This window comes from Nocardia colli, from assembly GCF_008704205.1.
GTDB lineage: Bacteria > Actinomycetota > Actinomycetes > Mycobacteriales > Mycobacteriaceae > Nocardia > Nocardia colli.
Map to the genome: position 1 here is coordinate 57672 of NZ_VXLC01000011.1, position 57671 is coordinate 115342.

At 68.1% G+C, this 57671-nt stretch carries 48 protein-coding genes (2 of these 48 cut by a window edge); 35 read left to right on the forward strand and 13 right to left on the reverse strand.

Annotated features, from left to right (window positions below; all coding sequences use genetic code 11):
• The 3 genes from F3087_RS22655 to F3087_RS22665 form a co-directional block, all read left to right on the forward strand.
• Positions 1 to 6646, forward strand: partial view of an amino acid adenylation domain-containing protein gene (locus F3087_RS22655; protein ID WP_396897576.1) — the 3' portion only. It extends 10031 nt beyond the left edge of the window; the window shows 6646 of its 16677 coding nt (coding positions 10032-16677); its start codon lies off the left edge, out of view; the stop codon is at positions 6644 to 6646.
• Positions 6647 to 6905: 259 nt separating this feature from the next.
• Positions 6906 to 7898, forward strand: a complete 993-nt coding sequence (locus F3087_RS22660) for an alpha/beta hydrolase (RefSeq protein ID WP_150404133.1) — start codon at positions 6906 to 6908, stop codon at positions 7896 to 7898.
• A 114-nt stretch (positions 7899 to 8012) separates the two neighbouring features.
• Positions 8013 to 9260: an Nramp family divalent metal transporter gene (locus tag F3087_RS22665; protein WP_263407232.1), complete on the forward strand. Its 1248-nt coding sequence runs from the start codon at positions 8013 to 8015 to the stop codon at positions 9258 to 9260.
• A 30-nt stretch (positions 9261 to 9290) separates the two neighbouring features.
• On the opposite strand, the gene F3087_RS22670 is transcribed toward F3087_RS22665, so the two are convergent.
• Positions 9291 to 10316 carry an SDR family oxidoreductase gene (locus F3087_RS22670; protein WP_150404046.1) on the reverse strand — a complete coding sequence of 342 codons (1026 nt, stop codon included), beginning with the start codon at positions 10314 to 10316 and terminating at the stop codon, positions 9291 to 9293.
• A 52-nt stretch (positions 10317 to 10368) separates the two neighbouring features.
• On the reverse strand, positions 10369 to 11190 hold the full coding sequence (locus F3087_RS22675) for an enoyl-CoA hydratase-related protein (RefSeq protein WP_150404047.1): 822 nt from the start codon (positions 11188 to 11190) through the stop codon (positions 10369 to 10371).
• Positions 11191 to 11320: 130 nt separating this feature from the next.
• Here F3087_RS22675 and F3087_RS22680 point away from each other — a divergent pair, with 130 nt between their 5' ends.
• Positions 11321 to 12589 (forward strand): TetR/AcrR family transcriptional regulator, encoded by a 1269-nt coding sequence (locus F3087_RS22680; RefSeq protein WP_150404048.1) that lies wholly within the window; start codon positions 11321 to 11323, stop codon positions 12587 to 12589.
• 76 nt (positions 12590 to 12665) lie between these two features.
• Here F3087_RS22680 and F3087_RS22685 read toward each other — a convergent pair whose 3' ends face one another.
• Entirely contained in the window at positions 12666 to 14192 is a 1527-nt protein-coding gene (locus F3087_RS22685; protein WP_150404049.1) for an aldehyde dehydrogenase family protein, read from the reverse strand.
• A gap of 366 nt (positions 14193 to 14558) precedes the next feature.
• On the opposite strand from F3087_RS22685, the gene F3087_RS22690 reads away from it, so the two are divergent.
• From F3087_RS22690 to F3087_RS22700, 3 genes are read left to right on the forward strand one after another with little or no spacing between them, the layout of a single operon-like run.
• A complete protein-coding gene (locus F3087_RS22690; protein ID WP_150404050.1) occupies positions 14559 to 15542 on the forward strand; it encodes an ATP-binding cassette domain-containing protein in 984 nt (327 codons plus the stop codon).
• Positions 15539 to 16363 (forward strand): ABC transporter permease, encoded by an 825-nt coding sequence (locus F3087_RS22695; RefSeq protein WP_150404051.1) that lies wholly within the window; start codon positions 15539 to 15541, stop codon positions 16361 to 16363. Before F3087_RS22690 ends, F3087_RS22695 begins: the two co-directional genes overlap by 4 nt.
• A complete protein-coding gene (locus F3087_RS22700) occupies positions 16360 to 17229 on the forward strand; it encodes an ABC transporter permease (protein ID WP_223885271.1) in 870 nt (289 codons plus the stop codon). Before F3087_RS22695 ends, F3087_RS22700 begins: the two co-directional genes overlap by 4 nt.
• Here the strand turns inward: F3087_RS22700 and F3087_RS22705 are convergent.
• Positions 17199 to 18389 (reverse strand): lycopene cyclase family protein, encoded by a 1191-nt coding sequence (locus tag F3087_RS22705; RefSeq protein ID WP_150404052.1) that lies wholly within the window; start codon positions 18387 to 18389, stop codon positions 17199 to 17201. The genes F3087_RS22700 and F3087_RS22705 overlap by 31 nt on opposite strands.
• A gap of 234 nt (positions 18390 to 18623) precedes the next feature.
• On the opposite strand from F3087_RS22705, the gene F3087_RS22710 reads away from it, so the two are divergent.
• Positions 18624 to 19628, forward strand: coding sequence for an alpha/beta hydrolase (locus F3087_RS22710; protein WP_150404053.1), 1005 nt, complete (start codon positions 18624 to 18626; stop codon positions 19626 to 19628).
• Position 19629: 1 nt separating this feature from the next.
• On the forward strand, positions 19630 to 20565 hold the full coding sequence (locus tag F3087_RS22715; protein ID WP_150404054.1) for an esterase/lipase family protein: 936 nt from the start codon (positions 19630 to 19632) through the stop codon (positions 20563 to 20565).
• Between the two features lie 19 nt (positions 20566 to 20584).
• On the opposite strand, the gene F3087_RS22720 is transcribed toward F3087_RS22715, so the two are convergent.
• A complete protein-coding gene (locus tag F3087_RS22720; protein WP_150404055.1) occupies positions 20585 to 21061 on the reverse strand; it encodes a hotdog fold domain-containing protein in 477 nt (158 codons plus the stop codon).
• Between the two features lie 184 nt (positions 21062 to 21245).
• Here F3087_RS22720 and F3087_RS22725 point away from each other — a divergent pair, with 184 nt between their 5' ends.
• The 18 genes from F3087_RS22725 to F3087_RS22810 all read left to right on the forward strand — a co-directional run bounded on the left by F3087_RS22725 (position 21246) and on the right by F3087_RS22810 (position 33499).
• Complete coding sequence (locus tag F3087_RS22725) at positions 21246 to 21656, forward strand: hypothetical protein (protein WP_150404056.1); 411 nt, start codon at positions 21246 to 21248, stop codon at positions 21654 to 21656.
• A 550-nt stretch (positions 21657 to 22206) separates the two neighbouring features.
• Complete coding sequence (rpsJ, locus tag F3087_RS22730) at positions 22207 to 22512, forward strand: 30S ribosomal protein S10 (RefSeq protein ID WP_003938093.1); 306 nt, start codon at positions 22207 to 22209, stop codon at positions 22510 to 22512.
• A 14-nt stretch (positions 22513 to 22526) separates the two neighbouring features.
• Positions 22527 to 23192 carry a 50S ribosomal protein L3 gene (gene rplC / locus F3087_RS22735; RefSeq protein ID WP_150404057.1) on the forward strand — a complete coding sequence of 222 codons (666 nt, stop codon included), beginning with the start codon at positions 22527 to 22529 and terminating at the stop codon, positions 23190 to 23192.
• Entirely contained in the window at positions 23189 to 23863 is a 675-nt protein-coding gene (rplD, locus tag F3087_RS22740) for a 50S ribosomal protein L4 (RefSeq protein ID WP_150404058.1), read from the forward strand. The genes rplC and rplD overlap by 4 nt, the downstream gene beginning before the upstream one ends.
• Positions 23860 to 24165: a 50S ribosomal protein L23 gene (rplW, locus tag F3087_RS22745; protein ID WP_040731336.1), complete on the forward strand. Its 306-nt coding sequence runs from the start codon at positions 23860 to 23862 to the stop codon at positions 24163 to 24165. The genes rplD and rplW overlap by 4 nt, the downstream gene beginning before the upstream one ends.
• A 33-nt stretch (positions 24166 to 24198) precedes the next feature.
• Positions 24199 to 25038 (forward strand): 50S ribosomal protein L2, encoded by an 840-nt coding sequence (gene rplB, locus F3087_RS22750; protein ID WP_150404059.1) that lies wholly within the window; start codon positions 24199 to 24201, stop codon positions 25036 to 25038.
• 15 nt (positions 25039 to 25053) lie between these two features.
• On the forward strand, positions 25054 to 25335 hold the full coding sequence (rpsS, locus tag F3087_RS22755) for a 30S ribosomal protein S19 (RefSeq protein WP_107654114.1): 282 nt from the start codon (positions 25054 to 25056) through the stop codon (positions 25333 to 25335).
• Positions 25332 to 25733: a 50S ribosomal protein L22 gene (gene rplV / locus F3087_RS22760; RefSeq protein ID WP_107654115.1), complete on the forward strand. Its 402-nt coding sequence runs from the start codon at positions 25332 to 25334 to the stop codon at positions 25731 to 25733. Before rpsS ends, rplV begins: the two co-directional genes overlap by 4 nt.
• A complete protein-coding gene (gene rpsC, locus F3087_RS22765) occupies positions 25734 to 26537 on the forward strand; it encodes a 30S ribosomal protein S3 (protein WP_150404060.1) in 804 nt (267 codons plus the stop codon).
• 4 nt (positions 26538 to 26541) lie between these two features.
• Entirely contained in the window at positions 26542 to 26958 is a 417-nt protein-coding gene (rplP, locus tag F3087_RS22770) for a 50S ribosomal protein L16 (RefSeq protein WP_025347180.1), read from the forward strand.
• The gene (gene rpmC, locus F3087_RS22775; protein WP_039822417.1) at positions 26958 to 27197 is read left to right on the forward strand and encodes a 50S ribosomal protein L29; all 240 of its coding nucleotides are present in this window, start codon (positions 26958 to 26960) and stop codon (positions 27195 to 27197) included. The genes rplP and rpmC overlap by 1 nt, the downstream gene beginning before the upstream one ends.
• Entirely contained in the window at positions 27194 to 27466 is a 273-nt protein-coding gene (gene rpsQ / locus F3087_RS22780) for a 30S ribosomal protein S17 (RefSeq protein ID WP_150404061.1), read from the forward strand. Before rpmC ends, rpsQ begins: the two co-directional genes overlap by 4 nt.
• Positions 27467 to 27584: 118 nt before the next feature.
• The gene (locus F3087_RS22785) at positions 27585 to 27845 is read left to right on the forward strand and encodes a DUF6364 family protein (protein ID WP_150404062.1); all 261 of its coding nucleotides are present in this window, start codon (positions 27585 to 27587) and stop codon (positions 27843 to 27845) included.
• On the forward strand, positions 27842 to 28276 hold the full coding sequence (locus tag F3087_RS22790) for a PIN domain-containing protein (RefSeq protein WP_150404063.1): 435 nt from the start codon (positions 27842 to 27844) through the stop codon (positions 28274 to 28276). The genes F3087_RS22785 and F3087_RS22790 overlap by 4 nt, the downstream gene beginning before the upstream one ends.
• A 115-nt stretch (positions 28277 to 28391) precedes the next feature.
• Positions 28392 to 29195 (forward strand): phosphatase, encoded by an 804-nt coding sequence (locus tag F3087_RS22795; RefSeq protein ID WP_150404136.1) that lies wholly within the window; start codon positions 28392 to 28394, stop codon positions 29193 to 29195.
• A gap of 245 nt (positions 29196 to 29440) precedes the next feature.
• Positions 29441 to 30616: an MFS transporter gene (locus F3087_RS22800; RefSeq protein WP_223885273.1), complete on the forward strand. Its 1176-nt coding sequence runs from the start codon at positions 29441 to 29443 to the stop codon at positions 30614 to 30616.
• A gap of 227 nt (positions 30617 to 30843) precedes the next feature.
• Entirely contained in the window at positions 30844 to 31278 is a 435-nt protein-coding gene (locus F3087_RS22805) for an EXLDI protein (protein ID WP_191094098.1), read from the forward strand.
• A 34-nt stretch (positions 31279 to 31312) separates the two neighbouring features.
• Positions 31313 to 33499 carry an MMPL family transporter gene (locus F3087_RS22810; protein WP_150404065.1) on the forward strand — a complete coding sequence of 729 codons (2187 nt, stop codon included), beginning with the start codon at positions 31313 to 31315 and terminating at the stop codon, positions 33497 to 33499.
• Between the two features lie 86 nt (positions 33500 to 33585).
• Here F3087_RS22810 and F3087_RS22815 read toward each other — a convergent pair whose 3' ends face one another.
• The 5 genes from F3087_RS22815 to F3087_RS46030 all read right to left on the reverse strand — a co-directional run bounded on the left by F3087_RS22815 (position 33586) and on the right by F3087_RS46030 (position 39030).
• Positions 33586 to 36186 carry a hypothetical protein gene (locus F3087_RS22815; protein WP_150404066.1) on the reverse strand — a complete coding sequence of 867 codons (2601 nt, stop codon included), beginning with the start codon at positions 36184 to 36186 and terminating at the stop codon, positions 33586 to 33588.
• Positions 36187 to 36429: 243 nt separating this feature from the next.
• Positions 36430 to 37173: a CPBP family intramembrane glutamic endopeptidase gene (locus tag F3087_RS22820; protein ID WP_150404067.1), complete on the reverse strand. Its 744-nt coding sequence runs from the start codon at positions 37171 to 37173 to the stop codon at positions 36430 to 36432.
• Between the two features lie 207 nt (positions 37174 to 37380).
• Positions 37381 to 38310, reverse strand: a complete 930-nt coding sequence (locus F3087_RS22825; protein ID WP_150404068.1) for an RluA family pseudouridine synthase — start codon at positions 38308 to 38310, stop codon at positions 37381 to 37383.
• A 62-nt stretch (positions 38311 to 38372) separates the two neighbouring features.
• Positions 38373 to 38825 (reverse strand): TIGR03667 family PPOX class F420-dependent oxidoreductase, encoded by a 453-nt coding sequence (locus F3087_RS22830; protein ID WP_150404069.1) that lies wholly within the window; start codon positions 38823 to 38825, stop codon positions 38373 to 38375.
• A 37-nt stretch (positions 38826 to 38862) separates the two neighbouring features.
• Positions 38863 to 39030 (reverse strand): hypothetical protein, encoded by a 168-nt coding sequence (locus F3087_RS46030; protein WP_191094099.1) that lies wholly within the window; start codon positions 39028 to 39030, stop codon positions 38863 to 38865.
• A gap of 436 nt (positions 39031 to 39466) precedes the next feature.
• Here F3087_RS46030 and F3087_RS22835 point away from each other — a divergent pair, with 436 nt between their 5' ends.
• The gene (locus F3087_RS22835; protein ID WP_150404070.1) at positions 39467 to 41314 is read left to right on the forward strand and encodes an ABC transporter ATP-binding protein; all 1848 of its coding nucleotides are present in this window, start codon (positions 39467 to 39469) and stop codon (positions 41312 to 41314) included.
• The gene (locus F3087_RS22840; protein ID WP_150404071.1) at positions 41311 to 43047 is read left to right on the forward strand and encodes an ABC transporter ATP-binding protein; all 1737 of its coding nucleotides are present in this window, start codon (positions 41311 to 41313) and stop codon (positions 43045 to 43047) included. Before F3087_RS22835 ends, F3087_RS22840 begins: the two co-directional genes overlap by 4 nt.
• Before the next feature lie 46 nt (positions 43048 to 43093).
• On the opposite strand, the gene F3087_RS22845 is transcribed toward F3087_RS22840, so the two are convergent.
• From F3087_RS22845 to F3087_RS22855, 3 genes are all read right to left on the reverse strand, one after another.
• Complete coding sequence (locus F3087_RS22845) at positions 43094 to 44482, reverse strand: alpha/beta hydrolase family protein (protein WP_150404072.1); 1389 nt, start codon at positions 44480 to 44482, stop codon at positions 43094 to 43096.
• A gap of 167 nt (positions 44483 to 44649) precedes the next feature.
• Entirely contained in the window at positions 44650 to 45357 is a 708-nt protein-coding gene (locus tag F3087_RS22850; protein ID WP_150404073.1) for a siderophore-interacting protein, read from the reverse strand.
• Positions 45358 to 45459: 102 nt separating this feature from the next.
• Positions 45460 to 45921: a hypothetical protein gene (locus tag F3087_RS22855; RefSeq protein WP_150404074.1), complete on the reverse strand. Its 462-nt coding sequence runs from the start codon at positions 45919 to 45921 to the stop codon at positions 45460 to 45462.
• 212 nt (positions 45922 to 46133) lie between these two features.
• Here F3087_RS22855 and F3087_RS22860 point away from each other — a divergent pair, with 212 nt between their 5' ends.
• The 6 genes from F3087_RS22860 to F3087_RS22885 form a co-directional block, all read left to right on the forward strand.
• A complete protein-coding gene (locus F3087_RS22860) occupies positions 46134 to 47420 on the forward strand; it encodes a SidA/IucD/PvdA family monooxygenase (RefSeq protein WP_150404075.1) in 1287 nt (428 codons plus the stop codon).
• A gap of 42 nt (positions 47421 to 47462) precedes the next feature.
• Complete coding sequence (locus F3087_RS22865) at positions 47463 to 48416, forward strand: methionyl-tRNA formyltransferase (RefSeq protein ID WP_150404076.1); 954 nt, start codon at positions 47463 to 47465, stop codon at positions 48414 to 48416.
• Between the two features lie 72 nt (positions 48417 to 48488).
• On the forward strand, positions 48489 to 52667 hold the full coding sequence (locus tag F3087_RS22870) for a non-ribosomal peptide synthetase (RefSeq protein WP_150404077.1): 4179 nt from the start codon (positions 48489 to 48491) through the stop codon (positions 52665 to 52667).
• A 63-nt stretch (positions 52668 to 52730) separates the two neighbouring features.
• The gene (locus tag F3087_RS22875; RefSeq protein ID WP_150404078.1) at positions 52731 to 53723 is read left to right on the forward strand and encodes an ABC transporter substrate-binding protein; all 993 of its coding nucleotides are present in this window, start codon (positions 52731 to 52733) and stop codon (positions 53721 to 53723) included.
• Between the two features lie 154 nt (positions 53724 to 53877).
• On the forward strand, positions 53878 to 55554 hold the full coding sequence (locus tag F3087_RS22880) for a condensation domain-containing protein (RefSeq protein ID WP_150404079.1): 1677 nt from the start codon (positions 53878 to 53880) through the stop codon (positions 55552 to 55554).
• A protein-coding gene (locus tag F3087_RS22885; protein WP_150404080.1) for a non-ribosomal peptide synthetase crosses the window boundary here: on the forward strand, positions 55551 to 57671 show its beginning. The gene runs 2202 nt beyond the window's last position; 2121 of the gene's 4323 nt are visible here — the first part of the coding sequence; it begins with the start codon at positions 55551 to 55553; its stop codon lies beyond the right edge, outside the window. Before F3087_RS22880 ends, F3087_RS22885 begins: the two co-directional genes overlap by 4 nt.

The window sequence follows — 57671 nt, forward strand, 5'->3', positions numbered from 1 at the left end:
GTGGGCGATCGCCAAGACCGGCGCGGCGATCGTGCCGATCGACCCGACCTACCCGGCCGATCGGATCGCGCACATGGTGGCCGATTCCGGTGCGGCACTGGGCGTCACGCTGACCGCCGAGCTCGGCGGCCTGCCCTCGATGGCGGGTGGCCGGCCCTGGTTCGTGCTCGACGATCGCGACTTCACCTTCGATGTCGCGTCCCGCTCGGACCGCCCGATCAGCCTCACCGAACGCCACGGCCCCATCCGGAGCACGAACGCCGCGTACGTGATCTACACCTCGGGCTCCACCGGCCTGCCCAAGGGCGTGGTGGTCACCCACGCGGGCCTGGCCAACTTCAGCGCCGAGCAGGTGGAGCGTTACGAGCTCGACCAGACCACGCGCGCACTGGCTTTCGCGTCCCCGTCGTTCGACGCGTCGATGCTGGAGCTGCTGCTCGCGCTCGGCTCGGCGGGCGCGCTGGTGGTCGCGCCGCCGCAGACGTTCGGCGGCGACGAACTGGCCGAACTGATCCGGACCGAGGGCGTCACGCACGCGTTCCTCACCCCGTCCGTGCTCGCTTCGCTCGACCAGGACGCGCTGTCCGGCATGCAGGCCATCGTGGCCGGCGGCGAAGCGGTGCCCGCCGACCTGGTCGCCAAGTGGGCGGTGGCCGAGAACCGGCGCTTCCACAACGGTTACGGGCCCACCGAGACCACGATCATGACCAACATCAGCGATCCGCTGCGGGCAGGGGAGCCGGTGACCATCGGCGGCCCGATCCGCGGCATGCGGTCGCTGGTGCTCGACCGCAGGCTGCGCCCGGTGCCCGAAGGTGTTGCGGGCGAGCTGTATCTGGGCGGCATCCAGCTGGCACGTGGCTATCACGCCAGGCCGGGGCTCACCGCGGCGCGGTTCGTCGCCGATCCGTACGGCCGGCCGGGTGAGCGGCTCTACCGCGCAACGATGCTCGTCTCCTACGTGCTGCCGGCCAAGGGCGTGACGCTCGATGTCGCGGCGCTGACCGAGCAGCTCGGCGCGACGCTGCCGGAGTACATGGTGCCGACGGCCATCGTGGTGCTCGACGAGATCCCGCTGACCCCGGTTGGCAAGCTGGATCGGCGCGCGCTGCCCGAACCGGCCATCGAGACAACGGCTTACCGGGCCCCGCAGACCAAGGCGGAGCTGACCATCGCCGAGGTGATCGGCGAGGTGCTCGGCATCGACCGGGTCGGGCTCGACGACGACTTCTTCGCCCTCGGCGGCGACAGCATCGTCTCCATCCAGGTGGTGTCGCGCTCGCGCGGGCGCGGCGTGACCTTCACCCCGCGTGACGTTTTCGAGTCGCGCACCGTGGCCGCGCTGGCCAAGGCCGCCGTGGTCGAGGACGGGCCGGGCGACGAGTCGGGCGACCTGCCGCTGACCCCGCACGCGGCCCGGCTGCTCGAAACCGGCGTCGAGGTCCGGGCCATCTCGCTCGACGTGCCGGAGAGCTGCGCGGTCGAGGCCGTGCACACCGCGGTCGGCAAGGTGCTCGATCAGCATCCGATGCTGTGGGTGCGGCTCGACCGCGAGGGCGACGTTCCGGTGCTGCGGATTCCGCCGGCCGACGAACGCACCGGCGAGGCGTTCCGCCGCCTGGACGCGCAGCACGGCGAAACCACGCTACCCATCGATGATGTGGTGCAGGCAGCTGCCGCGGCGCTCGATCCCGAGCAGGGCCGCAACATCCATTTCGTGCTCACCGGCGGACCCGAGGGCCGGTCGACGCTGATCGTCGTCGCCAACGGGCTTGTGGTGGACGACATCTCGTGGCGCACCATCGTGGATCAGCTGACCGCGGCGTGGAGCCGGGGCAGGCACGCCGCTCCCGCGGCGCCGGAATCCGGTCTCGGCGTGCTCATCCGCGCCCTCTCGGCCAAGGCCCACGATCTGCGGACCGTCGGCGAATTGGGCTGGTGGGAGCGGGTTCTGGCGACCATCCCGGAGGGGAATGTCGCGGACGGGCGCGATCTGCGGGCGCGCAGCCGGGTTTCGCTGGCCATCACCGCGGAAGGCGCCGCCGCGGTGGCCGCCGCCGCGGCGGCCTATCACGCCACCGTGGACGACGTCCTGCTCACCGCGGTCGCGCTGGCCCTGCAGACCGCGGCGGGCGATCCGGTCACGCGCGCCCTCGGTTCGGTGATCCGGTTGTCCGCCGACGAGCGGTCCGCGACCGACGCCGACGAGAACATGGTCGGCGGCTTCACCACCGAATTCCCGCTTCCGTTGCGGCTCAGCCGGATCGACGCCGACGACGCCCTCGTCGGCGGCCCGGCCGCGGGCGCCGCGCTCGCGCAGATCAAGGAGCTGCGTCGTTCGGTGCCCTCGCAGGGCGTCGGCTACGGCCTGCTGCGCTACCTGAACGCGGACACCGCCGCCGATCTGAGCGAACTCGGTCGCGGCCGCTTCGCGCTGCGCTACCGGGATCTGCGCCCGGCCCGAGTGCACACCGACACCACGGCCGACGACCTGCTGCTCGACCTCACGGTCGACGCCGCGGACGACGGCCTGGTCGCCCGATTCGACTACGCCTCCGCCGCATTCGCCGGCGACGCGGTGAAAACCTTTGCCGAGCACTGGATCTACGCGCTCGGCGGGCTGGCCGAGCACGGGTTGCGCGCGGAGGGCGTCACCTTCACGCCGTCGGACTTCACCCTGGTCCGGTTGAAGCAGGCCGACATCGACCGCCTCGCCGCCACCTATCCGAACCTCACCGACGTGTGGCCGGTGACGCCGTTGCAGTCGGGCATGCTGTTCCACGCGCTGCTCGCCGAGTCCTCGGTGGACGTCTACACCACCCAGTTCGTCCTCGACCTCGGTGGCGACGTCGACCCGGGCCGGATGCACCGGGCCGCACAGGCCGTGCTGGATCGGCACGACAACCTGCGCGTCGCCTTCGCCGAGGACGCGGCGGGCAATCCGTTGCAGATCGTGCAGGACTCGCTCGAAGTGCCGTGGCGGCTCATCGATCTCAGCCGGCTGGAGCCGGACGCCGCGGCCGTGGAGCTGGCCGCGATCAAGGCGGCCGACCTGGCCGATCACTTCGACATGCGGACCGCGCCGCTGCTGCGGTTCGCGCTGATCCGTTCGTCGGCCGACGCCTTCCACCTGCTGGTGACCAGCCATCACATCCTGATCGACGGCTGGTCGATGCCGCTGCTGATGAAGGACCTGCTGACGCTGTACGCGCTCGGCGGCAATTCCCGGCATCTGCCCAAGGTTCCGTCGTATCGCGGCTACCTGGCCTGGCTGGTCGCGCAGAAGGCCGACGCGGCGCGCGAGGCCTGGCGCACCGCGCTCAGCGGGATCACCGAGCCGACGCCGTTGGCGCCGGTCGATCCCGGCCGCGAAATCTCCGCCGGGGTCGGCGAAGTCGGCTTCGAGCTGGCCCAGTCCGACACCACCGCGCTCACCCGGCTGGCATCGGGCCTCGGCGTCACGGTGAACACGGTCGTGCAGGCGGCGTGGGGTCTGCTGATCGGGCGCAGCGTCGATCGCGACGATGTGGTGTTCGGCGCTACCGTCTCCGGTCGCCCGCCGCAGCTGGACGGCGTCGAGAGCATGGTCGGGTTGTTCCTCAACGCGATCCCGGTGCGGGTGCGCCTCGGCGCGACCGACACGCTCGGCGGCCTGCTGCGTCAGCTGCAAGGCGAGCAGGCGGGTCTGCTGGACCACCACTACCTCGGGCTGAGCGATATTCAGGAAACCATCGGCGTGGAAGGGCTTTTCGACTCCCTGGTGGTGTTCGAGTCCTTCCCGGTCGATCGCGACGGTCTGGACAAGGCCAGCGACATCGACGGTTTGAGCGTCACCGGCGTCGGCGCGGTCAACGGCACCCACTACCCGCTCACCGTGATGGTGGTGCTGGACAGTCAGCTGCGGGTGTCGGTGAAGTACCTGCGCGACCTGTTCGACGAGACGGCGGCACAGGCGCTCGCGCAACGGCTTTCGGCGTTGATCCGGCGTTTCGTGACGAACCCGCAGGCCCGGATCGCCGACATCGACGTGCTGCTCGATACCGAACGCGCCGAGTTGGCCGCCCGCAACGCCACGGAAGTGCCGGAGCTGCTGGACGACGCGACGCTGCTGTCGCTGTTCGACGCGCAGGTGGCGCGCACGCCGGACGCACCGGCGGTGCGCTACGGCGACGTCACGCTCAGCTACGCCGATCTCGACCTGCGCTCGCGGGCGCTGGCCGGGGAGATCAGCCGATGGGGCATCGGCGCGGAATCGCGGGTCGGCGTGGCCATGCGGCGCGGTATCGACCTGGTCGTCACCATCTACGGCGTGCTGCGGGCCGGCGCGGGGTACCTGCCGATCGACCCGGATCACCCGGCGGAACGCAACGAGTACGTGCTGGCCGGCGCCAATCCGGCCTGCGTGCTGACCACCACCGCCGACGCGTTCGAGACCGACACCGATATCGCGGTCGTCGCGGTGGACACGCTCTACCTGCCGCTGGAGTCGGTCGCGTTCACCGACACCGACATTCACCCGGACAACGTCGCCTACGTCATCTACACCTCCGGTTCCACCGGCCGGCCCAAGGGCGTGGTGATCACGCACCGGCAGATGGTCAACCAGTTCCGCTGGGCGCAGCGGGCCTACCCGCACGACGCCGGCGACGTGGTGCTGCACAAGACGCCGATCACCTTCGACATCTCCACCTGGGAGTTGTTCTGGCCGTTGCAGACCGGCGCCTCGATCGTCGTCGCCGAACCGGACGGTCATCGCGATCCGGTGTACCTGGCCGAGACCATCGCCGAAAACGCGGTCAGCACGGTGCATTTCGTGCCGTCGATGCTGGACGCGTTCCTGGGTCCGGAATCGGCGGCCGAGTACCCGAGCCTGCGCCGCGTGTTCGCGGCGGGCGAGGCGCTGACCGCCGAGACCGCGACCGCCTTCGCCGCCGCCCTGCCGAACACCGAGCTGGTGAACTGGTACGGGCCCGCCGAGGCGACGGTCGTCACCGACTACGCGGTCGAAGAGGCTGCGGCCGTGGCGATTCCGATCGGCGCACCGGTCGCCAACACCCAGGTGCACGTGCTCGACCGGCAGCTGCGCCCGGTGCCGCCCGGCTCCGCGGGTGAGCTGTACATCGCGGGCGTTCAGCTGGCCCGGGGCTACCTCGGAGCACCCGCCCTCACCGCGGAGCGTTTCGTCGCGCACGAGGGCGGTACGCGCCTCTATCGCACCGGTGACATCGTCCGCTGGCGGGCCGGTGCGCTGGAGTACCTAAGCCGCAGCGACTTCCAGGTGAAGCTGCGCGGTCAGCGGGTCGAACTGGGCGAGATCGAGACGGTGCTGCTCGGCCTCGATTCGGTGCGCCACGCCGCCGTGAGCCTGGTCGGCGGCAGCACCGGAGACCGGCTCGTCGCTTACCTCGTGGCCATGCCGGGGGAGACCATCGACCAGACCGCGGCGCTGCTGCACGCGCGGGCCGCGCTGCCGTCGTACATGGTGCCGTCGGCGTTCCTGGTCCTGGATGCGTTGCCGCTCAACGCCAGCGGCAAGCTCGACCGTAAGGCGCTGCCGGTGCCCGAACTCGCCGCTCGGCCGTACCGGCCGCCGACCACTCCGCTGGAGCGGACCATCGTCGAGGTGTTCGCCGAGATCCTGGGCGCCGACCGGGTCGGGCTCGACGACGACTTCTTCGACCTGGGCGGCAATTCGCTGGTCGCGACCCGCGCGGTCAGCCGGTTGCGCACGCTCACCGGCGCCGAGGTCCGGGTGCAGTGGTTCTTCACCGACTCCACCCCGGGCTCGCTGGCCACCCGCATCCTCGCCGCGCTGGCCGGCGACCACGACTACGACCTGGACTCGAACGCCGCGCTCGGCGTGCTGCTGTCCATCCGCACCCGGGTGCCGCACGACATGGCCCCCGCGGAACCGCTGTTCTGCATCCATCCGATGTACGGATTGTCCTGGTGCTACGCGGGTTTGGCGCGCTACGTGCCGGCCAGCAGGCCGATCTTCGGCTTGCAGTCGCCCGCGCTGTCGGAGGACGGGTACCTGCCGGACTCGCTGGCCGAGATGGCCGCCCGGTACGTCGCGGAGATCCGGGCCGTGCAACCGCAGGGGCCGTACCGGCTGCTCGGCTGGTCGCTCGGCGGCGTGCTCGCGCATGCCATCGCGACCGAATTGCAGGCCACCGGTGAGCAGGTCGCGCTGCTCGCGATGCTGGATAGTCACCCCGACATCGACGTGACCGACTTCCGCGCGGCGATCCGGGAGGCGCTCAGCGAACTCGGTATCGGTGCCGACGCGCTGCTGCCTGCCGACGGCGACATCCACGACCTCAGCGACGAGGCGCTCGCCGCGCTGCACGCCACCATCCCGCCGGACATGGCCGTGCTCACGCCCGAGCGGGTGCGCCGGATCTACCGCAGCGCGGTGCGTTCGGCCGAGCTCATCGCCGAGCATCGCCCAGAGGTGTTCTACGGCAGACTCGATTACTACAGCGCGGCTGGTCACGACACCGCGGCGGCCAACTGGCAGCCGTTCGTCGACGGTCGTGTCGAAGATCACCCGGTCGGTGTCGCGCATGATCAGATGACCACGCCGGAGGCGCTGGCCGAGATCGGCCCGAGTCTGTCGGACCTGCTCGATCCGCGGACGCACTAGGTGGGTCGGGCGCGCCCGAAACGGGGTAGTTCAGGCATGATGGGGCAACGCTGCGGTAACGATCACCTCTTTTGCCGCGACTACATAGCCCGTATGGTCTGCCGTGGTGTGTCCAGGGCATCGACCGCAGGGCACGTGGGGTAATGCAGATGGAATCTCGAGACGAAGCGAAGGTGCGAAATTGATACGTCGACAGACCCGGCGCAGCGGCCTGCGTGCCGCCGCGGCGATCGCGGCCACTGCGGTCCTCGCGGGAGTGATGACCGGCCTCGGCGTGACCCCCGCCTCCGCCGCTGACCCGATCATCGACGGCAAGAGTCTGCTGGCCAATCCGACCGCGCCCGACGGCTCGAAGATCACCAAGGCCGAATACAAGGACGCGCGCAACATCCGGTTGTACGTGTACTCGGCGGCGATGGATCAGAAGGTCATCATCGACGTGCAGCGCCCGGCCGACGCGTCGGTCCCGCGCCCGACCCTGTACCTGCTCAACGGCGCCGGCGGCGGCCAGGACGATGCCTCCTGGCAGGCGAAGACCGATGCGCTGGCGTTCCTTTCGGACAAGAACGTCAACGTGATCCAGCCGATCGGCGGCAAGTGGAGCTACTACACCGACTGGATCAAGGACGACCCGACGCTGGGCCGCAACAAGTGGAAGACCTTCTTCACCGAGGAGCTGCCGCCGCTGGTCGACGGCGCGCTGGGCACCAACGGCGTGAACGCGATCGCCGGCCTGTCCACCTCGGGCACCACCGTGCTCGCGCTGCCGATCGCGAAGCCCGGCCTGTACAAGGCGGCCGCGGCCTACAGCGGCTGCGCCCAGACCAGTGACCCGGTCGGCTCGGAGTTCGTCAAGCTCACCGTCGAGACCTGGGGCGGCGGCAACACCGAGAACATGTGGGGCCCGCCGGGAGCGCCGGACTGGGCGGCCAACGATCCGTATGTGCACGCCGAGGGCCTGCGCGGACTCGACCTCTACATCTCGACCGGCAACGGTCTGCCCGGCCAGTACGACACGCTCGACGGCAAGTACGCGCTGCCCGGCGCCTACGGTCTGGCCAACCAGATCATCATCGGCGGCGTGATCGAGGCGGGCACCAACTTCTGCACCAACAACCTCAAGGGCAAGCTGGACTCGCTGGGCATCCCGGCGACCTACAACTTCCGCAACAGCGGCACCCACTCGTGGGGCTACTGGCGCGACGAGTTCCAGCTGTCCTGGCCGGTCCTGGCCCGCGGCCTGGGCATCTGACCGACCCACTAAATACCGACCGACCGCCTGGTTATACCTTCGGGTATGACCAGGCGGTTGCTTTTTACGGGTAGGGCTAACGAAAAAGTTCGGGAACCCGTAAAATTCTGTTCTGTGAGTACGACGATGGCGGAGTCCGCTAAAGCTGCGTCCCAGCGGGCCCGTGCGGCCGGCCTCTTGCTCGGCCCTGCCTTCGTGGCGGCGATCGCGTACGTCGACCCCGGCAACGTGGCGTCGAATATCAGCGCAGGCGCGAAGTTCGGGTACCTGCTCGTGTGGGTCATCGTGATGGCCAACGTGATGGCGGGGCTCGTCCAATTCCTTTCGGCCAAGCTGGGATTGGTGACCGGCATGTCGCTGCCGGAGACGGTGCGGGAGCGGTCGGGGCGGGGCACCCGGCTCGCCTACTGGGGGCAGGCCGAGATCGTCGCGATGGCCACCGACCTGGCCGAGGTGGTCGGCGGGGCGATCGCGCTCAACCTGCTGTTCCAGCTGCCGCTGCTGGTCGGCGGCGGGATAACCGGCGTGGTGTCGATGGGTCTGCTGCTGGTGCAGGACCGGCGCGGGCAGCAGCCGTTCGAGCGGGTGATCACCGGTCTGCTGGCGATCATCGCGATCGGCTTCCTGGCCAGCATCTTCATCTCACCGCCGTCGGTCGGCGGCACCCTCGGCGGCCTGCTGCCCCGGTTCCAGGGTTCGGAGAGCGTGCTGCTCGCCGCCGCCATGATCGGCGCGACGGTGATGCCGCACGCGGTGTACCTGCATTCCGGCCTGGCCAGGGACCGGCACGGCCACCCGCCGGTCGGACCGCAGCGGGTCCGGCTGCTCAAGATCACCAAGGTCGACGTGGTGCTGGCGATGCTGCTGGCCGGCACGGTCAACCTGGCGATGCTGCTGATGGCGGCGAATACGTTGCGCGACCGCGAGATCGAGACCCTGCAGGACGCGCACACCGCCGTCGGCGACGCGCTCGGCCCGGTCGCGGCGCTGCTGCTCGCGATCGGTCTGCTCGCCTCCGGCCTGGCCTCGACCTCGGTCGGCGCCTACGCGGGCGCGATGATCATGCAGGGTCTGCTGCGCCGCCACATCCCGTTGCTCCTGCGCCGCCTGGTCACCCTGATCCCGGCCCTGATCATCCTCGGCGTCGGCATCGATCCCACCCGCGCCCTGATCATTTCGCAGGTGGTGCTGTCCTTCGGCATCCCGTTCGCGCTGATCCCGCTGGTCCGTTTCACCAGCGACCGTGCCCTGATGGGCAACGACGTCAACCACCGCGTCACCACCACCCTGGCCTGGCTGATCGCGGCCATCATCTCGGCCCTCAACGTCGCCCTGATCTATCTGACGGTCACCGGCGCCTGAAAGCTGAACGGCGGCTGGGGCATTCGGTGATCAGACCCAGTTCTCGATCCAGTACTTCCAGATGAGGGGGGCGTAGCCGGCCAGCGGGGGGACCTTGATGTCGGTGCCGGCGAGGGCGGCGGTGGTGTTGCGGCAGTCGAACCAGCAGCTGAATTCGCTGTGCTGCAAGATGTCCCGGGGGATGCCGACGCGGGGGAGGAGCCAGCTGGCGCCGGGGACTTGCCGCACCATGTCGAGGGCGCGCTTGGGCATCACCTCGACCAGGTGGGGTGCGCCGGCCTCGTCGGCGAACAGGTTCAGGGCGTCGGCGACGGTCTGTCTGCGGGGATCGACCAGGTGGTAGGTGGTCGCGTTCGAGCCGGGTTGGTGCGCAATGTGATCCAGGGCGCGGGCGACGAAATCGACCGGGACCATGTTGGTTTCGCCGAGCTTGGGCACGAGCACCGGCAGGATGCGCGGGAGCTGCGCGCCCATGCGCAACAGGCGGAAAAGGTAGTAGGGGCCGTCGATTCGGTCGATCTCGCCGGTCCGGGAATGGCCGATCACGATCGACGGCCGATAGATGCGCCACGGCATGGCGGCGGCGCGGACGATCCGCTCGGCCTCGAACTTGGTTCGCTGCGCCGGTGTGGTCAGCGACTGGCCCTCGTCGAACATGTCCTCGGTGAACAGGCCCTCCGCCGAACCGGCCACGTCGACCGTCGAGACGTAGTGCAGCAGACCGGCTTTCAGGCTTTCGGCGACGTCGACCAGATGCCGGGTGCCGTCGCTGCGCTCGGCGAGGTCGTAGCTGGACGCCAGATGGAAGACGTGGTCGATCGTGCCGCGATGGTCGGCCAGCCAGGTCGGATCGATACCCAGACCGGGCGCGCCGAGATCGCCGGGCACCGGCCGCACCCGATCCTCGCCGCCCCACTCGCGGGCACAGTAGGCGAACCGGTCGGCGGACTCGGCGCCCGGCCGTACCAGCACATGGATGTCACCCTCGCGTTTCAGCAACTCGGGGATGAGGAACCGACCGATGAACCCAGTTGCCCCGGTAGCCAGGTAGCCCATAGCCGAGGAGCTTAGCTGTCCCGCTGCGCCGAGCCTTCAGGCCGGAGCCGTGTCAGTCGCCGAAGACCGGTTTGCGCTTGGTGAGCATGGCCGTGGCGCCCTCGAGGAAGTCGGGGGAGGTCAAAAGCTCGGTCTGCCCGGACTTTTCGGCCGCGAGGGCGGGGGCGAGGGCGGTCAGGGTCGCTTGGTTGAGGGCTTGCTTGGTCAGTTCGAGGGCGCGGCGGGGGCCGGTGGCGAGTTTCGCGGCGGCGGCCTCGACCTTCTGGTCGAGCTCGGTTTCGGGGAGCACGGCGGTGAAGAGGCCCGCCTGTTTGGCGGCGGGGGCGGGGAGGCGCTCGCCGAGCAGGGCCATCTCCGCGGCGAGCGGGCGACCGGCCGCGGCGGCGATCATGGCGGCGGCACCGCCGTCGGGCATCAGGCCGATGTTGATGAAGGCGAGCAGGAGGTAGGCGTCGTCGCTGGCGTAGACCAGGTCGGCGGCCAGGGCGAGGGCGACGCCGACGCCGGCCGCGGCGCCCTTGACCCGGGCGATCACCGGGATGGGGGCGTCGACGATGGCCTGCACCAATCGGTTGGCGGCGTCCATCGTCATGTCGGGGGTGATGCCGCGCTGGGCCTCGCGCACGGTGGCGGAGAGGTCGGCGCCGGTGCAGAAGTCGCCGCCCGCGCCGGTCAGCACGATGGCCCGCACCGACTTGTCCTGCGCCGCGTTCACGAAGGTGTCGCCGAGGGCGACCATGGTGTCGTAGTCGACGGCGTTCTTGCGCTTCGGGTTGGCGATGGTCACCCGCAGCACCTTGCCGTCGTGCACCGCCGAAAAGCCGGCCGCAGGCGTGGATGACACGTCTACTGCCGCGGAATCGGTATTGCTCATGTTTGCTCCTACGCTGGAACTCAGCGGCTACCCTGCCATGAATACTGGTTAACTTTGCGAATTGTGGTTAACTTAGGTTCCATTGTCGGGCGCTGTCAACCAGCGGCGCCGCCGGAGAACGGAGAGGTGCATGGTCGCGGATCGCAGCGAGGTCGGCCTCGCTTCCGCGCGGCCGGACGGGCCGGCATCGCGCGGCGATTCCGCGGGCGGTGGCGGGCGGGTCACGGGTGCGCCGGTGCGTCGGCGGCCGAAGGATCGCAAGGTGCAGATCATCCGGGCGGCCGCGCGCGCGTTCAGCGATCGCGGGTACTACCCGGTCGGCGTCGACGAGATCGCCGCCGAGGTGGGGATCTCCGGGCCCGCGCTGTATCGGCATTTCACCAATAAATACGCGCTGCTCGTCGCCGCCGCTGAAGAAGGCGCCAGACACCTGCTGAATGTCGCGCGCGCCGCGGACGACCCGCAGCTCGAACCCGGGCAGCGGCTGGACGCGCTGATCCGGGCGATCAGCGAGCACACCATCGAGATCCGCCGCGAAGCCGGGCTGTACCGCTGGGAGCGGCGCTACCTGGAACGCGAAGATCGAGTCCGGATCCGCAAGATCTACGACGACCTGAACGGCACCCTCGCCGAACCGATCGCGCTGCTGCGCCCGGACGCGCCGCCCGCCGACGTGGCGATGCTGGCCGCCGCCGTGCTCAGTGCGATCGCCAGTATTTCCGCGCATCGCAGCGCGCTGTCCGGGGCCAAGTTGCTGCCGCTGCTGCACGACATGTCCTGGGCGATCCTGCGCGCCGACCTGCCGCCCGCGCCGCCGGAACCGGATCCGGGACCGGTCACCCGCGGCCTGCCGGTCTCGTCGAAACGCGAACAGCTGCTTACCGAGGCGATCCGGATCTTCGGCAGGCAGGGTTACCACGAGGCGAGCATCGAGGAGATCGGCGCGGCCGTCGGCATCAACGCCTCCAGCGTGTACCGCTACTTCGCCAGCAAGTCCGACCTGCTCGCCGCCGCGTTCTACCGGACCGGCGACCGGGTCGCGCTCGCGATCACCGAGGCACTCGCCGAGGCGACCAGCCGCGAGGACGCGGTGCGCCGCATCGCCGAACGCCAGGCCCGGCTCACCTTCGCGATGCCGGAGATCATGCCGGTCTACTACGCCGAATTCAGCAACCTGCCGCCGGCCGAGCAGCACAAGCTGCGCGCCATCCAACGGCAGAACGTGCTCGAATGGGCCAACCTGCTGGACGGCGACCCGGTCGAGGCCCGCTTCCGCGTACACGCCGCCATCGGTCAGGTGATCGACGTCGGCCGCCTCCTCCGATTCGACTCCCGCCCAGCACAACTGGCCCGCGTCACCGCGCTCATGCAAGCCGTCCTGCTCGGCGACAAGGCATAGCCGCACACCATCTGATTTCCCGCGCACCGATTCGCATGCGATTGGCTGTGCGGAAAATCAAGGGGTGTGCGGCAATTCAGGTACGTCGCCCGTGCCGGATGCGAAAGATGGTCTTGGCCAAGCGCAAATGGCGGGGGTGGCGGTCGAAGGTGGACAGGTTGACCGGCGCCTTGTAGCGCTTGCGGGCGATGGCGAGGGTGTGGCTGAACTCGCGTAGGCCCTGGTCGCCGTGGCTGTGGCCCTGGCCGTATTCGCCGACTCCGCCGAACGGCAGTGCGGGAATGCCCGCGTAGGCGGTCGAGGAATTGATGGTCACCACGCCGACGCGTAAGTGTTCGGCGAAGGCCTCGATCTCGTGCACGTCTCTGGTGAATACCGAGACCGCGACGTCGTTGCCGACCGCGTTGATGCGCTGCGCGGCCTCTTCCATGCTGGTCACCTTGTTCACGACCAGCACGGGCCCGATGCCTTCGCCGGTGATCGCCAGGCTCTCCTCGGGCACCTCGGCGAGCACCACGGGTTCGATGTACGGCTCGCGAATCGAGTCCAGGCCGCCGACCACCGCGCGACCGCCGCGGGCGAGTGCGTCGCGAATCTGCTTGCGCACCACCTCGACCTGCGATTCCAGGATCATCGGGCCGTAGGACGCGCGCTTGTCCGCGCCGGGACGCAGCTTGGCGGCCTGCGCGGCCACCAGCTCCAGGAACGGTTCGTAGACCGACTCGGCGACGTAGGCCCGCTGGATCCCGGTCGCGTTCTGCCCGGCATTGGCCATCGCGCCGAACACCGCGGCCTCGGCGGCGTCGTCGAGCTTCGCGTCGACGTGCACGACCATGCTGCCCTTGCCGCTGCGCTCCACCACCACCGGCGTCATCGTCTGCGTACACAGCGCGATCACCTCGCGCGCGCCGGACTCCGAACCGGCATAGGCGATCTTGTCCACCTTGGCCCGGCACAGCGCGGAGCCGGTCGCGTGATCGCCGGTAACCACTTGCAGCACCGGCTGATTCGGCGCCAGCCGGGACCAGCTCTCGGCCAGCCAGACGCCGACGCCGGTGGTCAGCTCGTGCGGCTTGAACACCACCGTGTTGCCCGCGGCCATGGCGTAGGCGATCGAGCCCATCGGGGTGAACACCGGGTTGTTCCACGGGCCGAGCACGCCGATCACGCCGAGCGGCAGGTAGCCGACCGAGGCCTGCTGGTTGCGGGTCAGCCAGGTGGAGCCGAGCTTCTGCCTGCCCAGCGCGCGGGCGGCGTTACGGGCGGCCCAATCGAGGTTCTCCACCGCGAGCATCACCTCGATTGCCGCGTCCGCCTCCGGTTTTCCGGTTTCCTCGGACAGGATCTCGACCAATTCGCCTGCGCGGCGGGCGATGTCGCGTTTCCAGTCGAGCAGCCAGCGCTTGCGGCCGCTGAAACCCAGTTCGGCCCACCATTTTTCGGCCGCGTGGGCGGCGCGGACGGTGCGGTTGATTTCGCCCGCGCCCATCACGGCGTAGTTGCCGACGGTCTCGCCGGTGCGCGGGTCGTAGGACGTCAGCACGTTCGATCGGCCCGATCCTCCGGGCTGCGCCGCCACTTGTGGCTGCGCGGACTCGGCCATGATCACCTCTCGCAGTATCGAAATCGGCGTGCGGGCCACTTGCGAGGCGGCCGCCGCGGACGAGTGAGTGTTCCCCCGATTAGCAGACTATGGTCGCCGCGACGGGCCGACAAGGCTCGCGCGCCGCCACCGCGCTGCCCTTGACATGGTTCACCAGCGACGATTCGGGCCGTGCCGGACGGATATCCGCGAATGTGAGTAAGGACACATTTAGTTCGCGCTCCCGTTGGGTAGAGCGCGGGCGACCCGGTACGAACCCCGCATGCCGGTAACATCACGCCAAGCGCTACGGATCTCTAATGGGGACGTATACGCGCGCGCTCCGGCGGCCCCTGAGTCGTCGCAAATGCCGATAGTGGAGAGTTGATGCCGAGCTTGAACCAAGCAGATCTGCATGCCAGTGAGCCAGCGGTCCGGGTGACGGACGTGCGGAAGTCGTTCGGCGATGTGCATGCACTGCAGGGGGTCAGCTTCGTCGCCGACCGCGCCTCCGTCCTCGGCATCCTCGGACCGAACGGCGCCGGCAAGACGACGATGGTGAAGATCCTGTCCACGCTGCTGCGCCCGGACTCCGGCACCGCCGTCGTGGCCGGGCACGACGTGCTGAAGGACGCGGCGGGCGTGCGCCGGTCGATCATGATGACCGGGCAGTACGCCGCGCTGGACGAGAACCTGTCCGGCCGGGAGAACCTGGAACTGTTCGGCCGCCTGATGGGCCTGACCAAGTCCGCCGCGCGCAAGCGGGCCGACACGCTGCTCGAGGAATTCGACCTGGTGAGCGCCGGCCGCCGCGCGGTGCGCCACTACTCCGGCGGCATGCGCCGCCGCGTCGACATCGCCTGCGGTCTGGTGGTGCGGCCGGAGGTGGTGTTCCTCGACGAGCCGACCACCGGCCTGGATCCGCGCAGCCGCCAAGGCGTCTGGGATCTGGTGAACGCGCTGAAAGCGCAGGGCATCACGGTCCTGCTGACCACGCAGTACCTCGAAGAGGCCGACGTGCTCAGCGACAACATCATCGTCATCGACAAGGGCACGGTGATCGCCGAGGGCACCGCCGACGAGCTCAAGGAGAAGACCGGCGGCAGCTACTGCGAGGTGGTCCCGCTGGACCCGACGCAGCTGCGCCCGACCGCCGCCGCGCTCGGCGACCTGGTGCCCGCCGCGGTGCTGGCCGCCCTCAACGGGGGCGACCGGCTCTCGATTCCGGCGCCGGAGGGTGCGGCCACGCTGACCGAGGCGCTGCGCCGGCTCGACACCGCGGGCATCCAGCTGGCTGACATCGCGCTGCGCAGGCCCTCGCTCGACGACGTCTTCCTGTCCATCACCGGACACTCGGGCGGTACCGCGTGACGACCGCTACCGCTCCGGACCGTGCCGCCGACGCGGCCGCGTTGTTCGCGGACCTACCCGAGGCCCGGCTGTCCTCGTTCGCGCAGTGGCGCGCGCTGTCCGGCCGCATCGTCTGGACCATGGCCACCAAGGGTGAGCTGATCGTCGCGGTGGTGACGCCGCTGGTGTTCACCCTCGGGTTCTATCTGCCGCTGCGCTTCGTGATGAAGTTCCAGGGCATCGATTACGCGCAGTACGTCATGCCGATCATCGTGTTGCAGACCATGGCGTTCACCATGATGTCGAACGCACAGCTGGCCGCGTTCGAGGCGTTGACCGGGTTGAGCACGCGAATGCAGACGATGCCGATCGGCATGCTGGTTCCGTTGTCCGCGCGGATCGCGGCCGGGCTGGTTCGCTCGATCACCTCGCTGACCGCGGCCGTGCTCTTCGGTTATCTGATCGGCTTCCGGTTCGTCGCCGGCTTCGGCCAGGCGGCGTTGTTCTGCTTGTTCTCGCTGGCGATCGGCACCACGCTCGCGCTCGGCGCCGACGCGCTCGGCAGCCTGACCAAGAGCCCGGAGTCGCTGAGCCAGGCGCTGACCCTGCCGACGCTGATCTTCGGCATGCTCTCCTGCGGGTTCGTCCCGGAAAAGAACTTCCCGACCTGGATTCAGGGGTTCGTGCGCAATCAGCCGATCTCCCAGTTCTCCTTCGCGCTGCGGGACATGGCCGCGGGCGGCGTGAGCTGGCAAGTGTTGTGGGTGCCGCTGACCTGGGTGATCGGGCTCGCGCTCGTGTTCATCCCGCTGGCGGTCTGGGCGAGCGTGAGGCGATCATGAGTTCTGTGCAGGCCCCCATGGCGCCGATCGACGAGACCGACAAGATCTCGGGGAACACGCCGCTGCCCGAGGTGACCGCGAAACCCGAGAACTCGCTGAGTAATTGGGTCACGCACAGCCTGATCCAGTGCAAGCGACTGCTGCTGGTGTGGGCGCGGGATCCCGCGACGACGATTCAGACGCTGGTGTACCCGGCGCTGACGCTGCTGATGTTCAAGATCGTGCTGGGCAAGGCGATCACCGGCTACACCGGCCAGCCGAGCATCTACGCGCAGATGGCGCTGCTCACGCTGGTCGCGGCGATGTCGGGTGCCGTTGTGAGTGCGCTCGGGTTCAAGGGCGAGAAGATGACCGGTCTGCTCGGCCGGTTCTGGACCATGCCGATTCATCGCGCGGCGGGCTTGACCGGACGCCTGCTCGCCGAGGCGGTTCGCGTGCTGGTCACCACCCTGTTCGTGATCGGCGTCGGCATGCTGCTCGGCTTCCGGTTCAACCAGGGCCCGCTCGCCGGTATCGCGCTGATCGGGATCCCGGTGCTCTTCGGCGTCGCCTTCGCGGTGCTGGTCACCGCGCTGGCCACGGTCACCGAGGGGGTGATGCTGGTGAACATCATCGGCATCATCAACACCCTGCTGATGTTCTTCAACACCGGCTTCGCCCCGGCCTTCGCCTACCCGACGTGGTTGCAGTCGACGATCAAGAATCAGCCGATGAGCTGTGCGATCGACGCGATGCGCGGACTGTCCTACGGCGGCCCGGTCGCGGAGCCGCTGATGAAGACGGTGCTGTGGACGCTCGGCCTGATCGTGGTGTTCGCCTACCCGGCCGTGCGCGGTTATCGCCGGGCGGCGGAGACCGGCGCCTGATCGAAGTCGTAGTCCAGCCAGCGGTTGCGGTTGGTCCAGCCGACCAGGTCGTAGCGCCAGCGGAACGGCCAGGTGTGCGCGACCGTGTTGAACAGGACCGCGCCGAGCGCGGTGTAGTCGTCGTGGGCGGACAGCAGGGCGCGCTGTCCGCGCGGCGAGGCGGTGAAGAACGCGTCGAACATGGCCATCGACTGTTCGGTGGTGAGGCGGCCGAGGCCCCATAGGCCGCGCATCCGCATCCAGTAGACCAATCGGGCTCGCGGCGGCCACAGTTCGGCGATCGGGTCGCGGCCCTGCTGGAGTGCGTCGATCGCGGTGTCGACCAGCGCCAGGGAGTCGGCCACGCTGTAGCCGGTGCATGGGTGCATCATGCCGCCGCGGGACCCGAACGGAACCGCCTGTGCGGTGCCCTTTTTCGGCGGCGGCTGGTCCAGCGGATAGTGCGCGGCCTCGGTCGGTTCGTCGCCGGTGAGCCGGATGCCGTGCGCGGCAAGCCGATTCAGTGTTCGTCTACGCAGCTCGTGCTGCGGCATGCCGCCCCGCAGGCCGAGGCTGGTCTCCTCGAAGATCACCGTGCCGTCGCCGAGCGGCACCGAGTAGAGGAACGACGGCGGCTCGCCGGGGCCAGCGCCGTTCTCCGGCCGCCAATCCAGCAGCAGCCCTTCGCCGTCCTCGACCATCGGCGCGGCCGTCTCGGCGGCGACGAAGATGCCGTGCGCGCTGGCGGCCCGGCGCCGGCCGAGGGTGGGCAGGCCGCGGGTGTCGAACACGGTGGCCGCGTTGATCGTCGTGCCGTCGGAGAGTTCGACGACGTGCGCGTCGACCCGGGTCGCGCGTCCGGTGCGGACGGTGGCGTCGTCGAGCGGGAGCGCCTCGCGCAAGCCGGTTTTGGACAACACGCAGTAGGGGCGATCGATGCGGTGCTCGGACTCGGCCCAGACGGTCGGGCGCGGAATCGTGCTGGCGATCGCGGTCGACGGCAGCCAGTCCGGCAGCTCGTCGATCCAGCAGGAGTAGGTGGGCGGCCACAGCCGATCCGGTCGCGGATCGACGGCGGTCACGCTGAGTCCGGCCCGCATCGCGCGATGGGCCAGCGCCCGGCCGGTCGGACCGAGCCCGACCACGCATACGTCGACTTCCCGGACCGCGCTGACACCCATGAGGGCATTCAATCCGCTGCGGCCGGGCCGACGCAACTATCCGGGCCCGACGAGCCCCAGAAAATCGGGTCTCGGAACAAGCCGGACAAAGTGAAAGCAAGCACTTCGAGAATTGCACGAAATCGTGCCCCCAGAATTGGTGGCCCTGCAACTTCAGTGATGAAAAAGGGTTGTTTCGCCCCGTAGTCTTGGCGCCGTACGCGGGTGGTTTCCGCGTTCAGGAGAAGGGGAATCATGAGTGGCAACAACCGCGGCCGGCTTCGTGTGCTCGCGGTCACAGTGGGTGCAGCGGTGATAGCAATTATGTCTGCACCGGCGCATGGGGCGCCGGCTGAGTCATCGATTGTCGCGGTGCAAGAGCACGACGCGCGAAAGCTGACGTTGACAATTCATTCCGCGGCGATGGATCGCGATATCCAGGTGGAGACGCAGCGCGCGGCCGACACCAGCGCGCCCCGCCCGGTCCTCTATCTGCTCCAGGGCGCAGGCGGCGGCGAGGACGGCGTCACCTGGGCGACCGAAACCGATGCCATGCAGTTCCTTTCGACCAAGAACGTGCACGTCGTCTCGCCGATCGGCGGCATGTTCAGCTACTACGCGGACTGGGTGAACGACGATCCCCGGCTCGGGCGGCAGAAGTGGAAGACCTTCCTGACCCGCGAACTGCCGCCGCTCATCGACAAATACTTCGCGACCAGCGGGCGCAATGCCATCGCCGGCTTCTCCATGGCGGGCACCACCACCTTGGCGCTCGCCGCGACCAGCGGTGACCTCTACTCCAGCGTCGCCGCGTACAGCGGTTGCGCGCAGATCAGCGACCCGGTCGGCCAGGAGTTCGTCCGGCTGACCGTGGAGACCTGGGGCTGGGCACACCTGGAGAACATGTACGGCGCGGCGAACGACCCGCGCTGGGCGGCCAACGATCCGTACGTGCAGGCCGAGGGGCTACGCGGTAAGTCGATCTACATTTCCAGCGGCGGCGGGCTGCCCGGGAAGTACGACGAATTGAACGGCAAGTATTCACTGCCTGGTGTCGACGGTTATGCGGCGCAGCTCATAAAGGGTGGTGCTATCGAAGCGGGCACGAATTACTGCTCGCGCAATATGCAAACTCGCCTGAATACCTTGGGCATTCCGGCAACGTATGACATTCATCCGGACGGCACCCATTCCTGGGGTTATTGGGAAGACGCGTTGAAGAACTCGTGGCCTGCGCTGTCCGCACCGTTGGGAATTTGAGATGTGGATTCGGAAACAGGCCGCGCGCATCGCCGGCCTGGTACTCGCTGCCGCGAGCGCGGCTGTATTGCAGGCGCCGGCCGCGGTCGCCGGGCCGCCCATCCCCGCATTCGCGGGCGCCAACGATTGGGCCTGCCGTCCGTCGGCGGAACGGCCGCAGCCGGTAGTGCTCGTGCACGGTTCCGGCACCGACGCACCCAATAGTTTCGCCCTGCTCGCGCCGCTGCTGCGCGGCGAAGGCCACTGCGTGTTCGCCGCGGATCTCGGGCCGACACCCGGTGTGCGCGATGTGGTGAGCGGCCAGGCCGGTTCTGCCTCGATGGGTATCGGCCCGGTCGGCGCCGCGATGCTCGGCCGCACCATCTACGGCGTCGCCGACATCGACCGCATGGCCACCGAGTTGAACGAGGTCGTGCAGGCGGTGCGCAACGCCACCGGCGCGCGGCAAGTGGCGCTGGTCGGTCATTCCACCGGCGGCACGGTGATCCGGCAGTACCTGCGCGCGCAAGGCGCGGACGCGGTCACGCAGGTGATCACCCTCGGAACCCCGTATCGGGGCTCGACCTGGGCCGGACTCCGGACGAACTATCCGGATCTGGCCTCGCTCGGCCTGGAAAACGCGCAGATCGCGGCCCAGGTCTTCGGAACCCCGGGACAGCAGCAGGTGGTTGGGTCACCGCTGCTGAACCGGCTGAACGCGGGAGGCGAGACCGTGCCCGGTGTCCGGTACACGGCGCTCGCCTCCCGCGCCGACGAAATCATCACCCCGCAGGAGACCGCGTTGCTCGCCGCACCCACCGGCGACAACCGCAACATCTGGCTGCAAGACGGCTGCCCGACCGATATCGCGAATCACAGTGGCCTGCTTGGTGATACGCGAGCGGCCGCGGCGGTGCTCAGCGCACTGGCGAACGACAACCGCGCCCTTCCCTGCTAGAAGGGCGCGGCCCGGGGGCTTACTGCGGGGTGACCCAGGTGGTGATGTCCGCGTGCACGACCTCGAGTCCGTGCTTGTCGTAGACCGAGACCGGCACGATCAGGTTCTGCCCCTCGGTGATCGTGCTGAAGTCGGGGATCTCGGTCAGCTTCGCCACGGCCCGCAGGCTGGTCTCGGCCTTGGCCAGGTACTGCACGTTCATCGCCTTCGGGATCCAGCGATGGGTGCTCGGCACGGTCGCCTCGCTCAGCATGCCCATGGCCACCTCGGCCAGGTTGCACGCCGCGATGGCGTGGTAGGTGCCGAGGTGGTTGTGGATGCCGAACCATTTCGGCGAGGTGACCTCGCACAGGCCCGGCTCGAGCCGCACGACACTCGGCAGCACCGTGCCGAAGTACGGCACCCGCGCCACCATGCCCAGCGAGAACAGCGTGTGGCCGAGCCGGTTGTCCGGCAGCTTCTTCCAGCTGCGGAGGGTCGCAGTCTCTTTCGTCATGCGCTCATCTTACTGCTGAGTAAGTTCGGTCGGCCGAGTGTGCCTCAATTCACTACGCGGCGGCATCCGGGACTTCCTGGTCGGGGGTTCAACTTGCTATATTTCTTGGTTGCGTCATTCGCTGAAGCGACTGGGGGCCGACGCCATTTCCGTTGGTGCACACGGGAACTGGGAGTTCATAGACATGGGTATTCGTTCTGTTGTCGCGGCATTCGGCATCGCGCTCGGTGGCGCCGCCATCGCGGCCTCGGCCGGCGCGGGCGAGGCCGCCGCCTTCACTCCGGTCATCGCGCCGGAGGACGGCATCTATCTCGGCGTCGACCTCGATCACAACGAGACGGTCGCGCTGGCGCGCAGTCCGCTCGCCGGGCTGCTCAACGGCCCGCTGACCACCGACGGCCTGTTCTACCTCGACGAGGACTCGGTGTATCAGGGTGGCGTCGAGGTCGACGGCATCCGGTACAACGAGAACCTCCAATTCGCCGGGGTCGCGGGCGAGGCGGCGAACTCGCGCGGCGGCACCATCTCGTTCGCCGTGGTCGATCCGGCCGTCTTCGCCGGCTCGAAGTACGTGGTCATCCAGGATCTGCGCTGACCTACCGATCCGGGCTCGGTTCCGGCTCGGCAGCGCGCTCGGATCCGGCCCGATATGACCAGCGGCGGCGGCCGTGACGACCCCTCGGAATCGTCACCCGCCGCCTTTGCTGTCTCCGCCGTCATGCCGCTGACCTGGGCGGAGCAACTCGCGGGGGGCGGATTTGAAGTAGCCGACCGCGTCGGGCATACTGTTCGGGTTGCCTTGTACCAGTGCCGTGCCTGTTTCCGTGTGAGACGGGATGGCTAGGCGAGGCGAGTACCAACAATCGTGTACCTCATCGGGTCAACCGGTGTGGGTACGTCCGGGAACACGGTTCCAGGCCTGAGATGAAGTTCTATCCGGGGCCGAGGAATGAGCGGATGGGCGACACGCCCGACCGCGTGGACCGGAGAACCATGACAGATGAACAGCGGCGAGGATCGAGCATGCGTGCTCGGTCGCGGTCTCTCGTGAGACGTCTTCGTGTGTTCGGGCTGTGCAAATTGAGGGTGGTACGGAAGCCAGCTTCCGGATCACGAAGGTATAAGCGGAGAAAAGGACACTTAGCGTGGCGGGACAGAAGATCCGCATCAGGCTCAAGGCCTACGACCACGAGGCGATCGACGCGTCAGCGCGCAAGATCGTTGAGACGGTGACCCGCACTGGGGCCCGTGTCGTCGGGCCGGTGCCGTTGCCGACCGAGAAGAACGTGTACTGCGTCATCCGTTCGCCGCACAAGTACAAGGACTCGCGCGAGCACTTCGAGATGCGTACGCACAAGCGGCTTATCGACATCCTCGACCCGACGCCGAAGACGGTCGACGCGCTGATGCGCATCGACCTGCCGGCCAGCGTCGACGTCAACATTCAGTGACGGGGACTGGAGATATGACTGACAACAAGAACAGGCCCGCGGCAGGCATCCTGGGCACCAAGCTCGGGATGACCCAGGTGTTCGACGAGAAGAATCGCGTCGTTCCCGTGACCGTCATCAAGGCCGGACCGAACGTAATCACCCAGATCCGCACCGTGGAGCGCGACGGCTACAGCGCCGTTCAGGTCGCTTTCGGCGCCATCGACCCGCGCAAGGTGAACAAGCCGGTCTCCGGCCAGTTCGCCAAGGCCGGTGTCACGCCGCGCCGGCACGTTGCCGAGATCCGCGTCGCCGACGCGTCCACCTTCGAGGTCGGCCAGGAGATCAACGCCGACGTCTTCGAAGAGGGCGCCTACGTCGACGTGACGGGTACCAGCAAGGGCAAGGGCTTCGCCGGCACCATGAAGCGTCACGGCTTCGCCGGTCAGGGCGCCTCGCACGGTGCGCAGGCTGTGCACCGTCGCCCCGGCTCCATCGGTGGCTGCGCCACCCCCGGCCGCGTGTTCAAGGGCATGCGCATGTCGGGTCGCATGGGTAACGACCGCGTCACCACGCAGAACCTCTCGGTTCACAAGGTCGACGCCGAAAACGGCCTGCTGCTGATCAAGGGAGCGATCCCGGGTCGTCGCGGCAACGTCGTGATCGTCAAGAGCGCAGTGAAGGGTGGTGCGCACGCATGACCAGCCTCGAGAAGAAGGCCAACCTGAGCCTGCCGGTCAAGGAACTGGGCGGCAAGACCAATGGCACCGTCGAGCTCCCCGCGGAGATCTTCGACGTGACCGCGAACATCTCGCTGATGCACCAGGTGGTCATCGCGCAGCTGGCCGCGGCCCGTCAGGGCACGCACTCCACCAAGACCCGCGGTGAAGTCCGCGGTGGTGGCAAGAAGCCGTACCGGCAGAAGGGCACCGGCCGCGCCCGTCAGGGCTCGACCCGCGCGCCGCAGTTCACCGGTGGTGGCGTCGTGCACGGCCCGCAGCCGCGCGACTACAGCCAGCGCACCCCCAAGAAGATGATCCGCGCCGCACTGCGTGGAGCACTTTCGGACCGGGCGCGCAACGAGCGCATCCACGTGATCACCGAACTGGTTGCCGGGCAGGCCCCGTCGACCAAGACGGCCAAGAGCTTCCTCGCGGAGCTGTCGGACCGCAAGAAGTTCCTCCTCGTCCTCGGACGTGAGGACCTCGCGGCCTGGAAGAGCGTGCAGAACCTCGAGTTCGTGCACCCGATCGCGCCGGACCAGCTCAACACCTATGACGTGCTGGAAAGCGACGAGGTCGTGTTCAGCGTGGAGGCACTCAACGCCTTCGTGCACGGCCCCGCCGAGGCGGCACAGGAGGAGAGCAAGTGACCACCATCGCCGACCCCCGCGACATCCTGCTGGCGCCGGTCATCTCGGAGAAGTCCTACGGACTCATCGAGGAAGGCACCTACACCTTCATCGTGCACCCGGATTCCAACAAGACGCAGATCAAGATCGCCGTCGAGAAGGTCTTCGGTGTCACGGTTACCAGCGTCAACACCGCCAACCGTCAGGGCAAGCGCAAGCGGACCCGCTTCGGTTACGGCAAGCGCAAGAACACCAAGCGCGCGCTCGTGACCATCTCGGCCGACAGCAAGCCCATCGAGATCTTCGGAGGCCCGGTCGCGTAAGCGCCTGGGACTCCAGAAAGAAGAGAAGAACTCATGGCAATTCGTAAGTACAAGCCGACAACCCCGGGTCGCCGCGGGTCGTCCGTTTCGGACTTCGCTGAGATCACTCGGTCTACCCCCGAGAAGTCGCTGATCCGTCCGCTGCACAGCAAGGGTGGTCGTAATGCGCACGGTCGCATCACCACCCGGCACCGCGGTGGCGGCCACAAGCGTGCCTACCGTCTGATCGACTTCCGTCGACTGGACAAGGACGGCATCCCGGCCAAGGTCGCGCACATCGAGTACGACCCGAACCGCACGGCGAACATCGCGCTGCTGCACTTCGCGGACGGCGAGAAGCGCTACATCATCGCGCCCAAGGGCATCGCGCAGGGCACCCCGATCGAGTCCGGCCCCACGGCCGACATCAAGCCGGGCAACAACCTGCCGCTGCGCAACATCCCGACCGGTACCACGATCCACAACGTGGAACTGCGTCCGGGCGGCGGCGCGAAGATGGCCCGTTCGGCCGGATCCAGCATCCAGCTGCTCGGTAAGGAAGGCACCTACGCCACGCTGCGTATGCCCTCCGGCGAAATCCGCCGCGTCGACGTGCGCTGCCGCGCCACCGTCGGCGAGGTCGGCAACGCCGAGCAGTCGAACATCAACTGGGGCAAGGCCGGCCGTATGCGCTGGAAGGGCCGTCGCCCCACCGTCCGTGGTGTCGTGATGAACCCGGTCGACCACCCGCACGGTGGTGGTGAGGGCAAGACCTCCGGTGGTCGCCACCCGGTCTCGCCGTGGGGACAGCCGGAAGGCCGCACCCGCAAGCCCAACCGTCCGAGCGACAAGCTCATCGTCCGCCGCCGCAAGTCCGGCAAGAACAAGCGCTGAAGGAGGAGGTAAGAAATGCCACGCAGCCTCAAGAAAGGCCCGTTCGTCGACGACCACCTCCTCGCGAAGGTGGACGTGCAGAACGAGAAGGGCACGAAGCAGGTCATCAAGACCTGGTCGCGTCGTTCGACCATCATCCCCGATTTCATCGGTCACACCTTCGCCGTCCATGACGGTCGCAAGCACGTGCCGGTGTTCGTCTCGGACAACATGGTCGGGCACAAGCTCGGTGAGTTCGCGCCGACCAGGACGTTCAAGAGCCACATCAAGGACGACCGGAAGAGCAAGCGGCGATGACGACTGACACTCAGAATCCGACTGCACGCGCGACGGCCAAGCACGTTCGCGTGACCCCGATGAAGGCTCGCCGAGTCGTGGACCTGGTCCGCGGCAAGCGAGTCGAGGACGCCCTGGCGATCCTGAAGTTCGCGCCGCAGGCCGCGAGCGAGCCGGTGGCCAAGGTCGTGGCCAGTGCCGCGGCGAACGCCGAGAACAACCTCGGCCTGAACCCGGCCACCCTGGTCATCTCGACGGCCTACGTCGACGAGGGTGCGACCATGAAGCGGTTCCAGCCGCGCGCCCAGGGTCGTGCGTTCCGCATTCGCAAGCGCACCAGCCACATCACCATCGAGGTCGAGAGCATCCCCACCGCCGGTGGAGCAACTCGCAACCGCCGGAAGGGAGGGGCAAAGTAAATGGGACAGAAAATCAATCCCCATGGCTTCCGCCTCGGTATCACCACCGACTGGAAGTCGCGTTGGTACGCGGACAAGCAGTACTCGGACTACGTCAAGGAAGACGTCGCCATCCGTAAGCTCCTCGCCACGGGCATGGAGCGGGCGGGCATCTCCAAGGTGGAGATCGAGCGGACGCGGGATCGCGTTCGGGTCGACATCCACACCGCTCGTCCGGGCATCGTCATCGGTCGCCGTGGCGCCGAGGCCGATCGCATCCGGGCCGAGCTGGAGAAGCTCACCAAGAAGCAGGTGCAGCTGAACATCCTCGAGGTCAAGAACCCCGAGTCGGATGCGCAGCTGGTTGCTCAGGCCGTGGCCGAGCAGCTGTCGAACCGCGTGGCGTTCCGTCGTGCGATGCGTAAGGCCATCCAGTCGGCCATGCGTTCGCCGAACGTCAAGGGCATCCGCGTGCAGTGCTCGGGCCGCCTCGGTGGCGCCGAAATGTCGCGCTCGGAGTTCTACCGCGAGGGTCGGGTCCCGCTGCACACGCTGCGTGCCGACATCGACTACGGCCTCTACGAGGCCAAGACCACCTTCGGTCGCATCGGCGTGAAGGTCTGGATCTACAAGGGCGACATCGTCGGTGGCAAGCGTGAGCTCGCCGCCGCCAGCGCACCGGCCGGCGATCGCGATCGTCCGCGCCGTGAGCGTCCGTCTCGCCCGCGTCGGTCCGGCTCCGCCGGTACCACGGCGACCAGCACCGAGGCCGGGCGCGCCGCCACCGCGGTGGTGGACGCTCCGGCAGAGACACAGGAGGGCTGACGCAATGCTGATGCCTCGTAAGGTCAAGCACCGCAAGCAGCACCACCCCGGTCGTTCCGGCATGGCCAAGGGCGGCACCTCGGTGGCGTTCGGCGAGTTCGGGATCCAGGCGCTGGAGCCGGCTTACGTGACCAACCGGCAGATCGAGTCGGCACGTATCGCGATGACCCGCCACATCAAGCGTGGCGGCAAGATCTGGATCAACATCTACCCGGATCGCCCGCTCACCAAGAAGCCTGCCGAAACCCGCATGGGTTCCGGTAAGGGTTCGCCCGAGTGGTGGATCGCGAACGTCAAGCCCGGCCGCGTGATGTTCGAGATGAGTTACCCCAATGAGGAGATCGCTCGCGAGGCCCTGCGCCGCGCGATGCACAAGCTCCCGATGAAGTGCAGGATCGTGACCAGGGAGGAGCAGTTCTGATGGCTACCGAAACACCGGCCGCAGAGCTCCGCGAGCTCACCGAAGAAGAGTTGGTGCAGAAGCTGCGCGACTCCAAGGAAGAGCTGTTCAACCTGCGCTTCCAGATGGCGACGGGTCAGCTGGACAACAACCGTCGGCTGCGCGTGGTTCGTCACGAAATCGCGCGCATCTACACGGTCATGCGCGAGCGCGAGCTCGGTCTGGCCTCCGGACCCGCTGACAAGGGAGATGCGGCATGACCGAACAGAAAGTCGAAGAGCGTAACAGCCGCAAGGTTCGCACCGGCTACGTCGTCTCGGACAAGATGAACAAGACGATCGTCGTCGAGCTGGAAGACCGTAACCGGCACAAGCTCTACGGCAAGATCATTCGCACCACCTCCAAGGTGAAGGCGCATGACGAGAACGAGATCGCCGGCATCGGCGACCGCGTCCAGCTGATGGAGACCCGACCGCTGTCGGCGACCAAGCGCTGGCGTCTGGTCGAGGTGCTGGAGAAGGCCAAGTAGCCTTCCCGGTCTGAAAGTCGAAGGCCCGCTTCCCGTTTCGGGAGGCGGGCCTTCGTCGTTTCCGGAAGGCGAGGTGAATCCACGTGATTTCCACGTGGACCACGTGATATCCTGTGGCATGGCCAAAAGGAACCTGACGCTTCAGCTGGATGAAGAGGTGATCGCGCAGGCGAAGGTGATCGCGGCAAGGCAGGGAACCTCTGTCAGCGCGCTATTGGCGCAGCAGGTCCGCGAGATCGCCGCCGACTACGCCCGTTACGAGGCAGCGAGGGTGCAGGCGCTGGAGCTCATGGCGGAGGCGGCCGGGCGAGGAAGTGGTGGTCGCATCACGTGGCGTCGCGAAGACCTCTATGACCGTGACGAAGCTCTGGCTCGATGAACTCGGAACGAGTCTTCATCGATACCAACATCCTGCTCTATGCCTACGAGGCCGGCGACAACAAGCGCAGCGCGATCGCGCGTGCCGTGCTTGCGGATCTGTGGGAGCGCAACGCCGGCTTGCTCAGTACCCAGGTCCTCCAGGAGTTCTATTCGGTCGCCACGCGCAAGTTCAAGCCACCGCTGAGCCCGGCCGAAGCGCGACGCGTCATCGCGCTGTACAGCGAATGGTGTGCCCGCGATACCGATCCGTTGATCGTCATGAACGCCTCATTCCTCGCTGAACAACACACCGTGTCCTGGTGGGACGCGCTGATCATCGAGGCCGCGTGCCAGTCCGGCGCGAAATACCTACTGTCGGAAGATCTTCAGCACGGCCGCGACTTCCTCGGCCTCGAGGTCCGCAACCCCTTCCTCGAGCCGGCGAACTAGTCGGACGCGCGCAGTGCGCCCATCGCTGCTTGTAGTGTCGTATTGACGGCGATCGAAGACTGCGTCCGTGCATCTGGCTCGGCGGCGGTCGGCCGATGCGGAGGTGGGATTGTTGGTGCAGCCATATGATCGGGCGCTGTTGCGGAAGCATCTGCTACAGACTCGGATAGCGGGGGATGTCGCGACACCGCGCGAGGGGAACCTGGCGCACTACCGGCGGATGGTCGCGAAGGACCCCGGATATCAATTCGGGCTGACGCTGAAGGATTGGACGTTCGACGAGACGCTGGACATGATGGCGCGGCTGTGCGGAGTCAATCCCGATCCGCGGCACCGGCAGGGGGCCGATACCATCGGCGTCGACCTGACCATCGCGGCGCTCGACGAGATGGGCGCCAGAATCGGGCAGGCCGCACGTGATCAACAGACGGTGTTGCTGGCGACCGGTCATCCGGGACCGCTCATGGGTGTCTATCGAGCCGTCGAGGATGCGCTGCACGCCGCGGGCTGCACGATCCTGACCCCCGCCGCCGGCTGGTCGTACCAGGTCATCACCGCCAACGGCTCGCGGGTTCGCGAAATCGTCTACACCTCAGGCGTTGCCGCGCTCCGCACCGGCAGCCGGCTACAGCACACGCACGACCCGAACCCGATGCAGGCCATGCTGCAAGAACTGCGCGACAGTCCGGAGCCACACCCCTGGCCCGACCTCGTCATGGCCGACCACGGCTGGGCCGGAACCGCGGGCGAAGCCGGCATCGACACCGTCGGATTCGCCGACTGCAACGACCCCGCGCTGTTCGCCGGGCATGCCGAGGGCAAGATCGCGGTCACCGTTCCGCTCGACGACGGCGTCTTCCCCGAGTACTACGAACCCATGATCGACTACCTGCTCGACCGCGCCGGACTCACGAACTGATCGGTGGGGCGTCGCCGCGTACGAATTGTGCAGCCGCGCACGGTATCGCTAGCAGTGACGTACGCGGCAGGCGGAAAGGTGCGCCGCAGTTGGGGTGAAAGGTGAACTACCGCTTGCGTGTTGAGTGGTTGGCCGAGTGTGCCGATGGGGGTTGAATTCATGGGATAAATCGCTGGCGGGTTGTCGGTGGGGCGTGACAAGCTCGGTTGGTGCGGTCCTATCGGGTGGTTTTGTCGAGTGCGGCGGTGCGGAATGTACTGCTGCTCGGGGCCTTGGTGCGTATCCCGTTTTTCGCCGGGGCCGTGCTGCTCGCGTTGCACGTCGTGCAGACGCTGCACGGATCGTATGTGCAGGCCGGAGCGCTGAGCACGATCGTCACCGTGTGCATCGCGCTGAGCGGACCCTGGCGCGGGCGGCTGCTCGACCGATTCGGACTGCGCCGCACCATCGCGCCGTCCATCCTGATCGGCGCGGTGTGCTGGTCGATCGCGCCGTTCGTCGACTACGTTCCGCTGCTCATCCTGGCCGCCATCGCGGGCCTGTTCGACGTGCCGATCTTCACCGTGGTCCGGCAGGCGGTCATCGCCGCGACCACCGAGCAGAACCGCCAGCCCGCGCTCGCGCTGGAAGCGGTGTCCGTCGAATGCGCGTTCATGGTCGGACCGATCGTCGGCGTCGCCGCCGCGGGCATCTGGTCGACCACCATGGTGTTGTTCTTCGTCCAAATGACTTTGGTGCTCGCGGGCATTCTGCTGTGGGTCCGCAACCCACCCCTGCGTTCCGCCGCCGACGCCGACCGCGCGAGCTCGGTCGCCGTCCCGCGCCGCAGCTGGTTCCGCCTCGAGTTCGTCGCCCTGTGCGTCGGCGCGAGCGCGGCCATCGCGGTCCTCGCCGGCTCGGAACTGACCTTCGTCTCCGCCATCCGTGAGTTCGAGGCGCAGCAATGGCTCGGCGTGGTCCTGGCCGTCTGGGGCTTCGGCTCGATCGTCGGCGGCCTCATCTACGGCGCCCTGCACCGCCCCATCTCGACCTACCTCCTGCTCGCCGGCCTCGGCGCGGTCACCATCCCGATGTGCTTCGCCATCGGTCCGATCTCCCTCGCGATCACCGGCCTTGTCGCCGGATTCTTCTGTGCCCCAACGATTACCGCCTCCATCGATCAAATGAGCCGAGTGGTCCCCGAAGGCGGTCGCGGTGAAGCCATCGGCTGGCACAGCGCCGCCCTCACCCTCGGCAACGGCATCGGCAGCTCCGTGGCCGGCATCGCCATCGACGCCGGCGGCTTCCCCGCGGGCTTCGGCGCGGCCGCGGCCCTCGGCCTGATCATCGGCCTCGGCATCCCGCTCCTCCTCGCCCTGCGCGAACGCCGCCGCCCCGCGATCCGGAAGGAACCGGCCGCAGCCGGCCAAATCGGCGCCTGAATCCTTAAGCCGACCCCTCTGTAGTGCACCGATAAATCGGGCATCAACAGGGTCTTGCGCTATACGTATACATCTACATATAGTTGGCCAAGACGGAACGCCTGACGCAGGCGGTCCGGCGCAACGGATACACGGCAGATCTGTTGGGGGTCGACGGGAACGCATGAGGGGTTCGTCGACTGCTAAGTCTATGCGCGCATGCGCACTCATTTATGAATGGAGTCATCATGGAATCGCAGCACGCGGTGGATGAGGTTGTGCACTTCGAGAAGGGGGACTCCGACGAGTTCCGCGAAGTCGTGGTGAAGGTGGGGCCCGGGGGCGGGCGGGCGCAGCGGTTCGCCGGCCGCCTGCTGGCGGAGTCGACACAGTTCACCAGGGTCGGCGTTGAGCAGGTCCGGGTCTATCTGAGTCGCAAGGGCAAGTACGCGGTGCACAAGCAGACCACGGACTGGACCGACTTCTCGGTGATGACCGACTGGGTCAAAGACCTGAAGAAGGACTGGCGCAACGGTTTCGACCTCGAGGATCAGAGCTGGGGCGATTCCACGCTGCAGGTGCTGGATTCGGTGGCGGAACTGCACGACCGGGTTCCGCTGAAGATCTACCGCACGCTCGTCGACGTCACCGAACACCCGCCCATCGAGGATCTCGACATCTGAGCTGCGGCTCGGATACCGAAAGGACTTGTCCCCCATGTTTGCTCGCCTCGGGCAGTTGGTCGTGCACCATCCGTGGAAGGTGATCGGCCTGTGGCTGCTCATCATCGTCGGCGTGGTCGCGGCGGCACCGCAGCTCACCTCGACCACCGACCAATCCGATTTCCTGCCTTCGCATTACGAGTCGATCCAGGCACTCGATATGCAGCAGAAGGCCTTTCCGCAGAGCGCGGCGCCCTCGGCGCTCATCGTCTTCGCCCGGTCCGACGGGGCGCAGCTCGATGACGCCGACGCGACCGCGGTCGCGTCGATCGGCGCGAAGCTCACCGACGCGAAGATCAAGGATGTGCTCGGCCTCCAGGCGATTCCACCGTCGGAGAACCGGTTGATCCAGGTCATCGCGGTGCAGCTGACGAAGGCGACCAGCGCGAGTGACACCACCCAGAGCGACGCGGTCAAGGCGTTGCGCAGCTCGTTGCAGGAACAGGTGCGCGACACCGAGCTGAAGGCGGGCATCACCGGTCAGGCGGCGCAGCTGCTGGATCAGGTGGAGTCGAGCAACAAGGGCATGGCCATCATCGGCGCCGCGACGATCATCCTGATCCTGGTGCTGTTGCTGATCATCTTCCGCAGCCCGGTGATCGCCTTGCTGCCGATCGTCACCATCGGTGCGGTCTCCAGCGTGGTCACCGGCCTGATCGCCATGGTGGCCAAGGCTTTCGACCTCAAGATAGACAGTTCGGTCAATGCCATCCTGCTGGTGGTGCTGTTCGGTGTCGGCACCGACTACATCCTGTTCCTGATGTTCCGCTACCGGGAACGGCTGCGGGCGGGGGAGGATCCGAAGACCGCCATGGTCAGCGCCGTCACCCGGGTCGGCGAGGCGATCACGTCCGCGGCGGCCGCGGTGATCATCGCGTTCATGGCGCTGACCCTGTCCACGCTCGGCATGTTCCGGGCGCTCGGTCCGGCGCTGGCGATCGCGGTCGCGGTGGCGCTGCTGGCCGGACTCACCCTGATCCCCGCCGTGGTCTCGCTGTTGGGTACCAAGGTGTTCTGGCCGTCGAAGGCGTGGCAGGCGGAGCCGAGGGGCGCGCGGTTCGGCGCGATCGGCGCGGCGCTCGGGCGGCGTCCGGCGACGTTCGCGCTGGTGTCCGGTGGTGTGCTCGTCGCGCTCGGCATCGTGGCCGTCGGGTTCAATCCGACCTTCGATCTGAGTTCGGGCTCGACCTCGACCGCGTCCGAATCTGTGGTCTACAACAAGGAACTGCTCAAGGGCATGCCGGCCGGCGCGACCCAGCCGTCGGACGTGCTGCTTCGCTCGACCGGCGGCGCGCTGACCGGTGATCAGCTCACCACCTATCGGGCGGCGCTGACCGCGGTGCCCGGCGTCGGCCAGGTGGCGGAGCCACTGTTGTCCGCGGACAAGGCCACCGCCAATTTCCAAGTGACGCTTACCTCCGCGCCCGAATCGGACGCCGCGATCGAGACGGTGCGCGGTCCGCTGCGGGATGCCGCGCACGCGGCGGTGCCGACCGGAACCACCGCGGCCGTCGGCGGCATGACGGCGGTCTTCGTCGACTTCCAGGACGCGATGAACCACGACTACGCCATCGTGTTCCCGGTGGCGGCCATCCTGATCATGATCGTCCTCGGTCTGCTGCTGCGCAGCCTGGTCGCGCCGTGGTACCTGATGGCGTCGGTGTTCCTCGGGTTCGCCGCCACGCTCGGCGCTTCGGTGCTGGTGTTCCAGCACATTCAGGGCGAGACCGGGCTGATCTTCACGCTGCCGGTGATCATGTATCTGTTCGTGGTGGCGCTCGGCACGGACTACAACATCCTGATGGTGGCGCGATTGCGGGAGGAGGCCCGCGAGGGACATGACCCGAAACAGGCTGCGGCGCTTGCCCTGCGGCATACGGGTCCGACGGTGGCCGCGGCGGGCCTGATCCTGGCCGGCACCTTCGCCTCGATGATGCTGGCGGGCAACAACGTGCTCTCGCAGATGGGATTCGCCATTTCGGTCGGCATCGCGATCGCCGCCTTCGTGATGGCGATGTTCTTCACCCCGGCGCTGACCGCGCTGCTCGGGCACCGCGCGTGGTGGCCGGGGCATGGGGATGAGAAGTCCGGTGGGCCGTCCGAGCCGCACAGCACCGTACGCGGTGACGGGGCGCTGACCGTGCCCAGCGGGAGTTGGTCCGACACCGGTCAACGGCGATAAATAGGACGCCGATAAATAGGACGAAAAGAGCTGCCCTCCGGAATATCCGGCGGGCAGCTCTTTTCGTTGTTCAGGGTGCTGAGTCGTCAGCCGCTGATCGCGTAGGGGCGGCGCACCTTGATCCCCGCCTCGACCGCGCGGGCCACGGCGGCGCGGGAGACGCCTACCTCGTTGGCGATGCCCGGCGTCAGCCAGGATTCGTCGGCGAGGCGGAAGATCTGAGTGAGCTGCTCGACGGACAGGTTCGACATTCCGCGCCGCGCGATCTCGTGTGCGAGAGCGGTGATTTCGTCGTCCTCATCGATCTCGTCCTCGTCGTCCAGGAAATCCGGTTCCACCGGCAGCTCGGCAGGAACACGGGCGACGATGGTGGCGGGCTCGGTGCGCACGGGGGGACTGGGCGGCTCGGTGCGTGCAGCGGAACGAGACGGCTCGGGAGTCGCTTCGAATGCGAGTTGTTCGATCTCGACGTCCGGGGTGGCCGGCTTCCGGCGGCTGGGGGCGGGGCGGGAGACAGTCTCACCCGAGATCGCTTGGGCGACAGTGTCGGCGATGGTTGCGTCGGCCTTACGTATGGGGTCACCAGGATGAGGCTCTTCTGGCTCGTCGCCGCGATGGGCGTCGGCGGTCGTATCGGGTGCCGGTGTAGCGGGACGAGGATCGGCAGGCTCACGCGGGATGTCGTTCACCGGGAAGAGCTGCATGGCATGGCCGTTGGACACGGCGTGACCATTGGTCGATGTGCCACGGCCGCTGTCGACCGCATGGCCGTTGGGTTGCGTGATGTCGCCGGTGGATGGAGTGATGCGGTTGTTCCCGTTGACCGGCTTGCCGTTCGTCGGTGCGGACGGGGTGGTGTCGGTGACCGCATGGCCGTTCGTGACTGAATGGCCGTTCGTGACCGCATCATCGTCCGCGACCGGGTGGCCGTTGGGTTGTGGAGTGTTGTCGTTGGTTGGTGTGGTGCGGCGGATCCCGTTGACCGGCTTGCCATTCGGTGCGGGCCGGATGGTGTCGGTGACCGAATCGCTGTTCGTCATCGGACGGCCGTTCGTCACTTCGTCGCCGCTCGTGGCCGGCTGACCATTCGTGACCGCGTCGTCGTTCGTGACCGGGCGGTCACTCGTAACTGAATGGCTGTTGGCGTTCGCGTGGCCGTTCGTGACCAGGTGGCCGTTGGTGTTCGTGTGGCCGTTGGTTACCGGATGACCGTTGTTGACTGCGTGCCCGTTCGTGGCCGCGTGGCTGTTGGTGACTGCGTGCCCGTTGGTGACCGCATGGCCGTTGGTGACTGCATGGCCGTTCGTGAAGGCATGACCGTTGGTCGGCGATGTGTTGCCGTTGGTACGCGCGGACTGCGCAGACGACTCGATGGTGTTCGATTCGGGTGCGGCGTCCTGGTATGTCGGCGAGTCTGGCTGTACCGCAAAGCCGTTGGTCGACCGACCGTTGTGGACCGGTGCGGCTGAACGCGGGTCGTGCAGTTCGGCCGGCAGCGGATGGCCATTGATCGCCGAGAACGGCACCGCGACATGGCCGTTGGTCGACTGGTGTGTCGGCTGCTCGGTCGCAACATCCGGTTCGGGCAAATTGCCGACCGGAATCGCCTGCACCGCGTGCCCGTTGGTCGATGACTGAGGAGCATTGCCGTTGGATGCATCGGCCGAGTGCACAGTGTCGGCCGAGAACGACCGCACCGCATACCCATCGGCCGTCGCGATGGCCGGTTCCGGGTGATCGATCTGTCGACGATCCGCGGGCTCATCGACGCTCTCCACCGGACTCGCCTCGGCCAACCGGGTAGCCGCCGTCGCTGCATACGGATCCACTCCGCTGAGCAACCAACGCCGATCATCTGGCGCATCGACCGTGAGCCCGACCGGCGAATCTCGATCGCTGACCCGATGCCGGACCACCGTCGGGTCCCGATCCACCACCGGCGCACCATCGATGAGCAGCGCGTACCGCGCGGAAACCCAAGCGTGCAACCAGATCACGACCCCGACCATCACCGGCGCGATCGCGTATTCCGCGGCCCGCCCGAACGATCCCGAGGCCAGGTGCGGCCCCGCGTTCAACGCGATGGTGGTGCCGAGCAACGCGGTCTCGAAGAACACCACCTTGCCCCGCGCGAGCTCGCGCCCCCAGCGGGCGGCGGTGGTCGCGGCGACCATGATGGTGATGATCGGAATCGAGATCATCGCCTCGATCCCATAGCTCAACCAGTACAGCGGGTCGGTCATGTCACCGCTCGGCACCAGATTGTGCTGCACGTTCACCCCGGCCCACACCATGCCGAGCACGACCACCGCGATCAAAGCCCGCGACGACCATTCGGCCCGCCGATACAGCTGCGCCAGCCGCGCGTCCTCGCTGGATACCCGCCGTCGTGCCGCCAGCGCCCGCCGATGCCACCGCTCGTCCGCCTCGTCGGCTCGCCGAATCGCGGCCGCGCTGCGCCGGTCGCGCTTCTCGGCGGCCAGTTCTTCCTCGACCGCTCGCCGCCGCTGCATCCGCCGCTGCGCCCGAACCCATTCGGCGAGTTCGCGTTCTGCCCCGATCTCGCGCTCGGATAACACCTCGAACAGCGCGGCATCGTGCTGCAGCGGCAATTTTCCGCGGGCCGTCTCGACCCGCTGCGCCAACGCGGCGATCTCGGAACTACCGGTGGATTGTTCGTCGCGCATCGCGAGCCTTCCCGGAGCAGATCGTCAGCAGACCTACTTGCTCGAACGTATGTGTGATCGCACTGAGGCTAAACCGACCACCGGCCGAGGTCAATGCCGACGCTCGAAAACCAGTGCGAATATCTCGCGTGATCTTGGGACACGCCGATTTGGGCAACACGCCGTTGGTGTCGATTCAGAATGCGCCCGCAATACGCCGAGAATTCCTATGCGCCGCGCACGTTTTCGACGCCCGCGGTCGAGTCAGCTGAGCGTCGTATGCCACACGATGGCGGCTGCGAGCGCACCCGCGCCATTAACGGACCAATGCAGCGCAATCGGTGCAAGCAAGCTGCCGCTGCGCCGGCGCAACCAGGTGAACACAACGCCCGCCCCCGCGGTGGCGACAACGGCAAGCAGAATGCCGACGATCTGACCCGCGACACCGCCGCCGACAAACCCGGAAAGCCCGCGATTACTACTGGTCAAGCCGAGCGACGAGGCGATATGCCACAGCCCGAAAAGTAATGATCCGGCGGCAAAGACTCCGCGCACGCCATAAACCCGATCCAGCGTGCCGTGCAACACTCCGCGAAACGCCAGCTCCTCGGGAATCACCGTCTGCAACGGAATCACGATCATCGACGCGATCAGCGCTCCAGAGATGGTGGCGTAGCGATCGGCCAGGAAGAACGGCCGGGTGATCGGCAGCATCGCACCGATGGCGACCGCGGCGAGCACGATCCCGACCGCGCCGAGCGCGTAGATCGTCCCGCGCCGCCACTGCCGCGGCGAGAGGCCGAGTTCATGCCAGTGCAGTCCACGCCGGCGCATCAGCGCCAGCAGCACCACGGCGGCCACGGGCACGGTCACGATGCTGGCCCAGGCGGTGGTGAAGTGCGCGATCAGGTTCGTCCCGGCGAGGACGACGACAACCACGGCCACATCGGCATACGCATGCAATTTGTGGCGGGGCGGAGCCGTTTCGTCGAGGTCCTGTGCGAGCATCCCGCCCAGTGTACGGATGGGTGCCGGGGCCGCCGCTCGAGTAGTCATCTGTGTCCCGTCTACCCGAATTCACCGGATATACGGGTCTCGATGTGGCGTCGACGCACACCGGCTACTCTGACTGGAACCTGTTTCAGTTCCAGGAGCCGCGCCCGGCGTGGCCTGAGCCCCGCGGCGGGCGCATGGGCCGGCTGACCTCCAGTGCCGTCAGCCGGCCCACCCCGCCGGATCCGTCCAGGCCTGCAATGTGCGGGTGGTGTCGAAGCGTCGCGGCTCGTGACTGATCGGATCGGTGAACTCCAGCGACGCGGCCAGCAGTTGCAGCGGACGGGTGAAATCGTCGACCGGCTTGTCGGTGATCACCGGATAGAAGTCGTCGCCGAGAATCGGGACGCCGAGGCCGTTCATATGCAGCCGCAGCTGATGGGTGCGCCCGGTCAACGGCCGCAGTCGATAGCGACCGAGCCCGTCGCGCTGCTCCAGCAGCTCGATCGAGGTCTCCGCGTTCGGCTCGCCCTCGACCTCCTGCGCCGCGAGCACGTGCTTCTCCTTCACGATCCGGCTGCGCACCACCCGCGGCAGGGTCAGCTCCGGATCGACCGGCGCGATCGCCTCGTATTCCTTACGCACCGTGCGCTTGTGGAACATCGTCTGATACGCCCCGCGCCGCGCCGGATTGATGATGAACAGCACCAGCCCCGCCGTCACCCGATCCAGCCGATGCGCCGGAATCAGGTCCGGCAGGTCCAGTTCCCGGCGCAACCGCACCAGCGCCGTCTGCAAGATGTGCTGGCCGCGCGGGATGGTCGCGAGGAAGTGCGGCTTGTCCACGACCAGCAGATCCTCGTCGCGATGCACGATGGTGATGTCGAACGGCACCGGCGTCTCGATCGGCAGATCCCGGTGGAACCACACCGCACTACCCGGCGCATATGGCGTGTCCGGCGCGATCGGACCGTCGAGATCGACGATCCCGCCTTCGCGCAGCAGTTCATCGATGCGGGTCGGATCCACCCGGGGTAGTCGCTCGACCAGGTGGTCGCGAATCGTCGCCCAGTCCCCGTCCTCCGGCAGCCGGAGCCGGGCCGGGTCCAGGCCGTGCCGCTTGGGCAACGGCGGTTGCTGCCGCCTTCTCATCGGCATCGACCCTAGTCGTCGGCCATTTCGCCGGCCGCGTGCGGGCTGCTGGGCGGGCAGCCTCAGAAGCCGCGCAGGCGATCCGGGCGGATTCGGACGATGGCCGAATATTCCGCGAAGAACTGCTCGGCGCTCAGCCCGAGGTCCTGCAGGCCATCGGCGTACTTCGTTGTGTACGTGGCGATTTCGTCCGGCGTCGCGGCGACGTCGTCGATCCGCGCGGTACCCGTGAACACCATCACCTCGCCGCCCCACTCGGTGCTGTTGAAGTTCAGCGACACTCGTGGGTTGCGGGCCAGGTTGCGCAGCTTGGCCTGATCGGGCTTGCTGAACAGCAGGAACTCGTCGTCGCGCCACTGGAACCACACCGGGTTGGGTTGCGGGGTCCCGGTGGCGCCGACCGTGGTCAGCCAGATCACCGGCTCCGTGCCGAGCCGGGCGACGACCTTCGCGCCGAAGGCGGTGCTCGGGTCGACGACGGGCGCGGCGGAGCGGTCGGATGCCGTTGTGGTCATGTGGGGGACAACACCGCAACAACCCGGGGGATTCCGCCTAGGGCGTCGCCCGCTCATCGAGCACCATCCGCCGCGCCTCGACCAGCGTCCGGCGCGCGCGCCGGCGCACCCGGCACACGTCCACGCTGCAATTCAAATGCACCTGCATTGCGCGGTGCGCCTGTTTCGGCGTCAGCTCGCCGGGATCGACCGAACAGTGCGACATTGTGGAAATGACTTGTGTAACAAACATATTCACGACTCCGTACGCAGTACTTCCGTATGAATCAAAAGCTAGCGATGTACGTGCGCTATCGGGGCTGGTCGGCCGTTCGTTCATGGAGGATTCCCCGGCGCGACGGGCGGCTGAAAGCCTCGGGTATTGCGGCGTTTTCGCAGATGTCCGGAACAAGTCCACAGTGCGACAATCGATTCGGCGATAAACGCGGGCATTTCTGAATGGGCAGGATGAATGCCGTACCCGAGGCTGTGCTGTGGAACGCCGCGTAGGTGCCGGTGCTCGATCGGGTTGCGACCGGCCGGAAACCGGTAGCACCCCACGCTCGTCGCGGATAACTTAGGCTAACCTACATTCCGGTCTGATCTTATGTGAGGATGAGTCCGGTCGGGGGAGGCACAACGATGGCGAGAGGCAGCAACTTATGACGGTGGAGGTCGCGCCGCTTCCGGCGGCGGAGGCGGGGAACCGGCCGCCCAAGGCGGTGCAGAAGGCGCGCAAGCAGCAGGAGAAGCTGGCCCGCAAGGAGATCCTTGCGCCGGTCCGGCACACCCTCACGCTGGCGAGCCTGATCATGGCGGTGGCCTCGGTGTGCACCGTCGTGCCGTTCGTGCTGATCGTCGAGGCCTGCCGGGAGCTGCTCGCCGACCAGGTCGACACCGATCGGGTCTGGCGGCTGGTCTGGGTGGCGATGCTGGTGCTGCTGGTCCGCGGGCTGCTGCAGGCGGTCGCGCTCACCTGGTCACACCTGGTGGACCCCGGCTACCAGCTCACCGTCCGGCGCGCCCTCGCGGCCAAGCTGACCAGGGTGCCGCTCGGCTGGTTCGGCGAGCGCACCTCAAGCGAGGTGAAGAAGTACCTCCAGGACGATGTCGAGGCTCTGCACTATCTGGTCGCGCACGCGCGGCTGGAATTCGTCGGCGCGGTGATCGTGCCGCTGGTCACCCTCGGCTACCTGGTGACCGTCGACTGGCGACTCACCCTGGTGCTGTTGATTCCGCTACTGGCGTATGCGATCTCGCTCAGCAAGATGATGGATCAGGACAGCCGGGACCGGCTGGCCGTCTACAACCGATGGGAACATCGGGTGCAGGAGGCGACCATCGAGTTCGTCGACGGCATCCAGGTGGTGCGCGCGTTCGGCCAGGCGGGCAAGGCGCACAGCGTGTTCCAGGACGCGGTGGACGGTCAGGCGCGCAGTCTGGATCGGTGGAAGACGCCGATGATCCGGCTGCAGTCCGCCTCCGACGTCGTGCTCGCCCCGGTGTTCGTGATGCTGCTGATCGTGCTCGCCGGACTGGCGGGGGTCGGGCTCGACTGGTTTGTCCCGCTCGACGTGCTGCCGTTCCTGCTGGTCGGCCTGGGACTGGGCAGCTCGCTGCTCGGCCTCGGCTACGGCGGGCAGGCGCTGCGCGCGGCCGGCGCCGCGGCGGTGCGGCTGCACGAGTTGCAGCAGACCCCCGAATTGGCCACCGGGACACACACTTCGCCGGTGGCTACGGAAGAACAAGGCGTGGTCCGGTTCGAGTCGGTCGGCTTCGGCTACCGCACCGACCATCAGGTGCTACACGATCTCGACCTCGAACTGCGGCCGGGTACCCTCACCGCGCTGGTCGGGCCGAGCGGCTCGGGCAAATCGACGCTCGGCAAGCTGGTCCCGCGCTTCTACGATGTCGACTCCGGTCGAATCACCATCGGCGGGCGCGATATTCGCGACTATTCCACCGAAGAGCTCTATCGCACGGTCGGATTCGTCTTCCAGGACGTGCGGCTGATCCGCGGCACGATTCGGGAGAACCTGCGGCTGGCCGACCAGAACGCCGATGACCAGGCCCTGGAGCGGGCGGCTCGGGCCGCGCAGATCCACGACCGGATCATGGCCCTGCCGCGCGGCTACGACTCCGAGATCGGCGTCGACGCCAGCCTGTCCGGCGGTGAGGCGCAACGGCTTTCGATCGCCCGGGCGTTGCTCGCGGACAGCCCGGTACTGGTGCTCGACGAGGCGACCGCGTTCGCGGACCCGGAGTCCGAGGCCGCGGTGCAGGACGCGCTCGCCGTGCTCGTCGCCGGCCGCACCGTGCTGGTGATCGCGCACCGGCTGCACACCATCACCGGCGTGGACCGAATCCTGGTGCTGGAGAACGGAACCATTGTCGAGCAGGGCGACCATCTGAGCCTCTATACCGCCGGTGGGACCTACCAGCGGCTCTGGGAAATCAACGAGGCGGCGCTCGGCGCCGTCTCCCTCATCGAAAAGGAGGCGGCGCGATGATTCGCAAGGTTCTCGGGCTCGTCCCCGACGAGTTCGCCCCGCTGACCCCGAAACTGTTCGCCGCGATCACCGCGCAGGCGTTGAGCCAGGCGGCCGCCTATCTGCTGCTGGTTCCGGTGCTGGAGGCGCTGTTCGATCGCGATCTCGGCCGGGCCTGGTTCTGGGCGTTGCTGATGATCGCCGCGGTCGCGAGCGTCGCGATCTTCGGCTACCTGCAAGCGGTGCTCGGCCTGCGCATCGCGGTCGGTATGCAGTTGCGGCTGCAGACCAGGATCGGTGATCACCTCAACGCGCTCCCGCTCGGCTGGTTCGAAACCGCCAGTGCCGGAAAGCTGTCCAGGATCGCCGTGGAGAACGTGCGCGAAATCCAGGGCACCGTCGCGTATCTGCTCGCCAAGGTGCTCAACAGCGTGATCGTTCCGCTCGGCGTCGCGGTGGGCATGCTGTTCATCGATTGGCGGATCTCGCTGGCCATGCTGCTCGCGGCGCCCGTGCTGTTCGTGGTGAACAGCCTGGCCAACCGGGCCTACACCAGGTCCGACGAGCGGGTGCACGCCGCCGCGTCCGAGGCCGACGCGCGGGTGGTCGAGTTCGCGCAGGCACAGCCGGTGCTGCGGGCGTTCGGCGCGGTCGGCGCGGGTAACCGCGCGCTCGACTCCGCGCTGCACCAGCAGCGTTCGGCGATCACCCGAATGGTGTTCACCGCGGTGCCCGGCCTGATCGTGTTCGCGCTGTTCGTGCAGGCCGTGTTCCTGGTGCTGACCTATGTCGTGGTCGGCAGGTTCACCGACGGCGCGGTTTCGGCCGCGGCCGCGGTGGCGTTGATCGCGGTCAGCTCACGGTTCATCGAGCCGCTGAATCAGGCCGCACAGCTCGCCAACGGATTGCGCGCGGCGGCCGGAGCCGTCGACCGGGTCGGCGGATTGCTCGCGCAGCCGGTGCTGCCCGAGGCGAAAACGGCTGTCTCGCCGGGACTTCCGGCAGTCGAGTTCGACGACGTGAGTTTCGGCTACCGGCCGGATGAGCCCGTGCTCGCCGACCTGACGTTCACCGTGCCCGCCGGCACCACCACCGCGATCGTCGGACCGAGCGGCGCGGGCAAGACCACGCTGCTCCGGCTCGCCGCGCGCTTCTACGACGTGGACGCGGGCCGCGTGCTCGTCGGTGAGCACGACGTGCGGGACCAGCCGTCGGAGACGCTGCTGGATCAGTTGTCGCTGGTCTTCCAGAACGTCTATCTGTTCAATCGTTCGGTGGCGGACAATATTCGGATCGGCAAGCCCGATGCCACCGACGAAGAAATCTGGCAGGCGGCCCAGGCGGCCCGGGTCGACGAGATCGTGCAGCGCCTGCCCGAGGGGCTGGACGCGGCGGTCGGCGAGGGCGGTGTCGCGCTCTCCGGTGGTGAGCGGCAACGTGTTTCGATCGCCCGCGCGTTGCTCAAGAACGCGCCGATCGTGCTGCTCGACGAGGCGACCAGCGCCCTCGATCCGCACAGCGAGGCGGTGGTCGTGCGCGGAATCCACCAGCTCACCAAGGACAAGACGGTCATCGTGGTCGCGCATCGCCTCGCGACGATCGCGCACGCCGATCAGATCCTGTTTCTCGATGGCGGCCGGATCGTCGAACGCGGCACGCACGCAGAGCTTTTGGCTGCGGGTGGGCGTTACGCCGACTTCTGGAACGAACGCTCCCGGGCGGCCGGGTGGCGGCTGGAGCCGGTCGCCGTCTGACCGGACGGCCTGGGTCTGCTCGTGGCGCCGATCGTCACGAGCGGACCTAGCGCACCGGCCCGCCGTGGATATCTCGGTAGTGTGCGGCGGCGGCCTCGACATCGCCACGCCCGCCACCGAGCGGCTCCCGCAGGAACGCGCTCACTATGTCGTTGGTGGCCCGCTGGGTTTCGCGCGGCCCCCTAGCGCCGCCGATCATTTCGGCCATCAGCAACCTGGCCGGATCGGCGAGGAATCGCGGGGCGTCGGTGAAGCTGTAGTGGTTGGCCTCGGCGATCTCGTAGCGGAAACCGCCTGCCTGTAGTCGGTCGAGCAGCGAACGATTGCCGTCCAAATACGCGGTGCCGTGACCGGTTTCCGCGTGATCGCTTTCCAGCAGGAGGAACGGTTTCGTCAACGATTGTTGCGGCAGGTTGCCGTACAGCGTGCCATCGATGTTCGCCGCCGCTTTGATTCGCGGGTCACTCGCCACTGCCGCAGCCGCGGCCGCGCCTCCGAACGAATGCCCGATCGCGGCAACATGTTCGGTGTCGAGGTGTCCGGAAAGCCTGGGGCCCATGATGTCCGGACGCTCTAGCTGATCGACCACGAAGCGCAGATCGGCGGTGCGCACGTCGAGTTGCCCACTCATATAGCGGGATTGGTCCGGATCATCGTCGAGAAAACGCTCTCGCGTGGTCGCGATGGTGCCGTCGGCGAGTTCGGTGACCGCAACCTCGTACGGGTGGTCGACGGCGAGCACGATGAATCCACGACTGGCCAGGTCCGCGATCAGCCCGGTGTAAAAGGCGCGCGGCGCACCGTATCCGGGGGAGAACAGCACCACCGGCCAGCGCGACCGGTCGGGGGCGACCGGCACGTCGAGCAGGGCGTGCGTGTCGATCCGGTCGTATCCACGCATCAAAAAGCTCGGCAGTACGGTGACCTTATCCGGCAGCCGATCCTGGCCGTCGATGTAAGCAGACCGCCTTCCGTGCGCCGCGAGGCCGGCCGGATACCAGGCCTGCACAACGACATTGCGGTGATCGTCCGGCGCGTCCGTGGCCGGTTCCGGCCTGTTCGGATCGACCAGCCGGAGGATTTCGGTACCCACGGCATAGGATCCGGTCGGCCTGGGCAGATCGGGAACCGGAACCATCACCCAGGCCAGCGCGGCCGGTGCCAGCAGGAGCGCGACCACCACCCTGGCTACCGTGGTCCACCCGCCGACCCGCCATTTCGCCTGCCAGACAACGAGTCCGGTCGCCGCGCCGAGCAACAGATACGTCGGCGCGAACTGCCAATAGAACCCCTCGATCAACCACTGTGCCACGCACCCCGCGAGCAGCAGGGGCAGTGCGACGGGTGCGATGCGCCGCGCGATGGGCGCGGTGGCGACCGCCGTCACCGCGAATGCGACCGCGGCGAACCCGAGCACCGCGTCCAGGATCGTCATGCCAGTTGACCTCCGCTCCGGCGCCGGGCCACGCAGGTGCTGCGCGGGCGGGTTCGAATCCGAGTTACAGCCTGGCGGACGAGGGCGCCGGCGCGCGTCGACAGCAGGTCGCGATCGGGGTCATCCTCTGGGATGAACCGACCCCCGCCGAATGGCGGACCGGCGGCTCACTTCCAGTAGGCGCGCGACTTGATCGCGGTTTTCGGCAGGTCGTGGGTGGTCTTGAGGGCTTTTACGATGGACCGCGTGGTGTGGCCGTCGCAGGCCACCCAGCCGTAAGCGTCCTTCGCGCAGGAGATCTCGTGCGCCTGCTCCCGCAGCAGCCTGCCGTCGTCGACCCGCTGCACCCAGGTGACCTGGTGGTGCGGCTTGTTGCGCACCGGCAGCGTGGTGTCGGATTCGTACTGCCATTCCAGCCAGACCCGGGCCGGGGTGTCGCCGATCGCGTCGAGCAGCGAGTTGACCGCGGGCAGCGAGGCGGTGTCGCCGAACACGAGGTATTCGCTCGGCGCCTTTTCCGGCAGCGTGAAATCCGAGCCGAGTACGCAGGCCTCGATCTCGTCGCCGACCGCGGCCCGCAGCGCCCACGCGCTGGCCGGCCCGCCGTGCAGGGCGAATTCGATGTAGAAGTGGTCGTTCTCGGGATCCTGATCGACCAGTGTGTAGCCGCGCTGATAGAGCTTGTCGCTCTCCGCATCGGGCACCCACAACCGGATCCACTGCGTGGGGTGCACGGGGTGCGCCGCCAGCAGGCCACCGGCGGTGAAGCCGATGCGCTGGTATTTGTCGGTGATGCTCTCGGTCGAGGTGACCCGGAAGCTGTAGTCGTCCGCCCGCCAGGCCTTCAGGATGAGGCCATTGGCTCCTTTACCCATGCGGATAAGGCTAGCCTAAGTAAAGTAGAAAGTCGCGCGGTGGATGGACGAGAACGGGCCCCGTGCGGTGCACGGAGCCCGATGTCGTTGCGGCGCGGACGATCAGCGCTGCTGGCCCGCGTAGTACGCGATGGTGTCGACCGACTCGCTGGTCAGCTTCCAGGTGCCGTCGATCTGCCGCCAGGCGATCTGGATCGGCGGGAAGGTGCCGTAGCCGGGGACGGTGACCAGCAGATCGGCGTTGAGGGTGTCGCCCGCGGCGTTCGCGTTCTGCACCGTCCAGGTCAGGCCGGGCACGCCGCCCATGACGCCGCCGACCCGTTCGACAACCGCGAGGTCGGCTTCGCCGCCCTCGAGTTCGGCCGCGCGGGCAGAGCGCGCGGCCCCGGAGTTCAGCACCAGCGAGAGCTTGGAATTCAGCTCGCCGGCCGACGGTGCGGCGGTTCGCACGATAGATGGCGCTGCGGTCGCGGGAGCGGCGATGGCCACCGTGCCGAAGGCGCCGAGAGCGGCGGCGGTGAGGGCGATTGCTGCGGTGGCCGCGTGGGCTTTGCGCTTGATCATGTGCATTTCCATTCCGTTGGGGCGTGGTGGCGCCGGGCCTGGGTTCTTCGCCACAGGGCTGGCACTGCCCACAAATATAAGGTAAGCCTATGCATATATGGGGCGGGTCGCCCGCCCGGCGTCGCGGGTTGCCGGACGCTGCCGGCCGTCACCGCAGCTGACGGCCCGATCCGATAGCTGCGCGGTGGCTGGAATCACAGATAGGAGAACCGGTGGACAGACTTCTCGTAGTCGGAGCTGGTCCGAAGGCGATGGCCGTCGCGGCGAAAGCGCACGTGCTGCGCGGGCTGGGCCTGCCGGCGCCGCAGATCATCGTCGTGGAATCGCAAGCGGTGGGCGGCAATTGGTTGCCCAGCGGCGGCTGGACCGATGGTCAGCATCGGCTCGGCACCAGCCCGGAGAAGGATGTGGGTTTCCCGTATCACTCGACCTGGGCGCGTGGTCACAACCATGCGATCAACGAGGCCATGATGGCGTTCAGCTGGACATCGTTCCTGGTCGAACGCGGTACCTACGCCGAATGGGTGGACCGTGGGCGCCCGAGCCCGCACCACAACATGTGGGCCAAGTACCTGCAATGGGTCGCGCGCAAGACCGACCTCGAGCTGGTGCTCGGCACGGTCGGCAAGATCTCCCCGACGGCCGACGGCTGGTCGGTCTCGGTGGCCGACGCGGACGGCTCGATCGGCGCGATCGAGGCCGACCGGTTGATGATCACCGGTCCCGGGCACTCGCGCCGCGCGCTCGCCGAGCATCCGAAAGTGCTGAGCATCGCGGACTTCTGGGATCTCGTCGGCAAGCGCAGCCTGCCCGCCTCGTCGCGGGCAGCGGTGATCGGCGGCGGCGAGACCGCGGGATCGGCGATGGACGAACTGGTCCGCCACGACGTGCTCACGGTGTCGGTGATCTCACCCGCCGCGACCATCTATACCCGTGGCGAGAGTTACTTCGAGAACTCTCTGTACAGCGATCCGGCCAAGTGGCGTGCGCTGAGCATTCAGGAACGGCGCGACGTCGTCCGGCGCACCGATCGCGGCGTCTTCTCCGTGCGCGTGCAGGAGAACCTGTTGGGCGACAGCCGGGTTCATCACCTCCAGGGCCGGGTGGTGCGGATGGCCGAGCAGGGCGAGGGGGTCGCGCTCACGCTGCGCAACGAGCTGCGTCCCGATCAGGTGCACACCTTCGATCTCGTGGTCGACGCGACCGGCGGGCAACCGCTGTGGTTCCTCGAGCTGTTCGACTCCGACGCGGCCGATCTGGTCGAGCTCGCCGTCGGCGGGCCGATCACCCAGGCGCGGATCGAAGCGTCGATCGGTCACGATCTCGCGGTCTCCGGGCTGGACGCGAAGCTCTACCTGCCCAATCTCGCCGGACTCGCGCAGGGCCCCGGGTTCCCGAATCTCAGTTGTCTCGGCGAACTCTCGGATCGGGTGCTTGCCCCGGCGCCGACTCCGGCCCGGTCGATTCCCCAGGCCGCGATACAGCGGGCAAATCGGTAGGCTAGGCTAGCCTTACTTAAATTCGAGGATGGGGTTCGGTTCATGCGCATCGTGTCGTTCGGCTTCCAGACCTGGGGCCGCAAAACCCTGCAGGCGCTGCTCGATTCGGAACACGAGGTGGTGCTCGCGGTCACGCACCCGGCCAGCGAACAGTCGTACAAGGCGATCTGGTCGGACTCGGTCGAGGAGCTCGCGCGCGAGCACGGCATCCCGGTGCACCTGACCGAGCGGGCCGATGCCGCGACGATCGACCTGGTCAAGCGGGCCGAGCCGGACGTCATCGTGGTGAACAGCTGGTACACCTGGATGCCCGCCGAGCTCTACGCGATGCCGCCGTACGGCACGCTCAACCTGCACGATTCGCTGCTGCCGAAATTCACCGGGTTCTCGCCGGTGCTGTGGGCGCTGATCAGCGGCGAGTCCGAGTTCGGGCTGACCGTGCACCGGATGGACGAGCAGTTGGACACCGGCGACATCCTGGTGCAGCACTCGCTGCCGATTCCGCCGGACGCCACCGGGACCGAGTTGGTGCTCGCCGGGATGGACCTGATTCCGGGTGTGGTGCACGAGGCGCTGCGCCTGCTCGAGTCCGGCAACGCGGTCTGGCGGCCGCAGAACAAGGCCGAACGCACCTACTTCCACAAGCGCTCCGACCGGGACAGCCAGATCGATTGGCAGCGCAGCGCGGTCGATCTCGAGCGTTTCGTGCGCGCCCTGTCCGAGCCGTACCCGCGGGCGTTCGCCTGCTATCGCGGTGAACGGATCGAGGTGCTCGCCGCGTCGGTCTCCGCGGCCTGCTATGGCGGCACCGCGGGCCGGGTCGTCGTGCAGGAAGGCGGCGGCGCGGTGGTGTGCGGGCCGGACCCGGTGCGTGGACACAACCGCGGCCTGGTGCTCACCCGGATCCGCACGGCCGACGGGGTCGAACACGACGGCGCCGAATTCTTCGCCCGCGGCGGCTATCTCACCGCCGTCCCGGAGGCGGCCTTCGGCTGACGGTTGCCGGGGGGTACGCGCGGTCACGCGCGCGGACCTACAAGCAACGTTCAACCGGGGGGTGAAGGAATCATGTCGACCATTGCGAACTCGCCGAATCGCCTGCAGGACAGCCGATCCGATCGGCCATCGAAGGACAGCATCGAGGGTGCGCGGTATCCGCTGTCGGCGGCGCAGCGGCGTGCCTGGTTCCTGCAGATCCGTGATCCGGCGGATACCACGCTCAATATCTGCGTGGCGTACCGCCTGACCGGGCAGTTGGCCGTCGCGCGCCTGCGCGCCGCGGTCGAGGCCGTCGTCGCCCGGCACGACATTCTGTGCACCACTTACGGATTGGGTGCGGACGGCGAGCCGTTCCAGCGCGCCCGGCCGGCGTTGGCGCCGTCCTGGCACGAACACGATCTGTCCGAGCTGGCCGAACCGAGCCGGGCCCGGCGGCTGGAAGTGCTGGCGCGCCGCGCGTTCGGCCGCCCGTTCGCGCTGTCCGACGAGGCGCCGCTGCGGATCACCCTGGTACGCACCGGATCCGATGAGTTCGTCTTCATTCTGGTCGCGCACACGATCTGCTGGGACGACGATTCGTGGAGCGTGCTGCGCGCAGAGGTGAACGCCGCGTACAACGGCGCCGCGCCGTCCGGCCGCGCCACCCAGTTCGTCGAGGTCGAGGTGCTGGGCAACGACGCCCGGTCGGCCGAGCCCGGTGACGCCGCGGTCGACTACTGGCGCGGCGCGCTGCGTCCGCTGCCGGAATCGCTGGAGCTGCCTGGCAAGCCGAACGGTGCGGACACCGAGACCCGCCGGACCGGGCGCTACGTGCTCGCGGTCCCTCCCGAGCTGCTCTCCCGGGTGTACGCGTTCGCGAGCGAATACGACTCGACCCCGTTCGCGGTGGCGCTGGCCGCCTTCCACGCGCTGATCCACCGCTATACGGCGGCGACGGATTTCCTTGTCTCGGTACCGGTATCGACCCGCGACGCGTCGGCCGTCTCGGTGATCGGCTACTTCGGCAACACGGTGCTGCTGCGGGCGGCGGTCCGTCCCGAGGACACCTTCGCGAGTTTCGCCGCGCGCGTTCGCGACACCTGCGCCGCGGCATTCGCGCATCAGGAGGTCGGCATCGATCGGGTGATCCGCGAGATCAACCCGGACCGCGGCAACGGCCGGGACGGCCTGGAGCAATTGGTGCGGGTCGGCTTCGGCGTGCGCGAGGCGCCGCGCGGTTTCGAGTTCGACGGCGTCACCGCCACCGGACTCGACCTGGTTCGCCCGGCGCCGCAGGTTCCGTTGCGGGTCACCACCGTCTTCGACGCGCAGGGTGCGCACGCCGAGGTCGAATACTGGGCCGACGAGGTCGACCACGGACTCGCCGAACAACTACTCACGCACTACGTACAGCTGCTCGACAGCGCGCTGTCCGCGCCGGGCGAGCGGGTCGGCGATCTGGATATGTATGGCCCGCAAGCTCGTTCGCGGCTGCTGGCCCAGTCGCACGGCGCGCTGGTCGATACCCCGGCGACCACCCTGGTCGCGCTGTTCGAACGCGCCGTGTCGGCCACACCCGACGCGCTCGCGGTGGTGGCGCCGCGCCACGATGGCGTCGCGGACGTGTCGATGACCTACGACCAGCTCGATCGACGCGCGAATCGGTTGGCGCGCTGGCTGATCGGGCAGGGCATCGGCGCGGAGGACGCGGTCGCGCTGCGGCTCGGCAACTCGATCGAGTTCGTGGTCGCGGTCCTCGCGGTGCTCAAGGCCGGCGGCGCCTACCTGCCGATCGATCCGGATGATCCGGACGAGCGCATCGAGGAGTTCTATCGAGACGCGGCTCCCCGGTTGGTGTTCGGCATGGTCGAGTTCGCCGCCGCGGAGGAGTCCGCGGTCGAGCTGCCCGACCACGATCCGACCGACGCGGACCGGGTGCGCCCGCTGCGTCCCGGCAATCTCGCCTACCTCATCTACACCTCGGGATCGACCGGAAAGCCCAAGGGCGTGGCGGTTTCACACGCCGCGATCGCCGAACACCTGGAGGGTTTCCGCGCGGAATGGGGGATGACCGCCGACGATCGGCTGCTGCAGTCCTCGCCGGTCAGCTTCGACGCCTCGCTGCTCGATATCTTCGTCACCCTGACCGTCGGTGCGCGCCTGGTGATTCCGAAGCGCGGCGCGTTCCGCGACATCCCGTATGTCGCCGATCTGATCACGCGCTGCGGGATCACCGTGCTGCACATGGTCCCGTCGACGTTGAGCACCTTCCTACTGCTGCCCGAAGTGAGCGAATGGCGTGCGCTGCGGCATGTTCCGGTCGGCGGTGAGGCTTTGCTCGGTGAAGTGGCCGACCGGTTCTCCGGCGTCTTCGACGCCGAACTGCGCAATCACTACGGGCCGACCGAGGCCGTGGTGTCCGCGACCCACATGCCGGTCGACGGCCCGCAGGGCACCCGGATCGTGCCGATCGGCGTGCCCAACCGCAACGTGTACTGCTACCTGCTCGACGATCGGCTGCAACTGGTCCCGCACGGCGTGGTCGGCGAAATCTATCTCGGCGGTGCGCAATTGGCTCGCGGCTATCTGCACCGGTCCGGGCCCTCCGCGGAACGCTTCGTCGCCGATCCGTTCCTGTCCGGTGAACGGCTTTACCGCACCGGCGATCTGGCGCGGCGCACCGCGGACGGGGTGCTCGAATTCGTCGGCCGCGCCGACGCGCAGGTGAAGGTGCGGGGGTATCGCATCGAGCTCGGCGAGGTGGAGGCCACCATCGCGGCGTATCCCGGCGTCGGGCACTGCGCGGTGGTCGCGGTGGCGGACCGATCGATCGGGATGATGCTCGCGGCCTACGTGGTTCCCGTCGCAGGCGAACTCGACCTCGACCAGGTGCGGGCGCGAGTAGCCGCCACCCTGCCCGAGTACATGGTGCCGTCGGCGTTCATGCTGATCGACGAGATCCCGCTGACCAAGCACGGCAAGCTCGACCGCAACGCGCTGCCGGAGCCGGTCCGGGTCACCCACGGCTATCGAGAACCGGGCACCGCCACCGAGATTCGGCTCGCCGAGCTGTATCAGGAGATCTTCGGCCTCGACCGGGTCGGCGCCGACGACTCGTTCTTCGACCTCGGCGGTCATTCGCTGCTGGCCAACCGCCTGGTGCCGCGGCTGCGCGCCGAGTTCGGCGTCGAGATCGACGTGCGCGTGGTCTTCGACAACCCGACGGTGGCCGGTCTCGCCGCGCTCATCGAGGCGACTCCTGTGGTGCCGCCGGAGGAATTGACCACCACCGAACGTGAGCGGCTGCTCGGCGAGTGGTCCACCGGCGTCGAGCTCGCCGAGGTGGCAGACCTGGCCGAGGTCATCCGCCGCGGTTACGGGTTCCCCAGCGCGCGTCCCGCGATCCGTTGCGGGGCAAAGGCCTTGACCTATGGTGAGCTGTTCGACCGGCTGGCCGCCGGGCGGCCCGACGAGGTCACGCCGGCCACCGATCTGGGCGACCGGCTGATCCGGCTGGTCCTGACGCTGGTCGGGCCGGCCAACGAATCCATCGACGACACTTGTGCTTTCGCCCTGCCCGCCGCCGAAGCGCTGGCGGTGGCCGTCGCGGATCGCCGGGCGGTGGCCGCGGATCGCCGGTGCGGGCGTACCGATCCGGCCTACAACGCGCGCGACGTGCGCCTGTTCGCGGTGCGGCGCATCGACGCGCGCGCGGCGGTCGAGCTGTTCGCCGCGCTGGCCGACGGCGCGCTGCTGATCGTCGCGACCGAGTCACAACGGACCGATCCCGCCGAATTGGCCGCGCTGATCACCGAATTCGCGGTGACGCACGTGGTCACCGATCCCGGTACCGCCGCCGCGCTCGCGCAGGCCGCCGGCCCCGCTTCGATGACCGTCTGCCGCTGGGACATCACCGGAATCGACACTCCGCCAGCACTTCCCGCCGCGCTCGCGGCGACCGCGCCGGGCTCGGTGGGCACGATCGCCTACGCGGTGCCGGAGTACGTCGGCGCGGTCGCGCGCGGTCCGCTGGACGGCACCGGGCGGGTGCGCCCGATTCCCGGCGCTCGGGTGCTGGTGCTCGACGAACGCGGCAGGCCGGTCCGGCCCGGTGTGCTCGGTGAGGTCTTCATCGGCGGCGCCGCGCTGGCCCGTGCGGGTGACGCGGCGGCGGGGCCGTTCCTGGCTGATCCGTTCGCGCCGGGGTGGTTGGTGCGCACCGGTGACCGTGCGTGCTGGACCGACGACGGCTGGCTGACATTTGCCTAGCCTGGCTTTTTGCGGCGAGGATCGGCTCGACCAGGTGCGATTCGCGATATGAGGAGTGACGGAATGAAGCTGGGCCGAAGAACGGCGGGACGGGGTCGTGGCATAGTCGGCCGGGCTTTCGCGGTGCTGGCGGTGGGCCTGTTGCTCACGTCCGCCGCCTGTGGATCCGACGACAAGGGTGGCAGCGGGTCCGGGGAGATCACCATCACCCACTCGATGGGCCAAACCGCGGTCAGCGGCACCCCGAAACGCATTGTCACGCTGGGAAACCAGTGGCTCGATGCCACGCTCGCGCTGGGCGTGACACCGGTCGGCTATGCCGACAACGTCTCGCAGGGCGGAAAGTCGCAGGTGCCGTGGGTGCCGGACTCGCTGAGCGAGGCCAAGGTGCTGAAGATGGGTTCCGACGTGGTGGAGCAGATCGCCGCGCTGGAGCCCGACTTGATCTTGGTTCCTGGCTTCATGGTGGATAAAGCCATGTACGACAAGCTGTCCAAGCTGGCGCCGACGATCGGCCCGGTGACACCGAACGCGCAGATCGACCAGTGGTCGGATCAGCTCGCGACGCTCGGCAAGGTGCTGCACAAAGAGGCCGACGCGGACAAGGTGGTCGCGAACGTCAACGGGCGCATCGACGAGGTGGCGCATCGCTATCCGGGCCTGCGCGGCAAGACCTTCCTCACCTGCATGCTGACCGGTCCGGCGCAGTTGATGGTGCTGGCCGATCCGAAGGACGGCTCGGCCGCGCTGTTCAACCGGCTCGGCATGGCCATCCCGGAGCAGATCGCGAAGGAGGCTCCGGCCGGTGGCCGGCTGGCGCTGTCTCCGGAACGGTTGGGCGACTTGACTTCCGACATGCTGATCTGCGGCGCGCTGCCCGCCTTCACGGAGAAGTTCAAGCGGCTGCCCGGCTACGACGAATTGCCGTCGGTGAAGAACAACGGCATCGCCTTCGTCGACGTGACCACGATCAGCGCCATCAATATCCCGACGCCGCTGTCGGTGCCCTATGTCCTGGACAAGCTCGATCCGACATTGGCCGCTGTGAGCAAGTAGGCACAACTGGTCCGTTGGCCTTATCTGTTTTAGGATAGGCTAACTTTAACTCGGGGGTGGGTAGCTACGTGCTATCCACCCTCGACTGTTTGATCAGTACATAGTGGCCGCGGCGGTTCTCCCGGTGTTGCTGCGGTGCTCGGAAGGATCGAAGATGTCGGATTCGCTGGTGCGAAACGCGCCCAGGGCCACCACCGCTGGGGATCGCGGCACGCCGCTGTCCCTCGCGCAGCAGGCCGTGCTGCTGCCGGAACGACTGCGGCGCACCGCGGCCGCGAATCTGTTCGTCGCGCTGGAGGTCTCCGGCGAGCTCGACGACGAGGCGTTCGAACAGGCGGCCATCGCGGTGCTGACCGAGCACGAGATCCTGCGGACCGTCTTCCCCGACGATCGCCGCGTCCCGTACCAGCGCGTCGTACCGGCGCCGGACAGCGTGGTCGAGACCGTCGGAATCGACACGGCCGCACTGGAGCCCGCGCTGCGTTCCGATGCCGTGCATCGCTTCGATCTGGGGCGCGACCTCCCGATCCGGATCCGGCGCTATGCCCTCCCGGACCGCGCCGTCGTCTCCATCACGGTGCATCCGGTCGCGGCCGACGACCGCACGCTCGATCTGCTCGCCGCCGGACTGTTCGCGGCCTACGAGCACGGCCAGGCCGAACCCGCCGCGGCGCAGTACCGCGACCTGGTCGCCGCCCAGCTGAAGGAGCTGGGCGCCGCCGCCGGCGACGATCCGGCGCTGGCCTACTGGACGGCGCGACTGGCGGACCTGCCCGAACGCGCGGTCCCGATCATCGAAGACGAGACCGGCGCTGAGGGACCTCGCCGGGCCTTCCGCATCGATCGCGGCACGCTCGACGCACTGCTCGACGGCCGCGACGCGGACGCCACCTTCGCCGCGCTCATCGCGCGGGTGCTGAGCGAGGCGGGAATCGGCGGGGACATTCCGGTGGGTCTGGTCGAGCCGGCGCGGGCCGAATCGGGCGCCCCTCTCGGCAATATCGCCAATCAGCTGGTCCTGCGGCTGGATTCGGTGGAGACCGGCACCCCGCGGGAGTTCATCGACGCGACCGTGGCCTGTGTGACCGAGGCCCGCGCGCACGCGCAGACCAGAATCGAGCGGCTCACCCATCAGCTGAAGGGCACCGCCGCGGTGGTCACCGGCGCGCTGTTCCAGGTGCTGGTCGGCGTGCGCGACGTCGGGCCGCTCGCGCTCAGCACACCCGAATACACCGTGCGCGAGCTGCACCGGCGGACCGCTCGCCCGTACGGGGTCGACCTGGTGGTCGATATCGCGATCGACGCCGACGGCGCGACCCTCACCCTCGACTTCCCGGCCCTGTCCGGCCGGCGTTCCCTGGACGACCTCGCCACGCACCTCGAACGCCGTTGCGCGGCCTGGGCCGCCGGGACGGACGAGCCTATCGGCACGGCGTTGTTCACCCAGGCAGGCTCGGCAGACGACCTGCTGGGCGGCCCCGGGCTCGGCGGCGAGCCGCAGACCGATGCGGAACGCGTTGTCGCGGCGGCGATCCGGAAGGTGCTCGAACTCGACGAGGACGACGAGGTCGGCCGCGCGGACACCTTCTTCTCCCTCGGCGGCGACTCGATCGCCGCGCTGCGCCTGGTCACCGACCTCGCCGAACAGGGATACGCGCTGGACGTGCAGACGGTCTTCGCCTTCCCGGCCATCCACGAACTCGCCACCCAGTTGAACGAAGGTGCCCCCGCCACCGCCGCGCCCGCACCGGCCGCCGCGGCGCCGATGAGCGCCTCGGGTCTGGATGCGGCGGCGCTGGCCGCGCTCGGCCAGAAATTCGGCGTGCGGTGACCACCGAGATCCTCGACGTCGTCGCGCTGTCGCCGTTGCAGCGCGGGCTCTACTCGGTCAGCACCATGTCCGGCGACGTGGACCCCTACCTGGTGACCTTCGCCGCCCGGATCGACAACCTGGTCGACCTCGACGGCCTGCGCGCGGCGTTCGACGAAGTGCTGCAACGGTATCCGCACCTGGGCGCGGCGGTGCTGACCGACGGCCTGCCGCATCCCGTGCTCGTCATCACCTCGGCCGGCCGGATCGGCTGGCGCGAGGTCGACCTGCGCGCCGCCGACGATCCGGAAGCCGCTGCCCAGCAGCTCTATTGGGACGAGGGTCGCCTGCGCATCGACCTGGACAACGGTCCGCTGTTCCGGGTGACGGCGGCGCGGGTCGGGGAGCAGGCCTACGAATTGATCTGCACCGCACACCACATCGTGGTCGACGGCTGGTCCATCCCGCTGATCTTCGCCGACCTGATCGCGCTGCACGGCGGCGCGGGATCGGCGCTGCCCGCGGCGCCCCCGCTGCGCGAGCACGCGGCCTGGCTGGCCACCCGCGACACCGCCGCCTCGATCGCGGCCTGGACCGAGGCGCTGGCCGGCCTGACGCCGATGCCGATGCTCGCGCCGCCCGCGCCGGGCGACCTCCCGGTGCTCGGCACGGCCGAATTCGACCGGGCGGAAACCGAACTCGTCTCGAGCTGGGCCCGTTCCCGGGGCATCACCCTGAATACCGTCTGCCAAATGGCCTGGGCCCGGGTGCTTTCCGGGCTGACCGGCCGCGACGACGTGGTGTTCGGGCAGACCACGTCCGGGCGCGACGCGTCGCTGCCGCACGCCGATCGGCTGGTCGGCGCGCTGGTCACGACCATTCCGGTCCGGGTGCGGATGGACGAGCGCTCGCCCGCGGCGATCGGCGCGGAGTTGCAGCGCACGGTGGCGCGATTGCGGGCACACGAATACCTGGGCATCGCCGAGATCACCAAGCACGCGGACGCCGGGCAACTCTTCGACACCCTGCTGGTCTTCGAGAACACGCCGCTCGGCGAAATCACCGCATCGATGCCGCTGGCAGGCGGGGCCACCATGACGCCGCGCCGGATCGACTCGCCGAGCCACTATCCGATCGCGGTGGTGCCCGTGGTGGAGAACGAGCGGCTCATCACCCGGGTGGAGATCCGCCCGGACCTGGTGGACCGATTCGATCCGGATCGGCTGGCGCGCAGGGTGCTCGCGGTCATGCGCCGGATGATCGAGGCGGAGCGCGGCTGCGATATCGATCTGCTGCTCGACGACGAGCCCGCCGCGCTGACCGTCGACGCGCGGCCGCCGGTGGACTATGCCTCGGTGCCCGAGGCTTTGCTCGCCGCCGCTGAGCGGGCCGCCGAGCGGGTCGCCGTGATCGACCCGGCGGGGGAGCAGAGCTTCGCCGAGTTCGGCACGGCCGTAACAGCATTGGCCGAGAACCTGCGCACCGCGGGCGTTCGGCCCGGCGACGCGGTGGCGGTGGTGCTGCCGCGGGATCGCCGAGTGCTGCACGCGCCGTTCGCGATCGGGCTGGCCGGTGCGCTGTGCGTGCATGTGGATCCGGCGACGCCCGCCGATCGGCTGGCCTACATGTTCGAGGTCGCCGACGTCGGCGTCGTGCTCGCCGACGAGTCACTCGCCGACACCCTGAGCCTGGTACGCGAGCAGGGCCGCGAGGTCGCGCACGCGGTACCTGACCACGACGGTGGGTTGCGCCTACTCGGCCAGCCCGGTCCATCGGCCGCGAACGTCGCTGTACCGCAGGCGAATCGGAACGCACCCTGCTACGTCGTGTTCACCTCCGGCACCACGGGTCGCCCGAAGGGCGTCGTAGTTCCGCACGGCGCGTTGCTGAATCACTGGTCGAACCACGAGCGCCGGATCTTCGCTCCGCTCAGCACACAGACCGGGCGGCAACTGCGGATCGGCCACGGCTGGTCGACCGGCTTCGACGCCGCCTGGCAGCCGACGGTCGCCCTGCTCAGCGGGCACGCGGTCGTCCTGCTCGGGGACAAGGTGCGCACCGATGCCGAGCAGATCGTCGCGGCGATCGAGCAGCAGCGGATCGATATCTTCGACACCTCGCCGTCGATGCTGAGCCGG

Bases quoted from the DNA above. Each gene is read 5' to 3' on its own strand.
- F3087_RS22660 (WP_150404133.1), top strand. From the start codon at position 6,906: ATGACCGGCCTCGGCGTGACCCCCGCCTCCGCCGCTGACCCGATCATC.
- F3087_RS22670 (WP_150404046.1), bottom strand. From the start codon at position 10,316: ATGGGCTACCTGGCTACCGGGGCAACTGGGTTCATCGGTCGGTTCCTC.
- F3087_RS22675 (WP_150404047.1), bottom strand. From the start codon at position 11,190: ATGAGCAATACCGATTCCGCGGCAGTAGACGTGTCATCCACGCCTGCG.
- F3087_RS22680 (WP_150404048.1), top strand. From the start codon at position 11,321: ATGGTCGCGGATCGCAGCGAGGTCGGCCTCGCTTCCGCGCGGCCGGAC.
- F3087_RS22685 (WP_150404049.1), bottom strand. From the start codon at position 14,192: ATGGCCGAGTCCGCGCAGCCACAAGTGGCGGCGCAGCCCGGAGGATCG.
- F3087_RS22690 (WP_150404050.1), top strand. From the start codon at position 14,559: ATGCCGAGCTTGAACCAAGCAGATCTGCATGCCAGTGAGCCAGCGGTC.
- F3087_RS22700 (WP_223885271.1), top strand. From the start codon at position 16,360: ATGAGTTCTGTGCAGGCCCCCATGGCGCCGATCGACGAGACCGACAAG.
- F3087_RS22705 (WP_150404052.1), bottom strand. From the start codon at position 18,389: ATGGGTGTCAGCGCGGTCCGGGAAGTCGACGTATGCGTGGTCGGGCTC.
- F3087_RS22710 (WP_150404053.1), top strand. From the start codon at position 18,624: ATGAGTGGCAACAACCGCGGCCGGCTTCGTGTGCTCGCGGTCACAGTG.
- F3087_RS22715 (WP_150404054.1), top strand. From the start codon at position 19,630: ATGTGGATTCGGAAACAGGCCGCGCGCATCGCCGGCCTGGTACTCGCT.
- F3087_RS22720 (WP_150404055.1), bottom strand. From the start codon at position 21,061: ATGACGAAAGAGACTGCGACCCTCCGCAGCTGGAAGAAGCTGCCGGAC.
- F3087_RS22725 (WP_150404056.1), top strand. From the start codon at position 21,246: ATGGGTATTCGTTCTGTTGTCGCGGCATTCGGCATCGCGCTCGGTGGC.
- rplC (WP_150404057.1), top strand. From the start codon at position 22,527: ATGACTGACAACAAGAACAGGCCCGCGGCAGGCATCCTGGGCACCAAG.
- rplD (WP_150404058.1), top strand. From the start codon at position 23,189: ATGACCAGCCTCGAGAAGAAGGCCAACCTGAGCCTGCCGGTCAAGGAA.
- rplB (WP_150404059.1), top strand. From the start codon at position 24,199: ATGGCAATTCGTAAGTACAAGCCGACAACCCCGGGTCGCCGCGGGTCG.
- rpsS (WP_107654114.1), top strand. From the start codon at position 25,054: ATGCCACGCAGCCTCAAGAAAGGCCCGTTCGTCGACGACCACCTCCTC.
- rplV (WP_107654115.1), top strand. From the start codon at position 25,332: ATGACGACTGACACTCAGAATCCGACTGCACGCGCGACGGCCAAGCAC.
- rpsC (WP_150404060.1), top strand. From the start codon at position 25,734: ATGGGACAGAAAATCAATCCCCATGGCTTCCGCCTCGGTATCACCACC.
- rplP (WP_025347180.1), top strand. From the start codon at position 26,542: ATGCTGATGCCTCGTAAGGTCAAGCACCGCAAGCAGCACCACCCCGGT.
- rpmC (WP_039822417.1), top strand. From the start codon at position 26,958: ATGGCTACCGAAACACCGGCCGCAGAGCTCCGCGAGCTCACCGAAGAA.
- rpsQ (WP_150404061.1), top strand. From the start codon at position 27,194: ATGACCGAACAGAAAGTCGAAGAGCGTAACAGCCGCAAGGTTCGCACC.
- F3087_RS22785 (WP_150404062.1), top strand. From the start codon at position 27,585: ATGGCCAAAAGGAACCTGACGCTTCAGCTGGATGAAGAGGTGATCGCG.
- F3087_RS22790 (WP_150404063.1), top strand. From the start codon at position 27,842: ATGAACTCGGAACGAGTCTTCATCGATACCAACATCCTGCTCTATGCC.
- F3087_RS22805 (WP_191094098.1), top strand. From the start codon at position 30,844: ATGGAATCGCAGCACGCGGTGGATGAGGTTGTGCACTTCGAGAAGGGG.
- F3087_RS22810 (WP_150404065.1), top strand. From the start codon at position 31,313: ATGTTTGCTCGCCTCGGGCAGTTGGTCGTGCACCATCCGTGGAAGGTG.
- F3087_RS22815 (WP_150404066.1), bottom strand. From the start codon at position 36,186: ATGCGCGACGAACAATCCACCGGTAGTTCCGAGATCGCCGCGTTGGCG.
- F3087_RS22820 (WP_150404067.1), bottom strand. From the start codon at position 37,173: ATGCTCGCACAGGACCTCGACGAAACGGCTCCGCCCCGCCACAAATTG.
- F3087_RS22825 (WP_150404068.1), bottom strand. From the start codon at position 38,310: ATGAGAAGGCGGCAGCAACCGCCGTTGCCCAAGCGGCACGGCCTGGAC.
- F3087_RS22830 (WP_150404069.1), bottom strand. From the start codon at position 38,825: ATGACCACAACGGCATCCGACCGCTCCGCCGCGCCCGTCGTCGACCCG.
- F3087_RS46030 (WP_191094099.1), bottom strand. From the start codon at position 39,030: ATGTCGCACTGTTCGGTCGATCCCGGCGAGCTGACGCCGAAACAGGCG.
- F3087_RS22835 (WP_150404070.1), top strand. From the start codon at position 39,467: ATGACGGTGGAGGTCGCGCCGCTTCCGGCGGCGGAGGCGGGGAACCGG.
- F3087_RS22840 (WP_150404071.1), top strand. From the start codon at position 41,311: ATGATTCGCAAGGTTCTCGGGCTCGTCCCCGACGAGTTCGCCCCGCTG.
- F3087_RS22845 (WP_150404072.1), bottom strand. From the start codon at position 44,482: ATGACGATCCTGGACGCGGTGCTCGGGTTCGCCGCGGTCGCATTCGCG.
- F3087_RS22850 (WP_150404073.1), bottom strand. From the start codon at position 45,357: ATGGGTAAAGGAGCCAATGGCCTCATCCTGAAGGCCTGGCGGGCGGAC.
- F3087_RS22855 (WP_150404074.1), bottom strand. From the start codon at position 45,921: ATGATCAAGCGCAAAGCCCACGCGGCCACCGCAGCAATCGCCCTCACC.
- F3087_RS22865 (WP_150404076.1), top strand. From the start codon at position 47,463: ATGCGCATCGTGTCGTTCGGCTTCCAGACCTGGGGCCGCAAAACCCTG.
- F3087_RS22870 (WP_150404077.1), top strand. From the start codon at position 48,489: ATGTCGACCATTGCGAACTCGCCGAATCGCCTGCAGGACAGCCGATCC.
- F3087_RS22875 (WP_150404078.1), top strand. From the start codon at position 52,731: ATGAAGCTGGGCCGAAGAACGGCGGGACGGGGTCGTGGCATAGTCGGC.
- F3087_RS22880 (WP_150404079.1), top strand. From the start codon at position 53,878: ATGTCGGATTCGCTGGTGCGAAACGCGCCCAGGGCCACCACCGCTGGG.